A 49,487-nucleotide genomic window follows, 5' to 3' on the forward strand; every position below is an offset into this window, starting at 1 on the left:
TCGACCGACGTCTCCGTCCAGATCCGATGCACCAATCCGAGAAATTCGTCGGTGCGGGCGTAGCGCCGATCGTGGTCGATCCAATCACCGAACCGACGCTGCTCGACGTCGTCGCCCCCGGTGACAATGTTGAACAGCACCCGACCTTCCGAGAACCGCTGCAACGTCGCTGCCTGTTGCGCCGCGAGCGTGGGCGGCGTGAGGCCGGGACGGAAGGCGACGAGGAACTTCAGCCGTCGGGTGCTTTGCAGTAGAGCCGCCGTGGTCAGCCAGGCGTCCTCGCACCACGTTCCCGTCGGAGTCAGCACCCCCTCGTAGCCGAGTCGGTCCGCGGCCTGAGCCACCTCCGTGAGGTACCGCAGCGACGGACGACGGAACCCGGCAGGTTCGACGATGTTGGCCGACGCGTGAGATGCACCGACGATGGAGCGGCCGTCGCCAGCGGTGGGGAGGAACCAGAAAATGCGTGCGGTCACGAGTGAACTCCTACGACGTGGTGGGTGATCAGTTGGTGGCGGCGGTCGCGGCGGCGATAGCGTCGTTGTAACGCGTGTCGACGAAGTCTGCGAACGTGTTGCCGCCGGGGATGCTTCCGCTCTCGACGAATACATCGAACAGCGTCTGCTCGGATTCGATCACGTTGTTGTCCAGAGCAATTGCTGGTCGCTGGCTTCGTCCCTGCGCCAATTCACCCGCGGCCGGGTCGATGCCGACGGCGGTCGAGTACGCCGCCGCCCACTCTGCCGGGTGTGCGTCCGCCCATGCGGACGCCTTGGCCAGGCGAACCACGAAGTCTTGCAGCGCAGTGTTCTTCGCGGGATCGTCCAGAGCCTGCTGAGACGCGATACCGAAGCCGTACCCGTTGGCCACGCCCTCAGCAGTGGTCAGTGTTTTGGAGCCGTTCTGGACCTGCGCGATCGCAGTGAACGGATCCCAGATCGCCCAGGCATCGACCTCACCCGAGGTGAATGCCGTCAGCGCATCAGCGGGCTGAAGGAACACCAACTGAACGTCGTCGGTGGTCAAGCCTGCCTTCTGCAATTGCAGCAAGACGTGGCCGTGCGCCGAACTTCCCTTACCCACCGCGATCTTCTTACCGCGCAGGTCGGCGAACGACGCCAGAGTCGCATCAGGTGGCACGAGAATCTGATCCCCGCTCGCATCGTTGGTGTACGCGGACACGACCTTGATGCGGGCATTGGCTGCAACCCCGAAGACGGGAGGCGTGTTGCCGGTGACCGCGAAGTCGATCTGTCCGGCCGTTGCGGCCTCCACCTGAGGCGGGCCGGAAGTGAAGGTGGAGAACGCAACATCGTAGGGAGCGGAGTCCAGCTCACCCGATGCGCGCAGTAGGGCTTCGGTGCCACCCTTCTGGTCGCCGACGTCGAGGGTGACTGTGGCGAGTTGGTCGTTCGAGACCAGTTCCGGGGCCTGGGTGTTGATGGTATCGCTACCACGCGAGACGCAACCGGTGAGTCCGATGACCGTCAAGGACAGGGCAGTGAGCACACCGAGTGCGCGCAGAGAGCGAGGACGAGCATGTGACGACATGTGTGAAAGATCCTTGTCAGGTGCCGAATTGGACGTTCAGTGAACTCCGAGAGCTCCGAGCAGATGGGTGCGGAGGCGGGAAAAGCCCGGCGTTCCGCGATCGCGGGGGCGGGGCAGATCGACGGTGACGGTGTCCGAGACTGCGCCGTTCTCGAGCACTACAACCCGATCGGCCAGCGCGATCGCCTCGTCGACATCGTGCGTGACCAGGAGGATGCCGAAGCGGTGCCGTCCCCACAGGTCGAGCAGAAGTGACTGCATGGTCAGTCGTGTGAGTGCGTCGAGCGCGCCGAACGGTTCGTCGAGGAGCAGCAGTTCGGGCTCCCCCACCAAAGCCCGCGCCAGCGTAGCGCGCTGAGCTTGCCCACCGGACAATGTGAGTGGCCATGCGTCTCGCTTCTCGGCCAGCCCCACCTCGTCGAGAGTCGCGTCCGCAGCAGTCAATGCTTCGTTGCCGGTGACGCCTGCGGTGTTCAGACCGTAGGAGACGTTCTGGCGAACCGACCGCCACGGGAACAGTCGTGGTTCCTGGAACGCGACTGCAGGATGTCCGGCGACGTGCCGCTCCCCTGTGTGGTCGGTCGACAGTCCGGCCAGGACACGCAGGATGGTCGACTTACCGGAGCCGGAACGTCCGACCAGCGAGACGATTTCGCCGCGCTCGATGGACAGGTCGACACCCTTCAACACGTGACTGGATCCGTAGAACTTGTCGATGCCCCGCAGGGTGGCGACGGAAGTCGTCGTAGTCATGACTCACGCATCCAATCGGTAACGGAGGGCTCGTTTTTCGAGAATCCGGACGATGCCGTCGGTGCCGATTCCCATCAGCGCGTAGACGACGAGCCCGAAGATGATGGTGTCGACCCGTAGGAAGTCCCGCGCGTTGTTGATGACGTATCCGAGACCGGATTCGGCGTTGATCTGCTCGGCCACGATCAACGAGAGCCACGCAATGGCCAACGACTGCCGAAGTCCCACCAGCAATTGGGGCGCGATGCTCGGCAGAATGATTGTGGTGAATCGTTGTCGCCACGAGAAACCGAGGACAACTGCGGTGTCGAGAAAGTCGCGATCGATCTGGCGGATGGCCGAGAACGTGTTGAGGTACAACGGAAATGCGACTCCAAGAGCGACGAGCAGAATCTTGGGAGTCTCGCCGATCCCGAACCACAGGATGAACAGTGGGATCAATCCGAGGTGTGGGAGTGCACGCAGCATCTGCAACGGCGGGTCGACGGTTGCTTCGGCGAGCTTCGACAGTCCGACGAGCGCCCCGAGTGCCACCCCGATCAGGCCGCCCAGCAGGAGTCCTTGAACCACTCGCGTTCCGGAAATAGCCAGAGCGTCGGCCAATTCACCGTTGCGCAGCAATTCCAGACCCGCGTCGAAGATCAGGGACGGTGCGGGGAGAACACGTTCGGAGAGAACTCCGGCAGCACTGGCGATCTGCCAGAGAACGAGTAGGACGATCGGCGACAAGGCGCGCAGGACGGTCCATCGGTATCGCTGCCACAGTGGAGTTTTCGCCGAGACAGGCACCGGGTCGACCTTCGGTACGACGCTGTGCCGCGTGTCCACAGGTCCCGCGGGAGCGGCGTACGACGTCACGACCATGTTCACGTGCCTTCCACTTGATGACGATCAGCTTCGACTCACCACCCTCCGTTACGAGAGGGGTCCGGGGCCAGGGTTCGAATCAGCGTGAATTTAGGTCGGGCAGAATCGGACATATGACAGTCGAGCCCATCCACACCGAGCGCCTGACCCTTCGTCTGTACGAACCAGACGACGCAAACAGAGTTCTTGCGTACTACAGCGATCCCGAGGTGTGCCGCTATCTCCTCCACGAAGCGTGGACCCATGCCGACGCCGTTGCGGCGGTGGGTAAGCGGATGAAGCGAAGCGGGCTGCACACCCAGGCATTGGCGATGGTCGTCGAACATCAAGGCACTGTGGTGGGCAACGTCGAGGCATGGTTGGTGGACGGATCCCCGGCACTTGTCGAGCTCGGCTGGACCTTCTCCCTCGCCGTGGCGGGTCGTGGCTACGCCACCGAGGCGGTCGACGCGTTGATCGAGCACGTGTTCTCACTGCCCCAGATCCACCGGATCAGCGCACAGATGGACGGACGCAACGACGCGTCGGCCCGGTTGGCCGCCCGGGTCGGGATGCGTCAGGAAGCGCACTTCCGCCAGAACTGGTGGTGCAAGGGCGAGTGGACCGACACGCTCGTCTACGCACTGTTGCGCGAGGATCGCTGACGCACATCATGCGACGTTCACCTCCGCGTCGGTTCCTCGACACCGGCCGGTGACCGCGGTGCGACAGTCTCGGAAAACTTCACTTTCCGAACTTATGGGAGTTTCACGAATGGCATCGCGTCGCGGAGCTGCTCTACTGGGCACGCTCGCTTTGATCTCGATCGTCTCCACGTCGATGGGCGGCGTCGCCACTGCCGCCCCGGCACGGACGGCGTCGCCGCTGTGTCAGGTTGCGGACTTGCTCCCCAGTGGATCGTCCTCGGGCCTCGGCTACCAATGTGCCGAAGCCGGTGAGCTTCTCGATCTGCCGATCGGTGACGTCCGCGCGACACAACCGTCGCTCGGGTACGACGAGGTGTACTACAAGCTCGGTCGATACACGCTCGGCAAGGACGAGATCAACAAGAAGTTCGACGACTGGTGCGAGGCCAACGGGCAGGAAGAGGCCGCCTCCGCATTGCCCGATGCGCGACTGGACAATCCGTCGTCGTTCACCTGCACAGTGCCCGTCGGCCAGGAAACTCCCGACACCATCGCACCGATGAAGACCGTCGTCATCGGGCCGGGCGGTGTGCCGTACCTGACCGACGGACACCACACGCTGACCTCGTTCTACGAATCCGCTGACGGTGGACCGAATATGCATCTGCGTCTGCGGGTGGTCGCCAATCTCAGCGATCTGAACCCGGCGGATTTCTGGGCACGGATGAAAGCCGAGAAGTGGGTGTGGAACTACGACGTCGACGGCAACGAGGTTCCGGTGGAGCAGCTTCCGTCGGGAGTCGGCCTCGCCAAGTTCCAGAACGACAAGTACCGCAGCCTGATGTACTTCGCGCGCGACATCGGCTTCACACCCGGCACCATCCCCTTCCAGGAGTTCTATTGGGGCGCATGGGTTCGCGACTCGGCGGAAGTCGACATCAGCGGCTGGGACAGCAACAACCTGGCGAGCTACCTGAGCACCGTCGAGTCGGTCTCGCGCGCTCAGGTGGCGGCCCCGAAAGACGCGGTGATCGACAGTGGCCGCACCGCAGCGGAACTCGGCGCTCTGGATGCGTGGAACGACGGCAAAGCAGCCAACAAGGGTGAATTCGCGAAGCTTTCGGCACTGTACTCGGCCGACAAGCCCGGCAAGCTGGCCTACGCCTTGCAGTACAAAATGGGGCTGCCCCGATAGGTGCATGTCAGGTCACCGGGGCCGGCGTCGTCACACACAGGCCTGGCGGCGAGACCGCAACCGCAGGGCCACGAAGGCGACGAAGGCAATGGCGACCGTCACGATAACGATTTTATGCAGGATCTCGGCGTACGAGTCGACCAGGTGCCAGTTCTCGCCGAGCTTGTATCCCGCGGTGACGAAAATGGTGTTCCAGATGAGACTCCCAATGGTGGTGAGTAGAAGGAACTTCGCCATTCCCATCCGCTCGATCCCGGCCGGCAGGGAGATGAAGCTACGAAAGAGCGGGATCATTCGGCCGAGCAGAACTGCCTTCGAGCCGTGCTTGGCGAACCATGCCTCCGAGCGGTCGAAGTCGCTGGCCTTGATCAGGGGAATTCGCGCTACCAATGCTCGTGTGCGCTCGCGTCCGATGAGCACACCCACCGCGTAGACGATGACCGCGCCCAGTACCGAGCCGAGCGTCGTCCAGAAGAGCGCAGCACCGAAAGAGAACGCTCCCTGACTGGCCGAGAACCCGGCAAGTGGGAGAACGAGTTCGCTCGGGATCGGCGGGAACAGATTGTCTGCACCGACGACGACCGCTGCGCCGGGGCCGCCAAGGGCATCCATGACGCCGACCGCCCACCCGGCCAGTCCGTCGAGAGTGCTGGTTTCTGCTGCTGTAGCAATTGATATGTTGGACATGGCAATTCCATTGTTCGTCTATGTTTCCGGTCGTGAAGGACACGGAAAACGCTACGAACTATGTGGTTGCGGGACATCGAGGAAGACCGTCGCCTGCCGCGGGGCTATCTGCATGGAAGTGTGTGGTTTACCGCAGTATCAGCGGCCACTTGCTCGGATACGCTGCTCGTGTGCTGGCCAACCGTGACGTCTACTCACCCGAGCAGGCTGATCGCGCGTCGATCGGCTCACTTCTACGGCGCTGGCTCACGGCACTTTCCGGAGTTCTGCTCGGAATCTTCACCGCGATCGCGGCTCTGTTGTTCTCCCTGGCGGCTTTACTCGCCCTAGCACTGGTGCGTCTCCTCGGCCGGTGGGGAGAACCAATACGGACGCCCGTAGATGAGACCGCATTGATATTGTCCGACTTCGAGATCCGGCGGATCACACGCTTTCACGGCGCGTTCACCACGGATGCGGCGGCCCCTCGTCGCTGCCGCTGGTATCTCGGAATTCGTTGGCCTATCGGGCTGCTCGGGCTCGGCGTGATTCTCCTCCTGACGCTGTGTCTCGTCGTCGCCGCATCGATGGTCTCGGCATGGACTCTCAGCGGCGACTGGGGCTTGATCGAGGACTCCAACCGCGTCGACGGCGGACTCGTTTCCATGGCCGCACTACCCGGAATCCTCCTGATTTTCGTCGCGGCAGTCGGAGTGGCAGGGGTGGGATCTCTCGATCGTTGGTTCGCCATCCAGGTACTCGGCCGGCAGTCGGATCGGTTGCTGCACCACCGGGTTGCCGAGCTGACGAGCACCCGCGATCATGTCGTGGACGCTATCGACGACGAACGCCGACGCATCGAGCGTGACCTGCACGACGGCGTGCAACAGCACCTGGTTGCTTTGGGAATGCTCGTCGGCCGGGCTCGCCGCGCTGAAGATCCCGACAAGGTGCACGAACTCCTCCGCCAAGCCCAGGTCGCCTCGCAGGGAGCGATGGACGAGCTGCGCGAGGTTGCCAACCGGGTGTATCCGATCGCACTCGACAAGGACGGCCTGCGTCCAGCTCTCGAGGCGCTGGCCGAGCGGTCCGGTGTGCCCGTTCGACTCTCGTACGAACTGACAGAGAGGTTGCGCCCCGCTGTGGAAACAGCCGTCTACTTCGTCATCTCGGAGGCGGTGACCAACGCAGCCAAGCATGCCTCCCCGAGATCGTTGGAGGTCGAGGTCACGCGGCAGATGTTCGATCGCATACTGGCAACCATCACCGACGACGGGTCCGGTGGTGCCGATCCGTCCGGCACCGGATTGTCCGGACTGGCCCGCCGCGTCGCTGCCATGGATGGCACCCTCACCGTGGACAGCCCGGTCGGCGGCCCGACCGTTGTGACTGCGAGCATCCCATGCGCGTGATCGTCGCGGAGGACTCGACGTTGCTGCGTGAGGGCCTGGTCCGTCTGCTCGTCGACGAAGGCCATGACGTGGTCGCGTCCGTGGGCGACGCCGACGCGCTCCTGGCTGCCGTGGAACTGGCTCATCCCGACATCGTCGTCACCGATGTTCGGATGCCTCCAGGCCACAGCGACGAGGGGCTGCGGGCGGCATTGACCATTCGCAGTCGATGGCCGGAGGTGGCAGTGCTCGTGCTCTCCCAGTACGTCGAAAACCGCTACGCGGCAGAGCTGATCAGTGGGCCGGGAGGCAAGGTCGGGTACCTGCTGAAGGACCGAGTCGCGCAGGTCGACGAGTTCCTGGACGCCCTCGACAGAGTTGCCGGCGGCGGGACTGCCTTCGACCCGGAGGTGGTGCGCCAGCTGTTGTCTCGCACCACCCGATCCAATCCCCTCGAACGACTGACGCCGCGCGAGCGCGATGTGCTCGAGCTGATGGCGCAAGGTCTCACGAACGCCAGAATCGCCGCTGGTCTGTTCATTTCGGTGAGCTCGGTCGAGAAACACATCAACGCCGTGTTCGACAAACTCGGATTGGCGAACTCCACCGGTATGAGTCGACGGGTGATGGCAGTGGTTGCCTTCCTGCGCACGTAACCGATCCGACTACCAGCGATCGACGTGCAGCACCGTCTCGATGGGATCCCGCGGCGCGACCTTGAACGTCTCACCCGTGTAGTACGCCGTCGGAATCAACGCGCCCTGATGGAAGTCTTCGGGGATGCCGAGAAGCTCGGAGATCTCCGCCTCGCGGGCGAGATGAATTGTGGTCCAAGCCGTTCCGAGGCCACGTGCCCGTGCAGCCAGGGCGTAGTTCCACACCGCAGGCAGCAGTGAGCCCCACAGACCGGCCTGATTTCCCGCCGGGAGCGTCTTACCTGCTTGGATGCACGGGATCAGCAGTACCGGAACTTCACCCATGTGCTCGCCGAGCCATCCCGCGCTGTCGCCGACTCGCTTCTGCACCGAGGCGCGTTCCGGATCGTCCGCAAACAAAGCCGACGCGGAATGCTTCGACGCCTGATACGCGGCGAACAGCTCGCCGTAGATCGCGCCGATCCGGGCGCGAAGATCGGGATCGGTGACGACGATCCACTGCCAACCCTGCTTGTTCGACCCAGAAGGGGCCTGCAGCGCGATCTCGAGACATTCCTTGATCAGTTCCATCGGAACCGGCCGCGTCAGGTCGAGACGCTTGCGGACGGTGCGCGTCGTGGTCAGCAGTTCGTCGGGAGTCAAGTCGGCAATCGGGAAAGAAGTCACCTCACGATCATGCACCATTCGGCCTCTGCAGGGCCCGGTTGATTAATTCCTCGTTCGCAGCGTCCCAGCGCGCCGCCATCGACATTCCCCCATGCCCGTCGCCCTCATCGATGATCAGTGTCGACCCGGGCCAACGTCGATGCAGAAGCCACGGTGTGACTGCCGGCCCTGAGATGTCCTTTCGGCCGTGGATCAGGACTCCTGGGATGTCCACCAGACCGTCGGCACGTGCAAGCAAGGGCGGATTACAGAACCCGTCGTGCGACCAGTAATGCGCGGTCAGCCGCACGAATGCCAGCCGGAACCGGTCGTCGTCCCAGCGCGGATTACGCCGAACACCATTGGTACCGATCGAGATGTGCACGTCCTCCCACAGCGCCCACTCCCGAGATGCACTGTCCCGCAATTGCACATCAGGTGAGTTGAACAGACGGTCGTACGCGTCGACTATGCGACTCTCACCTAGTCGATAGCCGACGCCCGACTGCTCGGCGAAGGTAGCGAAGCGATCCCACGCTTCCGGGAAGACCGAGCCGACTCCTTCGGTGATCCAGTCGACCTCCGCGCGGCTGGTCGTCGTGACAGAGACGAGGACGATGCCGAGAACCCTCGTCGGATGTGCGAGAGCGTAGGCCAGAGCAAGAGTCGAACCCCAGGATGCGCCGTTGACGATCCACGCCTCGACGCCCAGGTGCTCACGCAAGGCCTCGATGTCGGCGATCAGATGATCAGTGGTGTTGGTAGTCAACGACGTCGAGGGATCGGATGCATGTGGTGTAGAACGGCCGCACCCACGCTGCTCGAACCCGACTGCGCGAACACGAGACAGATCGAAGTGTCGTCGAAACTGACTGGCGTTCAAGGTCCCGCCTGGCCCACCGTGCAGGTAAACCGCTGGGACACCGTCGGACGGGCCCCATTGCTCCCAGTAGATGCGTTGCCCGTCCCCGACATCTAGCATTCCGTGCAGTGCCGGCTCGTCTTCCGATGTCATCCCGCCATCACATCATTCGAGAGGCATTATCTGCTGGATCATTGCCCACGCGGACGCGTCGACCCACGAGGGGTTGGCCTGCTGCGGAGACCGGAACACCTCGAGCATCGACAACTCCTCGATGCGCTGGATGTCCGCCGCGAGGATCGGCTCGTCGAAGAGCGTGATGTCGGTCGAGATCTTCCACTGCGGGCCGGGGACTGGGGTGCCGGTCAACCGACCTGCACCCCAGATCCCGCGTCGCGGATGGCTACTGACCCAGAACAGCACGGGTTGCCCGGGTTTCATCAAACGCGTTCGGTAGTTGTCGGCAACGCACCAGTTCTCGTGCGGACGTCCGGCTTCGATCATCGGTGCAAGTGCGGTCTTGTGCGGATTGCACTTGATCACCCACGCACCGAGCGTCTGGTCCGTAATTGCCCGTGCCGTCACCGTCGCCATCGTAATGACGACTTAGGCAACCGCGTCGTTGCCCTGCGCTGCCGAGACCACCAGATTACTTGCGGTCAGCTCATTTCCGTTCTTGACTGCGTCGACCCACTGGTCGGTGGACGCCACTGCCGCGAAGTTCGACTGGTAGAGCACCATCAGTGCCTTGTGCAGCTGCTCGGCAGAGACTGTGCCCGCCTCGTTGGAGAGGTTGATCGCACCGGTGGCGTCGGACAGAATCTCGACGGTCAGGTCAAGCGCCTCGGCGTCGGCGCTGGAGGCAAGGTCGCAGTTGTTCGTCATGTAGCCGACGATCGTGACAGTGTCGATGTTGTTGGTCTGCAACCACTTCGCGACACCGGTTCCAACGAACACGCTGCTGTACTGCTTATCGACTCGCTCGAACGAGGGCTGCACGACGGCCTGAATGTCGGGATGCAGCTCGTAGGTCGGGGTGCCCTTGACGAAAGCAGGCGAGCCTTCGGGCATCTCGTGCTGCACGATGGCCACCGGAACATCCTGCGCCACAGCCGCTTCGATGGTACGAACGATGTTGGCCAACGACTCGTCGCGAGGCGGGTACTGGATCTTCAGCACTCCCTCGAAGTATTCCTGCTGTACATCGATGACGATGAGGGCTCTACGCGGTGCGGTCATGGACGTTCTCCTTCAGGTGGCGTACTCGGTCGATACCCATACTTCGGCACCGACCTTGCGTTCACGAGTGGCACGGATGCATACTTTCGATGAAATTGCGCCAATTCGTCGATCGGAGATTCATGCGCATCGCGCTGTACGTGTTTGACGGCATCACCATGTTCCACCTCGCCGCGCCGTTGATGGTGTTCGGCGAGGTGACGCGCCTCGGGCTGGCCCCCGACTGGGAGACGCGGGTGTGGTCCGATGAGCCAGGGTCGATCCGCACCGAGGAGGGCTTCCCCGTCGGCGAGATCGAAGGCCCCGACACCGCCGATTGGGCCGACATCGTGATCGTGACATCGTGGCCGGAGTCGTTGCCACACATCGGCACTCACCTGTCCACCGCTCTTCGAAGTGCCCACCGACGGGGAGCCCAGATCGCAGGACTGTGTCTGGGGTCGTTCGCCGTCGCCGACACCGGACTGCTCGCCGGACGCCCCGCCGTCACCCATTGGTCCAAGATGACCGAACTGCGCGACCGCAATTCGCAACTCGGCCTCGACGAGTCCGTGCTCTACATCGACCACGGCGACGTCATGACCTCCGCGGGCACGGCATCGTCGATAGATTCCTGCCTGCACATCGTCCGCAAACACCTCGGCGCGGCAGCGGCAACGCGGGTGGCACGCAGCCTCGTCGTCGCACCCCATCGCGACGGCGGTCAGGCGCAATACATCGAACGGCCGGTCATAGAGGCGTCGGAGGACTCCGCGATCGCCGACGTCCAGAGCTGGGCGATGGAGCGACTGGCCGAGCCCCTACCGATCGAGCGGCTCGCCGAGCGGGCACGTATGAGCCGGCGTAGTTTCATCCGGCAATTTCAGTATGCGACGGGAACCACGCCCGCGCGCTGGGTACTCGACCAGCGGCTCGACGCGGCCCGCAGCCAACTCGAAACCACCGGCCACAGCATCGAGAGCATCGCTGCCTCGTGCGGATTCGGCAGCGCCGTCACCCTGCGTCAGAACTTCCACTCGGCGTTCGCCGTCACGCCCACGGCCTATCGGAAGCAGTTCGCGGTGGGTTGTGCAACCACGGACACCGCCGAGAGGCGAGGATGAGCAACGTGATCCTGTGGATAGTTGCCGGAGTCGAGCTCGCCGCCATTATCGCGCTCGGTGTGGTTCTCATCGTGTCTCGACGAAAGTTGAAGCACACGCGTCGGGCACTCGACCGCGCTCTCGAATCGCAGCAACGCCGTAAGCGACGCGGCCTGGTGCCCTTCGCGATCAGAACCGCCTTCCACACCACGGACCTACTCATCAACAAGGGATTCGGCGCGACCGTCCGCAACTCCGTCGAAGACCTCGCGGGCTGGGCCAAGGTGGAACGCCCCGACCTGGCACGCATGACGGCCGACGGCGACATCGTGGTCATGTTCTCCGACATCGAAGGATCCACCGCCCGCAACGAGGAACTGGGCGACCGCGGTTGGGTGAAACTGCTCGAGAAGCACAACAAGCTGATCCGCAAACACGTCGACGACCACGGCGGACACGTGGTCAAGAGCCAGGGCGACGGTTACATGATCGCCTTCTCCGACCCGGCTGAAGCCGTGCGCTGCGGGGTGGAAGTCCAAGAAGCGCTGCAGAAGAACCCCGACCGCTGGGATCGCATCCGCGTCCGCATGGGCGTGCACGTCGGCAGCTCGGTGCGTCGGGGCGACGACCTGTTCGGACTCAACGTCGCCATGGCGGCAAGAGTGGCGAACCAAGCCGAGGGCGGAGAAATTCTTGTCAGCGAGCCGGTGCGTGACGCCATCGCCAGGGCGGACGGCCTGACTCTGGGGACGCCCCGCGACGTCGAACTCAAGGGAATGAGCGGAAGCTTTCAGTTGTATCCGGTGGCGCTGCCGGCACTTCCGAGTGCGGAGACCGGCCCCGCGAGCGCATGAATGTCCCATTCACCACGTCTGAACGCGTGAATGTCGCATTGATCCCAATGCACAACCGGGGGCGAACTGTGGACCTGGACGGCTGGCGGCTGCTGCTAGGTCCGAAAGTTGTTGCCCCCGAACGAAGGAATGGCCCATTCACAACGTCTGAGCGCGTGAATGGGCCATTCATCCCGAGGGGGGGTGGTGAAGCAGGCAGAAGAACTACTGCTTCGCCGACTCCAGTGCCTCGTTGAACGTCGTGGACGGACGCATCACTGCGGCGGTGGCTTCGGGGTCCGGGTAGTAGTAACCACCGATGTCGACCGGGTTGCCCTGTACCGCGTTGAGCTCGCCGACGATCTTCTCTTCGTTCTCCGAGAGGGTCTTGGCCAGTGCGGCGAAGTGCTTGGCCAGCTCGGTGTCCTCGGTCTGCTCGGCGAGTTCCTGTGCCCAGTAGAGCGCGAGGTAGAACTGGCTGCCGCGGTTGTCGAGTTCACCGGTCGAGCGCGACGGGCCCTTGCTGTTCTCGAGCAGCTTGCCGGTGGCCGCATCGAGTGCGGTGGCGAGGATGGTCGCCTTCGCGTCGCCGGTCTTGGTGCCCAGGTCCTCGAGACTGACTGCCAGAGCCAGGAACTCACCCAGAGAATCCCAACGCAGGTGATTCTCCTCGATGAGCTGCTTGACGTGCTTGGGAGCGGAACCGCCTGCACCCGTCTCGTACAGTCCACCGCCGGCCATCAGCGGAACGATGGACAGCATCTTGGCGCTGGTGCCGAGTTCGAGGATGGGGAACAGATCGGTGAGGTAGTCGCGCAGGATGTTGCCGGTCGCGGAGATGGTGTCGAGTCCGCGGATGAGGCGTTCCATCGTGTAGCGGATGGCACGCACCTGCGACATGATCTGGATGTCGAGGCCCTCGGTGTCGTGATCCTTCAGGTACTTGCGCACCTTGCCGATCAGTTCGTTCTCGTGCGGGCGGTACGGGTCCAGCCAGAAGACGACCGGCATTCCCGACTCGCGAGTGCGTCGCACAGCCAATGCAACCCAGTCGCGGATCGGCGCGTCCTTGACGATGCACAGACGCCAGATGTCGCCCTCTTCGACGTCCTGCGTCAGCAGAACCTCGCCCGTCGCCAGGTCGGTGATGTTGGCGACGCCGCCGGCGGGGACCTCGAACGTCTTGTCGTGCGACCCGTACTCCTCGGCCTTCTGCGCCATCAGGCCGACGTTGGGAACGGTGCCCATCGTCGTCGGATCGAACTGACCGTTGGTCTTACAGAAGTTGATCATTTCCTGGTAGATGCGGAAGAAGGTCGACTCCGGGCTGACGGCCTTGGTGTCCTTGGGCCGACCGTCTGCGCCCCACATCTTGCCGCCGCTGCGGATCATCGCGGGCATGGACGCGTCGACGATGACGTCGCTGGGCGAATGGAAGTTGGAGATTCCGCGTGCCGAGTCGACCATCGCCAGTTCCGGACGCGTCTCGTGGCACTTGTGCAGGTCGTCGATGATCTCCTCGCGCTGCGCGCTGGGGAGGGCTTCGATCTTGCTGTACAGATCCGACAGACCGTTGTTGACGTTGACGCCGAGCTCCTCGAACAGGTCGCCGTGCTTGGCGAACGCGTCCTTGTAGAAGACCTTGACGGCGTGACCGAAGACGATCGGGTGCGAGACCCGCATCATCGTGGCCTTGACGTGCAGGGAGAACATGATGCCCGTCTTGTAGGCGTCCTCCATCTGCTCCTCGTAGAACTCGATGAGCGCCTTCTTGCTCATGAACATGCTGTCGATGACGTCGCCGTCGGTGAGCGACACCTTCTCCTTGAGGACGATGGTCTCGCCGCCCTCGGTCAGCAGCTCCATCTTGACCTCGCGGTCGCCTTCGACGGTCATCGACTTCTCGCCGTGGTAGAAGTCGCCGTGGCGCATGTGCGCAACGTGGGTGCGCGACGCCGGCGACCATTCACCCATGCTGTGCGGGTGCTTGCGCGCGAATTCCTTGACGGCCTTGGGTGCGCGGCGATCCGAATTACCCTCGCGCAGAACGGGGTTGACCGCGCTGCCGAGGCACTTGGTGTAGCGGTCGCGGATTTCGCGCTCTTCGTCGGTCTTCGGGTTCCCGGGGAAGTCGGGGATCGCGTAACCCTTGTCCTGCAGTTCCTTGATCGCGGTCAGCAACTGCGGAACGGAGGCACTGATGTTGGGAAGCTTGATGATGTTGGTGTCGGGCAGCTGCGTCAGCTTGCCCAGCTCGGCGAGGTTGTCGGTCACTCGCTGGTCTTCGTTGAGGTAATCGGGGAACTCGGCGAGGATGCGGTTCGCAACCGAGATGTCACTGGACTCGACGTCGATGCCGGCCGCGCTGGCGAAAGAACGTATGACCGGCAGAAACGCGTGAGTCGCCAGCATCGGCGCCTCATCGGTCAGGGTATAGATGATGGTCGGCTTCTTCGCTGTCATGTTTCGCCTTTGCCTCAGTTTCGACGTCGTCTTTTGGATGCGTTCGTCCTCAACTTTAATCTTCGTTCTCGCCGCTGTGGGGGGCAGTGGGGTATCACTCCATCTGCGCATCCAAGTTACCGACCAGTAGGGCGCTCAAAGGATTTCGCGACCTTCCTCGATCCGGCCCTGACCACCGGCGGAGCATCCGATTTGCCCGACTAGGAACAACAACCCTGCCGCGCTCGTTGAACCGATCATGACGACCTACAAAACTGTCAATCCTGCCGACGGCACAACCGTCAAGGAATTCGAAACTCTCGACGCGGCGGGCGTCGAGCGTGCACTGGCCGACGCCGACGCCGGCTTCCGTACGTGGCGAAAGACCTCACCGGAGCACCGCGCCGAAATCCTGACCAAGGTCGCCGATCTCTACACCGAGCGCTCGGACGAACTGGCCCGAACGATTTCGCTCGAAATGGGCAAGCCGCTCACCGAATCCCAGGGCGAGGTGGAGCTGTCGTCCAACATCTACCGCTACTACGCAGACAACGGCCCCGCGCTGCTCGAGGACGAGAAGCTCGACGTCCCCGGCGCGGAAGACACTGTGCTGCAGCGCAAGCCGGTAGGGGCGCTCGTCGGCGTCATGCCGTGGAACTTCCCGTACTACCAGGTGGCCCGGTTCGCAGGCCCGAACCTGATGGTGGGCAACACGATTCTGCTCAAGCACGCACCGAACTGCCCGCAGTCGGCGCTGCTGATGGAGGAGATCTTCCAGCAGGCCGGACTCCCCCGGGACGCATACATCAACATCTTCGCGACCAACGAGCAGATCGCCGACATGATCGCCGACGCCCGCGTGCAGGGCGTCTCCCTCACCGGAAGTGAGCGAGCCGGAACGTCCGTCGCCGAGACGGCCGGGCGCAACCTCAAGAAGGTCGTGCTCGAGCTCGGCGGTTCGGACGTGTTCATCCTGCTCGACTCCGCGGACATGGACGCCACCGTCGAATCCGCAACCCGTGCGCGCCTGTCCAACGCAGGCCAGGCCTGCAATGCCGCCAAGCGCATACTCGTCGCCGAAGATGTCTACGACGAATTCGTCGCCAAACTGGTCACGTCCTTCGAGGCCGTGCAGACCGGCGATCCATTGGATGCCAACACCACCCTCGGTCCCCTGTCGTCGCAGACCGCTGCCGACACGTTGATCGAGCAGATCGACGACGCGGTGTCCAAGGGCGCGACACTGCTCACCGGTGGCAAGAAGATCGACGGACCGGGTGCCTACGTGCAGCCGACGCTGCTGACAGACGTGACCCCGGACATGCGCGCCTACAGCGAAGAGCTGTTCGGGCCGGCCGGTGTGATCTACAAGGTCGAAAGCGCGCAGCAGGCAATCGAACTGGCGAACTCCTCCGCATACGGTCTCAGCGGCTCGGTGTGGAGCGCTGACCTCGACAAGGCCCGCGACGTCGCCGAGCAACTCGAAGTGGGCATGGCGTTCGTCAACGAACACGGCACCACACTGCCCGGCCTGCCGTTCGGCGGTGTGAAGCGCTCCGGCGTCGGCCGCGAGCTGGGACCGTGGGGCATGGACGAATTCGTGAACAAAAAGCTCGTCCGAGTCTCCGCGAAGTAGCCGTACTCGCCGATGCTCCCCGGGCAGTTGCTCGGGGAGCATCGCGCTGCTGCGGTCATACTGTCTCGGTGATCGTCGAACACGCCCTGCTGCATGTCATCCCCCACCGAACCGACGAGTTCGAAACCGCGTTCGCCGATGCGAAATCGATCATCGCGTCGATGCCGGGGTTCGTGAATCTGACCCTCTCGCGGGGCATCGAGCAGCCGAATACCTACCTGCTGTTGGTGAAGTGGGAACGACTCGAAGACCACACCGACGGCTTTCGTTGTTCCGACGAGTATCAGCAGTGGAAGTCGCTGCTGCACCATTTCTACGAACCGTTCCCCGTCGTCGAGCATTTTGCTCCGATGCTCGAGGCGTAAGAGTTAGGTTCGTGTCTCGACCCTCTCGCCGCACCAAGGAGATTTCCGTGGCCAACGCTTCGTCGTTCGTGTCCAAGCAGGACGACCTCGAGATCAGCACCTACACCTGGGCGACGTCCGCCGATCCTGCTCGCGGTGTCGTACAGATCGCGCACGGACTGGCCGAGCACGGCAGCCGGTACGCACGCTTCGCTGCCGCTCTGAACGACGCCGGATTCCACGTCGTCGCGTCGGATCACCGCGGCCATGGCCAGTCGATCGTGGACACCCCCGGCGATTTCGGGGCCGCCGCATTCGCCGGCCTGTGGGCAGACATCGAGCAACTGGGCGAATCACTTCTGACCGAGTACCCCGACCTGCCTCTGTTCTTGTTCGCTCATTCCATGGGATCCTTTGCTACCCAGCATGTTCTGATCGAGCGATCGGATCTGTACGAGGGCGTGGTGCTGTCGGGCTCGACGACACTCGACGTACTCGCCGCAGGAATGGCCGACGCCCCAGCGGGCGACCTCAGCGTGTTCAACGCCGCCTTCGAGCACCGCACCGGATACGAGTGGCTCTCGCGCGACGAGGCCGAGGTGGACGCCTACGTCGCAGATCCACTGTGCGGCTTCGACCTTCCGGCGTCGACGGTGCCCGCGCTGTTCGGTGAGGCCGAGAAGCTCGCCGATCCCCGCAACCTGGAGCAGATCCGCTCGGACCTCCCCCTGCTCATCACGTCGGGAACGGACGACCCACTCGCCGGCGGCGGCCAGTTGATCGAGACACTGGCGTCCCGCTACCGCGAGGCCGGCATGAGCGATGTGACCGTCACGCTCTACCCCGGCGCGCGCCACGAGATTCTGAACGAGACCAATCGCGACGAGGTCACCGCCGACATCATCGGCTGGCTCACCGAGCGCGCCGGGTAATACTTACCGCCGTCGAAGCTGCACAGGCTGCCCGTCCTCGGGGAAGGGCAGCGACGTGAAGTTCAGCGGTGCAACGTAATCGGGGTCGACCGTCCAGTCGAATCGCAGCAACAGGTGATGCATGATCGTCTTGATCTCGGCCCCGGCGAAGAACATGCCGATGCATTTGTGGACGCCGCCGCCGAACGGCTCCCACGCATAGCGGTGCACCTTGTCCTCGCGGCGATCGGCGGCGAACCGCCCGGGATCGAATTGCTCGGGGTTGGGCCAGTACTGCTCCATGTGATGCGTGAAGTGCGGCGCGACAGAGGCGTACGTTCCCGCGGGCACGAACTTGCCCTGCACCTCGGTGTCCTTCACGGCACGGCGGGCCACCACCGGTGTGGGCGAGACCAGGCGCAAGCACTCCTTCATCACCAGATCGACGTTGGTCAGCTCGTCGAGTTGCGCGAACGACGGAGCATCGGTGCCCAGCGCCTCGCATTCGGCCCGGCACTTGTCCTGCCACTCCGGATGCTGGCCGAGGTACTGCATCATCGTCGACAGCGTGATCGTCGACGTGTCGTGCGCAGCCATGAGCAGGAAGATCATGTGGTCGATCACTTCGTCGTCGGAGAAGTGCTCTCCGTCGTCACCCTCGATGTGGCACAACACCGAGAAGAGGTCGTCGGTCTCGGTGGCTCGACGGGCCGGGAGGTAGCGGCGGAAGAACTGGTCGAGCACCGCTCGACCGTCCAGACCCCGCTTCCACCGCGTGCCCGGAACGCGGTAGCGCACGATCGACGTGGCAGCCTGCACGCAGGCGATGAAACTCGCATTGAGCTCAGCGATGTCGGCGTCCGTCGTTCCCTCCGCACCTCCCATGAAGATGCTCGTCGCGACGTCCAGCGTCAGCGCTTTGAGCGCCGGATAGACCTGGAAGTCGCGGCCCGGCTGCCACGCGTCCAAACCCGTTGCTGTGACTGGATTCAACGCTGCGACGGACTTGGTCAGCCGGTCCCGAGTGAAGGCCTGCTGCATGATTCGTCGATGACGTAGGTGCTCCTCGGAGTCGAGCAGCATCAGCCCGCCGTGGAAGAACGGCCCGATCAACAGCGACCAGCCGTCACCGTTGGCGAACGCCTTGTCCGCGTTCTGCAGCACCTGCTGACACGCATCGGGACCGAGAACGGTGATCCACTTCTGCCCGGCCATCGTCATCCACGAGACCTCGCCGTACTTGTCCCACCGACTACCGAGCAGCTTCAGAGGGTCTCGAATGTACTCGAGCGTGTGCCCGACGACGGGAAGACCGCCGTCGCCGAACACCGGTTGGAGAGCTGAATCTGCGGGTGGAGCAGCCAGAGCACGTGCCATTGTCGACCTCCGTCAATCTGACATGGTGCCATGTCAGATGAGATGTAGTCTGCGTCACAGTCACGGTCTCTGTCAAGATCTACCCATGCCTCCCACGACGCGTCGCTACAACGGCATGAGCGCCGACGACCGCGCGGCCGACCGCCGAGCGAGATTGCTCGACGCCGGCCTCGAGGTATTCGCGGCAGCCGGAGCGAAGGGTGCGACCATGACCGCGATCTGCGCACACGCCAAGCTGACCGAGCGCTACTTCTACCAAAACTTCAGCAGCAGAGACGACTTGCTCGAGCAGGTCGTGGAATCGGTGTCCGCCGAGATACGAACGGCAGCGCTGGATGCACTGCACTCCCCCGCCCGGACCGTCGACGAGAAGGTACACAATGCGGTGACCGCGTTCGTCGGCGTCCTGACCGAGGACCGCCGCAAGGGCCGGGTCGCGATGATCGAATCGCTGGCCGTCGACTCCCTCCGCGAATACCGACGAAAGTCATTGCGCGGCTTCGCCCATCTGGTGGCCGAACAGTCGCGCGAACTCTACGGCGAGAAGGCTTGGCCCCAACCACAGTCGGAGATCAACGGTCTGCTCTTCATCGGTGGACTTGCCGAACTCGTGATCGCCTGGCTGAACGACGAAATCGACATCGCACCTGCAGACATCGTCGACGCCGCAACACGTCACTTCATCGCGACGGCGCATCGCTGAGGTGCGCTACGCGCAGTGGCGTGTTTATGAGCCCGCAGAGGCACTTACCCGCACCACTGCGCCGGAGGCGCACTCCTACCGGTCGAAGTGCGTCTTCGAGATCTGCCCGTGCACGCCGACGGTCTTGTCGACCACCTGCGAGACAGTGAAGTTCGCGGCAGCGGAGAGGTACGCATACGCCGTCGCCCGGTCCATGCCGAGATCGGTCTCCAAGAAGTCGAGAGCATTGACCACCGCGCGACGCATCGCCGCATTCAGGTCCGAGCTCTGGCCGTCGACGGCCCCGTCCGGGTCGGACAATCCGATCGGGATCCACGAGTCTTCGTTCTCGGCAAAGGGATACGAGTACGCGACCGACGGCGCGTCACCGCTGCCCGCCTTGCAGACCGTAAGGCGGAAGGTGCCGCGCAGAGACCCCTCCATCGCAGTCAGCGCCACCTCACCGTCACCCATCGCCATGTGCGGATCGCCGACGTAGAACAACGCGCCCTCCGCGAACACGGGAAGGTAGAACGTCGAGCCGACGCCGAGCAGACCGACGTCGATGTTGCCGCCGCCGAGCGTCGGGGGAATCGAGTTGGCATTCGGGGATGTCAGACCCGGGTCGCTGGCGAACGCCACGCCCATCATGCCCATGAACGGGCGCAACGGAAAGCGCACGGCCGCATCGCCGTACCGCATCACGCCCTGTCCGTCCTCGACGGACGTGAACGTGGATACATTGCCGTACTGCGTCGGATCACCCGATTTCCTGCCGTCGCTTCCGATCGGCGGCATGACCTCGTCCAGGCTGATGCCCGCCGGCGCCTCGCCGGACGCCGTGACTGCCAGAGCACCCTTGCCGTGCCTGCTCGACACCACACCGTACGGCACCCGCGGAACGGCCTCCATAGTTTCGATCTTGAGAACGTCTCCGCGCTGCGCACCTTCGATAAACACCGGACCGGTCACGACGTGCGGTCCGTCGACGTCGAAGTTGCGTACCGTCCTGTCGTATCCGCCGGCGATGTCGATGGCGTCCTGGAGGACGTCGGACTCCGAAACGCCTTTGCCGCCGAAGAATTCGACGGGATCGCGGCCCTGGTCCTCGAGAATGCCCTCGTGGCTGAGCGCATCGATGGTCACCGTCTCGCCGGACTTCATCTGCAGCACCGATTCGGACTCGACCGTCGGGACGTACCCCCACAGGACCTTGTCGACCTCCGAGCTCAGGTAGTGATCGCCGGAGATGTCACCGGCTCCCGGCTGAAGAATGCCGACCGGTGCCGGAGCCGATGAACTCGCGGCGGCAGTGGTCGTCGAGGTCGTCGAACACGCAGCTGTTGTGGCCAAGCCGGCCCCGGCGCTCATCGCTGCCACCGCCCGAATGAAGCCGCGTCGACCGATCCCTTTGCTGATCGTTTCCGCTGCCTGCTCTGCCATCGACTGCGCCATGCTGCCTCCTGAATTGTCCGAATATCGAACGTAGATCAGGGGTGTTTCTCAGCAGTTACGAACGCGCGTCACGCGAATTGCTCAGCGACTCAGCTGGGGTCGCTGCCGGCGATCGCCGACCACCAGATCGCGGTGACAGCTGCCAACAGACTCACTGCCAGAAATTGAGCAAAGCCCCCACCGTCGACGATCAGCCACAGCAGCCCGATTAACGGGCCGGCCACCGCTGCGGGGGCGTCGAGCATGATCCGACGACGCAGCGAACCGAATCTGGCGCTGCGCGTGCGCAAATCGGAGTCATTGAGGCGCGGGGCATCGAGAGGTGTTCCCGGCGGTAAGGTCGATCGACGCCGACCGGACGGCAACGCAACGATCCCTGGTTCGACGACGACGGCGCGGTGAGAGAAATTCGTATTTCGACGAATAGGCGGTGCTCGCACGCGTCGGTAGATTCACTGCCATGCCGACAGACTCCACACCCGACGGATTCGCTCTCGAACGCTTCGACGTCACCGATTCCGGGGCCATCGCCACGATCTTCGCCGCCAAGGACCTCCGAAACGGACTCTACGTTCTGCATTTCGCAGACAACGCGGCCTTCGTGGGCTACTCCGAATCACTCGCGGCCCGAGTGAATGCCGACCGCGAGATATGGCCCGACATCGAGGCCCTCGAGGTAGCACCCGGTGCCGCAGATCGTCTGGAGCAGCTCACCGATCTCGTGTCCCAGCTCCACCCACTGCGACAACGCCCGTCGGAGCCCACCGCGATCGGCGAAGCTCCGGGAGTGAAGACGGCACTGCCCAAAGAACGAGCCAAGCGCACGACGCTCCTCGACGCGGCCGTGGGACGCAGTCGTCGCCAGTTCTGGGAACTGTCCGACCACATCGCGTACCCCGCCATCCGAAGCATCGTGGCCGACTACGTCAACTCGTCGATCCCCGACCCAGCCAACACCGCGAAATACCTGTGGCAGACAGCCGCTCTGTCCGACGTACAGGACGACACCGGTCCGCGACGATTGTTGACGCTGGCGTGCGGCGGCTTCGAGACCCTGCGAGTCGACGAAATCGTGCACGACGACGACACGATCGAGCTCGACCTGCGCATCAACACCAACGTTCCGCGCGACCGGACCGACGAGCAACTCGAGGTCTCCAACGAAACCGTCAGCGCCGGAAGGGGACCGTACCGAGACGAACGGGTGTGGTCGTGGTCGATCGACCTCGGCGCGTTACTGGAAGAAGACGTGGATGTCGATCTCGGCATCGACGACGACACGTTCGACGATCTCGCGTACGGCCTCAACGCGCGGCTGATGCGGTCCGGAAACTCAACGGGCGCAGCGGCACACAACAACGATCTCGCGGCCGACCTACTCGCCGAGGCGTACCGGCAGCTGTTCGAGGCCGAGTGACCGACCGCCTCTGGTACGTCGCGTATGGCTCGAACCTGTTGCGAGAGAGGTTCTCCGTCTACCTGACGGGCTCCGAGGACGGCTCGGAGTTCGGGGCACATCCACCGGCACCCTCGTCGGCAGCGGTCGAGGCCGAACGCTGGTTGTGGATCGATCACGCCCTGTACTTCGCAGGCGTGTCCCGACGGTGGACCGGGGCGTCGGCCTTCGTGTCGCTGAACACCGATCCCACATATCCGTCTCTGGTACACGGATACCTGATCGACAGTGTGCAGTTGGCGCACGTCGCCTCGGTGGAGAACGTGGTCGATTCCGTCGATATCTCGGCTGTGGAATCACTGAGCATCGGCGAGTGGGCCGCACTCGACATCGACCGCCGAGGTGAAGCATACCGAGGGAAATACGAAGCGTTGCTACGGCTTCCGGACATCGACGGACTGCCCGCGTTCACACTGACGAGTTCGATCGTGCGGCAGCACGGCGAACCGTCGAGCAAGTATCTCTCGACGATCCGGCGTGGACTGCTGTCTGCAGAAATCGACATGGACGTCGACGCCTACCTCGACGCCGCCGCCGGACGCGTCACTTCAACGCGTCGAGGTTCGTCTTCAGAAGCATGACGTTGTAATCGGACCACCGAGAAGCCGTGAAGTACAGGTCTTTTCCGCTCGACATCGGGTGAATGAACGGCGCGTAGATGCCGCCTGCCGTCTGGTTGGCGTCGAGAATCGTCCTCGGTTCGCTCCACGGCCCCTCCGGGTTTTCCGCCGTGCGCGCCACCAGCGTCCGGTTGTTCTCGTTGCCGTACATCATGACGTACCGGCCGAGGTAGTCGTTCCACGCCACCGACATCTCGCTGACCGGGCCCTTCACCACGGCCACGGTGTCGCCGACGTTCTTGGACCATTGCTTGGCCGGATCGGGATCTTGCGTCGAATACTCGTACGCGTCGAGATTCTCGATCTGATCGGGCGCGACTCGGGAGACGAACGCGTCGCCGAATCGTCCGTTGGGAGTGCCGAACTGGTACAGGTACTGACCGTCTTGTCCCAGAACATAGGCGCTCTGCTGAAACTTGCCCTGGCTTTCGTGGACGTTGGTGAAGCCTGGGATCGTGACACCCTTGTTGACGCGGATCGTCTTGGGATCCGTCGTCCAATTCTGGCCGTTGTCGGTCGATTTGGCCGTTGCCGAGTAGTTCGTGATCCAGCGACCGGGCGTGCCCCAGCTCTGCACCGACATGTAGTTGATGTACTGGGTGTTGCCGATCGCGATAGCCGCCGTGGGGATGGTCGTGTCCTCGACGCTCGGTAGCTTCGCGCTCGAGATGATCTCGGCGGCGTAACGCGGATTGTTCGCTCTGACAACCGCACCCGAGGTGGTGTTCGCAGAGTCGGCCGGACCGATCGTGATGCCCTGCGACAGGTTCGTCGACGCCTTGTCCGAGCGAAAGAGTGCATTGCTGCGCCACTGGGCATTGCCGGAGGAGCAATCACCGAACGTGTCACCGAACGCCATCAAGATCTGGCCCGCACCGTTGTCCCAGGTGATACCGAGGTCGGTTCCGGACATCGCCAGGTTGTCGTAGGTGTCGTTCACGCTCTGCGGACCGGTGACCCAGGCGATGCTCTGGCTGTTCCCGGTGATGCGCGGCAGAGGACCCTGCGGTCCCTGCGGGTTCTTGCCCGACATTCCCGCGCTGCCCGACGAACCGAACAGCGGTGAGGAGCCCGGCCCACCCAGGCCGCCGCACGGTTCTGCAGAGACGGTCGGCGCAGTCAATGCGCTCAGCCCGCTCACTGCCAGTGCCAGGACAGCCCCAACAGCGATCTGCCGACTACGTAAGCGCATGGACGAACCCACCGTTTCCCGTGTGACCCACGATACTGATGTGACTGATGGGACGAGTGTTACGCAAATCTACTGATCGCGCAACAAATTGGGCGTGTCGGTACTTGACAAAACGCCTACGGCGAGAATGACACTCGTGTGATTAGCCGGCAATCATGCGCGCGTGAGTCGTATCCAGTGCGAACAGGGCAGCGCCCTGCACGACGACCGCCGTTCCGTGACCGATTGCCTGGTCAGCGGTGATTCGACGGCCGAAGCTGGGCTTCCGGACGGCGATGTGCGCACCGGCCGCGACATAGAGAACATCGAGCCCCGCATTGATCCACAGCAACTTGCTCAGACTCTTCGACGTCGGGACCGAGGAATTGAGCGCTCCCGCCCCTGCGATCGCCACATCGATCGCACCCCAACCCGCGGTCTGCTGGCCGAATGCACGACGGGCAGGCGACGAGCCGCGCACCGCCAACACCGTTCCGGCAAGCACACTCACACCGCCCCACACGGCGAGACGCCGACCGAGTAGTTGGGCGACGGCGGGAGCTTCCATACGAGTCATCGCTCCAGTGTGCCGGGCTCGAACCCGAAGGCCACCCGTAACGCGCGGTCCGTTGCTGCCGATCACCGAGCACCGGGTATTCGTGCTCGAAACGAACGGAGTCACCATGCTGAAGAAGATCCTCGCCGGCGCTGCACTGACGATCGGCGTGGCGGTGCTCGCCGCACCGACGGCATCCGCTGCGCCCGACGACAACCCGTTCGGCCCCAAGGACTCCACATCGAGCTTCGTCAACGCATTCGACCCCGCGGCCTACGGCAGCGCGAGCGAGAAGTCGCTGATCATCAGCCCGTTCGGGACCAGCCGGCAAATCGACTGCTGGTCGTTCCACGCCCGCGGATCATGCTCCCAGAACGGCCACGTGCTCGCCGAGATCCGAATCCCCTCCGGATCGTCGGAATGGGATTACCGAATGCTCTACGTCTACAACCCGTTCTGACAGTCGAATAGGGCACGGCCGCGATCAGAGTCCGAGCGGATGCGAGTCGGCCCCGGGCAACCAAGTGTTGCCCGGCCCGACCCACCCCCTCTCCTTGATCATCTTCTTCGCCGCACGTCGGTGGCGGCCGAGCAGGCGGTCGAGGTAGAGGAGCCCGGCCAGATGGTCGGACTCGTGCTGCAGACACCGCGCCAGATAGCCCGTGCCTTCCACCGTCACCGGGTTGTTCTCCACATCGACACCTGTGACACGGGCCCACTGGGCACGCCCGGTCGGGAACAGCTCCCCCGGCACGGACAGGCATCCCTCGGTGTCGTCCGGGTCGGGCATCGTCTCGGGAATCCCTGAGGTCTCGAGCACCGGGTTGATCACGTGTCCGCGATGACGGACCCCGCCGTCCCGCAGGTCGTAGACGAAGACCGAACGTGGGTCGCCTATTTGGTTGGCCGCGAGGCCCGCACCGGGTGCAGCCGTATTGGTGTCGAACATGTCCTCGACCAACGCTTCGAGCTCGTCGTCGAACACCGTCACGCGAGTTGCCGGAGTTGTCAGCCGGGGATCACCGGCAACCAGGATCGCTCGAATCGCCATGAGATAAGGATAGTTTCGCTCCGAGAGCGGCGAAGCCCTGGGCAACGAGGTTACTGTCGATCTGTGGCCCACTCCCGTCGTCCCTCCACCGCGCACCCCGCAGACAAGGTCTGCGCGTCGTGCGGTCGGCGGATCGAGTGGCGCAAGAAATGGGAGAAGAACTGGGATGACGTCAAGTACTGCAGCGACACCTGCCGGCGGCGCAAGGTGAGTGCAACCGACAAGGAACTCGAAGACAAAATCCGATCCTTGCTCGACGCCCGATCACGCGACGCCACGATCTGCCCATCGGACGTCGCACGAGCCCTGTCCGACGACGACTGGCGCGACTTGATGGAGCCCGTTCGCCGCGCGGCCCGACGTATGGTCGACACAGGCGAAGTCGAGATCACCCAGAAGGGGTCGGTCATAGATCCCTCGACCGCAAAGGGGCCGATCCGGATCCGTTGGAAGCGTTGACGGAAACCTGTCGGTGGGTGGGTATAGCTTTCGTGGTGTGAAGACATGGGGGGATGTGTTCGGGCTCGGGGACCAGGAGTTGGTCTCTGAGCTTGCTGACGTCATCTCTCTCGAAAACGCCCTCGCAGCACAGAGATTGACGTTGCTCGCCGAGATCGACCGACGTGGCTTGGCGATGAAACTCGGGCACTCGTCCGTCACCCGCTGGTACGCGAAGTCGATACGGATCACCGACGGATCCGCCGCCCGCCAGAACGCACTGGGGTACTGGTTGTTCGATCACCCCACGGTGCTCGACGCCCTCGCCGATGGTCGCATCCATGCCGCGCACGCCGCCGCCATCGCCGAGGGATACGACGTCGTCCTGGTGGCCGACCCGCCGTTGGATCAGGACCGGCGCGACGGAATTGTCGACGAATTGCTCGACACCGCGATGCGCAACACCGCCGGCCACGTCACCTCCCGCGCCCAGGCATTGGCGCATGCGGCCGCGGACGACGCCCGCGCACGACACGAAAAAGCCGAGAAACACCGCCGAGAGCAAGAACAGCAGGAACAGGAGCGTCGCGCCGCCGACACCGCCACGTCCTCCGACCGACACGGCGACCCGACACCGGATCCGGAACCGCCTGCGCCCGAGCCTGTTCCGCCGACACCTGCACCGCGACCGGTGTCGGAGAACTCGGCACTGAACCGGTTCGACCTGCATGCTCTGGCCAACGGCCGCTTCCAGTTCGGTGGCGACATCGACCGGTTGCTCGCCGAGAAACTTCTCACCGCTCTGTCGCCGTTGACGGCACCGCGGCCGGGTCCCGGCGGGGAGCGCGACCCACGCAGCCCGTCCAAGCGCCGGGCCGATGCACTCGATCAGATCCTCGACCGACACCTACGCGGCAGCACCCGCGGGTCGGCGGGCGGGTCGCGGGCGTCGGTGCACCTGATCGTTGCCCTGCGGGACTTGCTCGCCCACGGTGGCAACAAGCAAACGGGTAGCACTGCAACGGATTCGGTCGACACGGGTTCGGTCGCGAAGAGCTCCTCGAACGGCGGCGATAGCAACGGCTCGCGTCCGGATGGAGTGGCTCGAGGGGATATCGCTGCTCACGGCGAAGCGGCATCCGGATGTGGTGGTGCCGGGCAGAAGTCTGCGTCCGACCCGGGCGACGCTGGTTCTCGCGACGCCACCGCGGCCGGCCGTGGCGGTGACAGTAACGGCGGGCAGAAGTCTGCGCCCGAGCCGGGCGACGCGGACTGGCCGTTCCACCTCGACTGGACCGGCCCCATCAGCCGCTTCCTCGCCGAACTCGTCACCTGCGACGCCGACCTGACCCCGGTCATCGTCGACCACCACGGCGTACCACTCGCGCTCGGACGAACCACACGACTCGCCAGCGACGACCAACGCATCGCCCTGGCCATCCGCGACACCTGCTGCGTCATGTGCGGCCGCCCAGCCCAGTGGTGCCAAGCCCACCACATCAAATTCTGGGAACACGGCGGCCCCACCGACCTCGACAACCTCGCGCTGGTCTGCGGAGAATGCCACCGCCTCGTCCACCACGGCGACTGGCAGCTCATCATGGGCGACGACGGACACCCCTACGCCATCCCACCCGAATCCGTCGACCCCAGACAGCAGCCCCTCCCCAGCTACCACCGACGAAAACAGCGAGCAGCCTGAACAACTCAGGCGCGCAACGCGCGCTTGAGCAACTTTCCGCTCTGGTTGCGGGGCAACTCGTCCAGGAAAGTGACGGTCTTCGGCACCTTGAACGGCGCGATCCTGCCCTTCACGTGGTCGATCAACTCCTGCGCCGACACCTCACTTCCGTCCTTGAGCACGACGACAGCAGTCACCGCTTCGATCCACTTGTCGTCCGGAGTCCCGATGACCGCCACCTCGGCAACGGCGGGGTGGGTGTAGATCACGTCCTCGACCTCACGAGAAGCAACCAGAATTCCGCCCGTGTTGATGACGTCCTTGATCCGGTCGACGACCGTGATGAACCCCTCGGCGTCCCGAGTCACCAGATCACCCGAATGGAACCACCCACCCGAGAACGCATCCGCCGTCGCCTCCGGCTTGTCCCAGTAACCGTCGCACAATTGAGGCGAGCGGTAGAGAATCTCACCGGGCTCACCGTCCGGCACATCGTTACCGTCCGCGTCGACGACGCGGGTCTCGACGAAGAACACCGCACGACCGCACGACGCCGGTCTGGCCTCGTGCTCGGACGGCTGCAGAACCGTTGCCAGCGGACCGATTTCGGATTGCCCGAAGCAGTTGTAGAACTCGATGTCCGGGTATCGCTCACGCAGCCGGGTCAACACGGTGACGGGCATGATCGACGACCCGTACTGCGCCTTCTTCAACGACGACAGATCACGAGAATCTAGGTCGGGGTGATTGGCGAGCGGAACCCACACCGTCGGGGCCAGGAACAACGACTTGATCTTCTCGTCCTCGATCCGCCGCAGAATCTCCGCGACGTCGGGCTTGCGCATCAGTCGCACGGTCGCCCCGACCGACAGATACGGCAGCATGAACACGTGCATCCCCGCCGAGTGGTACATCGGCATCACCAACAGCGGGTCGTCGTCTTCAGTGAACCCCAGAGCGATCACACACGAGACGTACTCGGCAACGAGCGCGCCGTGAGACATCATCGCGCCCTTCGGTTTCGACGTCGTGCCGGAGGTGTAGAGCAACTGCGCCAGGTCCGCGGAGTCCGCGGCCGGCTCGAGGACCGAATCATCCCCGGCAGGGTCGAGCAGATCCGGAAGCGACACCACGAACTCGACGGCGGTACCGCTCCGAACGGAATCGAGCGTGTTCGACAATTCCGGGTCGACGAGCACTGCCCGTGCGCCCGACTGATCGAGCAGATACAGCAGCTCGTCGCCCACGAGTGCGTAGTTGATGGGCACGTGCATTAATCCTGCTCGCGCACAGGCAAGAAATGCCACCACGTACGCGTCGGAGTTGACGCCGTACGCCGCCACCCGGTCACCCTTGTCCAAGCCCATCGCGATCAACCGACGGGCGACCCGCGTCACGGCAGTGTCGAGCTCGCGGTAGCTATGGCTGCGGCCTTCGAACGTCACAGCCGGACGGTCGGGAAATTTCGCCGCCGACCTGCGCAGAACGCCGTCGACGGTGCTGACTCGGGTGCCGTTCGTCATGACAACGACGTTATAGGGCGTCCAAGCTTTTTGCCTCGACTTCGACGTCGATGGTTCGCTCGCCGATCACGGGGCATTCGGTGTTGCATGACAATCAAACAAGCACTCGACAGTCTCGAGACTGCCTCGTTTCTCGACGGACCCAGCGACGCGATCCATGGCGTACTTGCACCTGCGGTAGCGGACAGTGCCGTGGGATCAGCGCTGCACGGCCGGTGGATCGGGCACCCCATCCACCCTGCGCTGGTGACGGTGACCATCGGCAGCTGGACCAGCGCAGTCGCGCTCGATCTCGTCAAGAACCAGTCCAGGGCAGCCAAAATTGTCGTCGCGCTGGGTCTCGCGTCCGCGCCTCCGGCGATAGCGACCGGATGGGCCGACTGGTCGACGATGAACACTGTGCAGCGGCGGGTCGGCATCATCCACGCGGCCTCGAACGCGACCGGCGTGTTCCTCTTTCTGGGCTCCTACCTCCGTCGCCGGAAGCAGACCGACGGAGTCGCCAAAGCTCTGGCGGCGGCCGGCCTCGCAGCCGCAGGACTCGGCGGACTGATCGGCGGGCACCTCGCCTACAGCACCCCCGGCAGCGAGGCCGAGTCCGAAGCTCGACACCGCCTGCCGAGCTGAAAACCCGTCAACAGTTGTTCGGTTCTCCGATCTTGACCGCCGACAGCACGGCTTCGCCCTCGCCGATGAGGACACCGGGAGCCGGATCCTGTTCGACGACAATCCAGTTCGAATCGTTGACCTGCATCCGGCCCTCCCCCGACGCGTCAGCGCTGCGGGAGTAGAAGACACCGGCCGCCTGGATCGCGTTCTGCGCAGACTGCAGATTCATACACACAACCGGAGGCATGTAGGCCGGGGCTGCGGGTGCGGGCCTCGCGACCGTCGGGGTATCGGGAATGACGATCCTCGGCACAACGGTAGAGCGCGTGAGGCCTCCCCCTGGCACCGCCTCGACCTCCGTGCCGACGTCTGCGCTCGGCGTGCTGCACCCCGCCAGCATCGGCAACACGGCAATGCAGGCCGCGAACACATGCCTTCTCGTCGACATCGAGACCTTTCGTAACGACAAACCCCCACCACAGCAGCCGTCTTTGATGGATCGCTCCTTGCGTCGATCCGTTACCGGTGGCGTTTCCGTACACCGTACGGTAGGCTGCGGCGGCACTGCGCGAACCAACGTGGGTGTACGCCCTTCGGGGCGCGGCGAAAGGCAATCGACAACGCGATGACCGAGCCCCAGCTAGTAGTACAAAACCAGCCACCTACCGATGCACTGTCCACGATCGTCGTGCGTGGAGCCCGAGAGAACAATCTGCGCGACGTCGACCTGGATCTGCCGAAACGCTCATTGGTCGTGTTCGCCGGCGTCTCCGGGTCAGGCAAGTCGTCGCTGGTGTTCGACACCATCGCCGCCGAGGCCCAGCGGCAGATCAACTCCACGTTCACCGCGTTCGCGCAGACGTTTCTGCCGTCCTACGGCCGACCGGATGCTGACCTGATCGCGAACCTGTCGGCCGTCGTCATCGTCGATCAGAAGCGACTGTTCGGTGGCCCGAGGTCGACGGTCGGCACCATCACCGACATCGGAGACTGGCTGCGCATGCTGTGGTCCCGCGCCGTCACGCCGAGCATCGGCTACGCCAACGCCTTCTCGTTCAACGACCCCGCCGGGATGTGTCTCGAATGCGAGGGGCTCGGCGAGGCGAAGGTCGTCGACCTCGGCGAACTGGTGGACGAGTCGAAGTCGTTGCGCGAGGGCCCGTTCAAGCATCCCGACTTCGAGGTCGGCAAATGGCCGTACCGGGTGTTCGCCGACTCGGGCCTGTTCGATCTCGACGTCCCGATCGAGCAGTACTCGGCGCGCGAGCGTCACCTCTTCTTCGACGCCAAGCCCGGCGAGGTCGAGGTGACCAATCCCGACGCCGTCATGAAGAGCTACGAGGGCATCGTGTCGAGGTTCCGCCGAAGCTACCTCGTCAAGGACGCAGATGCGCTCAAGGGCAAGGCGAAAGCCGCGTTCGAGCGCATCGTCACGCGCGGCGTCTGCGAGGCCTGCGGCGGTTCCCGCTACAACGACACCATCCGCGGTGCCACTCTCGAAGGACTTTCCCTGCCCGACGCGTTCGCCATGCAGGTTTCCGAACTAGCCGACCGTATCGAACAATGGGACATCAAGGGCCTGCACTCCGTCACCACCGAAATCGTCACGCAGTTGACCAGGCTCGTCGATCTCGGCCTGGGCTACCTGAGCCTGGACCGTGCGACGTCCTCGCTCTCGGGTGGTGAATCCCAGCGCATCAAGATGGTTCGTCACCTCGGAGCCACGCTGAACGACATGCTCTACGTCTTCGACGAACCGACGACCGGTTTGCATCCTCGCGACGTGCACCGCCTGAACGACATGCTGCTCGCGCTGCGCGACAAGGGCAACACCGTCCTCGTCGTCGAACACGACCCCGAGGTGATGGCCATCGCCGACCGGATCGTCGAGATCGGACCGGGCGCCGGAAAGTCTGGTGGCACAGTGGTGTTCGAGGGAACCTTCGACGAGCTCCGCCGAGCCGACACCAGGACCGGCGTCGCGCTCCGGCGTGATGACGCCGAGATACGCACTCCCCGTGTCCCTTCGGGCTGGCTGAGCATCTCCGGTGCCACCACCCACAACCTGCGCGCCGTCAGCGTCGACATCCCGCTCGGGGTACTGACAGCCGTCACCGGTGTCGCCGGTTCCGGAAAGTCGAGCCTCATCCACGGTCATCTGCGCGAGGCCGCGCCCGACGCCGTCGTCATCGACCAGGCACCGATCCGGGGCTCACGCCGTTCGTCCCCCGCGACCTACACCGGTCTGCTCGATCCGATCCGCGCGTACTTTGCCAAGAAGACGGGCCAGCCGCCGTCGCTGTTCTCCCCCAACTCGGACGGCGCGTGCCCCGATTGCCAGGGCAGCGGTGTCATCTTCACCGAACTCGGATTCACCGATCCCGTGACGAGTACCTGCGAGACGTGCCAGGGCAGGCGCTTTCGCTCCGGGGCCATCCTGCACACCGTCGACGGCGTCAGCATCGCCGACATCTTCGAGATGTCCGTCGAGGACGCGCAGGACTTCTTCGAGGTCCAGAAGATTCGAGACATTCTTCGTCGCTGCCGGGACGTCGGACTCGGCTACCTCTCGCTCGGGCAGAACCTGTCGTCACTGTCCGGCGGCGAACGGCAACGTCTCAAACTCGCCACCGAGCTGATCGGGTCGTCTTCGGTGCTGGTGCTCGACGAACCGACGACGGGACTGCACCCGTCGGATGTGTCGAACTTGGTTGCGTTGCTGTCTGGGATGGTCGACGAGGGCAGGTCGGTGATCGTCATCGAACACAACCTCGACGTCGTCGCCGCGGCGGATCACATCATCGATCTAGGTCCCGACGGCGGCCACAACGGCGGGCTGATCACCTTCACCGGCACGGTCGACGAGCTGGTGGCCTCGGACACCCACACCGGTAGGTACTTGGCACGGAGCCTGGGGCGTTGACCGCTCCCCGATAGTGTTGGCGTTCGAAGAGACACCGGACAACACAGGAGTGGCAGTGCAGCGTCGATCGGCACGAATGATCTCAGCCGGGTTCGCGGTCGTCGCGCTCGTAGCGGCGGGATGCAGCACCACGGAAACGGACGCGCCACCCGCCGCCGATCCGGCACCCGCGGCGAGTGGCGAGTTTCCGAGGACGATCACGTCCGGCTCGGACGGCGGCTCGGTCACCATCGACGCTGCTCCACAGAAGATCGTGTCGCTGAGCCCAACCGCGACGGAGACGCTGTACGCCGTCGGGGCGGGCGACCAGGTGGTGGCCGTGGACGATCAATCGGACTTCCCCGCCGATGCTCCGAAGACAGGGTTGTCGGCGTTCACCCCGAGCCTCGAAGCGATCGTGGCGTACAACCCCGATCTGGTGATCGCCTCCACCGACCTGGGCCTCGTGACGTCGACACTGGCCGAGGCAGGCGTTCCGACGCTGGTGCTGCCTGCCGCGACGAGCATCGACGACGCCTACTCGCAGATCGAGCGCGTCGCGGACGCCACCGGCCACGACGCCGACGGCGGTGCCGTCGTGTCCCGGACTCGTGCCCGGATCGATGCAGCCGTCGCGAGCGTCCCGACCCGCGAGGCGCCGCTGACGTACTTCCACGAACTCGATGACACGTTGTACACGGTGACGAGTGCGAGCTTCGTCGGGCAGATCTATGGTCTGTTCGGACTCACCAGCGTCGCCGACGGTTCCGACGCCGGCGACTACCCGCAGCTCGCCGCCGAGGCCGTCATCACGTCGAACCCGGATGTGGTGTTTCTTGCCGACGCCCAATGCTGTGGCGTCACAGCCGCTTCCGTCTCGTCGCGACCGGGTTGGGGATCGATGACCGCCGTCCGCGACGGCCGGATCTTCCCGATGGACGAGGACCTGTCGAGTCGATGGGCCCTCGTATCGCAGACCAGGCAGAGGCCGTCGCTGCGGTGGTACAACAGATCCCTGCGTGAGCTATCGATGCCCGATACGAACCTCGTCCACGAATACACCTGTCGCCCAAAGCAAGCGAGACCTCATCTGGTCGGGCAGGGTAACCGTCAGTTGGACGAGGTACTGATCGACGATGTGGTGGACGACGACATACCGGGTCCGGGCGAACAACGTCCGACCCTCCCACTCGTACCGACCCGCAATCGAAACGGACGGTAGACCGCAGAACGGGTCGCGGTCGTAGCTGACGTCGATCCATTCCGGAAGTGCCCGGGAGTCGCCGAACCCACAAGCCAGCAGGGTCTGCGGATCGAGTGACCGCGTCAACTTTCCGGTCAAGACTGCCGCGTTGGGAACGAACCCGTCGACCGCATCTGCCGGAGAACACAGCACCGCGGTGGCGTGCGGAAACAGATGCGCAGGAACGAGATCCCACCCCGGCAGCGCAGGGAGCTCCAGACCGAACCTTGCGCATTCGTCGAGATGTACGGGCGCGAGCTCGACACCACGCTGTTGCAGAACGCCCTGCATCGATTGTTCCCGAGTTGTCACTGGACGTCCCGTCGACCCGACATCGACGCCGCTCGGTCTGCTTCGATGCGATCGAGGAATCGAGGCGGGCGCAGTAGCTCTCGCGCGTCGTCGTGGGCAAGCTGCGCACGGCCCCAGGGATTGGCCCGACACCACTGCAGTACGGACAGCAGTGCGTTGGGCTCGACCTTCTTCTCGCACGCCATCAGGACCAGCACCTGATCCGTTCCACCGGCAGGGTCGCGATACACGACTCGGATGGTGGGGTACCAATGTGAATGCGACACCGCAGGATTCGGATGCGTCCGCGGCTGCAGCTCGACGATCCCGTCCCACGGGACAACCGTGATTGCAGTGGTGGCCTTCCATCCGCGGCGCCGGTAGATCTCCTCCACGAGGCCATCGGGATGCAGTGAAATTCGGGTCCGGTTGACGACGAGCACACTCAGTGCGAAAAACAGCAGACATATCGGAGCGCCGAAGTGCGACATGACTACGACGCCCAGGTCGTGACGCGTTGTACTTACCCGTGCGTCTCCTCCCCAGTGGATGTAGGACAGGCCGGACACCAACGCGAATGCGAGTATTCCGCTGCGATACAACACAGTCCCCCGCCCCGGCACTGCCACGCCTCGGCCGACTCCGGCGACAGTCACCGGTCGCACGAACAGCGACAGCCGCGCAGACCCGATGCCGGACAACACCACGGCCGCTGCGAGCGGTATCAGCACCGCGAGCACCAGCGGCGACACGAGGAGAACGGTCTCCCCGGAAAGCGTCCCGAACAGGAGAACCGGAGCCACGATCGTCGCGGCAAGGACTGCAGACGAAACTCCGAGAGCTACCAGCCAACCCAGGTGAACACTGCGCCACGTCCGCACCCACAATGGATACTTCTGCGCTACCAGGCTCTTACGCAGCACGTCCTCGGTCTGGGGCGTGCGATCGTCTCTGATCTCGCTCATTTTCCTGCCGCCTCGAACAACTTCTCCACGCCGTAGCTGACGACTTGGCCCAGAGCGATCCCGGCAGCAGCGCCGGCCACCGTGCCGGGCCCCGGAAAAATGGAACCCGCCATGCCACCCACGGCTCCGAACGCCCAGGTCGTAATTGCTCCCGCGACTATCGGCGTCGCCTCGACGATCACGGCCTCGGCCGGGTTCACGCCCTCGTCGATTTTTCCCGCAATTCCGGGAATCGCACCCGCAACGACTCCGAAGACCCCGAGCCCGCGTCCGATGTTCTTGGCAACGTCGTCGACGGATTCGACACCGGGTATTTCCAGCGCCCGCCTTGTCACGGCGGCCATGCCTCCGACGACCGACGCCGCGATGGTCGACGGCCAGTCCGGCATCCAGGAGAACGACCCGTCCGGGTTCTCGACGAACTTTCCGGTGGGATTGTCGAGGGCGAGCGCCGTCAGCACCTCGGTGGGCTCGGCCAGCTGCTGCGCAGCGTCGAGAGCGACACTCTCGGCCTGGCGCAGAGCACTCTGGATGTCCTCGGTCAATTGATTTGCTGCAGAACGCAGTTCGTCGGCTCGACGCGTCTTCTCGTCACCCAGGCTGTCGGGAATCAGCGCGATCATCCCTTCGGGATTCACCACACCGTCGGCCCGTACCGCGAACCCGCTCGTCGTAGCCGCGGACACCTGAGCCTGCACGTGCGCTTGGGCGGCCTCGACGATATCGGCTGCACCTTCGAATGCAGCGGCGAGCGAGTCGATTTCGCTGCAGACGGAGCTCATCCGGGAGCATTCGGCCACTACGCGATCGGCTGCGGCGCGTGCCGCGTCGCCGGTCCACGTCTCGGCCAGTGTGTCCTGCTCTTCCAAGACCCCGGTTCGTTGGCCGTTGACGCGCTCGACTATCTCGGCCAGTTCGATCATCGTCTTGCGCATCGACTGCGGCTCCCAGCCGGCGACGTGCGGCACGGTCGGGGTCATTTCGGCTGGTCCATCGCAGCGAGGCGGCGGGCAAGGTCGTCGTCGGTGATCTCGTAGTTCTGCGCGACACCACGGGCGATGTCCGCAACGCATTCGGCTCGGCCTGCCAGAGCGGCAACAGCTCCCGCAGCCGCTGCGGACGCTGCCGCACACGCTGCGCGAAAGTCGGTACCCTGCAGCGCATTCTCGGATGCTCGGAACGGGGCGAGGGTGTCCAACTCGGCGATCACCTCCCCCGTTCCCGACAGCACATTCGAGAACTGCCGCAGGATCACTGGATCCACATTCACTGTCATGACGCTCCCCCGAGTCGCACCGTATCGACGCCCGGTGAATCGGCGTCATCGGGTTTGACGCAGCGAGCCCGTTATCGGTTCCGTGCCGAAGCTAGGACCGCGACAGTTCCAGTCGCTCACGAAGCGGTGGTGGCACCAGCAGGTCGGGTGAGTCGTAGCCGGTCATGCGGATCCGGTTGACCGGGCCTTCTGTGCACCACTTCATCAATGCCAGAACGGCATTCGGCTCGGCTGCGAGCAAATGGATGCGAATCGCCATCCGGTCCGGTTGATCCAACCGGTCGCGGGGACGCTCGATATCGAGCCCAGTCGCTCGGACATACAGTACGGGCTCGGTGAACCCACTCCCCCGCTTCTCTGACGTTCGGTACGTCGAGGCCTCGTACTGCTCCACATCGTCCCAGCGCACGAGGATGTCGTGAGTGCGAGGAAAGAAGAACATGCACGACCGTCTGCGTCTGACAAATCCGTCCGCGAACAAACGCAGTTCGACGCTGCTGCGGAAGCCGAGCGTCGCCACCAGTACAACGATGGCAATTCCAGCAATCGGCATACCAGCCGCGCCGAACACGTCACTCTTCGACAGGGCGACCCCCATTCCTGACATCAAGATGGACGCGACCGTGATCAACCAGAGCTTGGCGGTCCGAGGCGGAATGGAGACGCCGCTACCGAGCGCGTGGTCCTCGACGCGCCGAACGAATCGGACGGGGATTCCCCATCGAATCACGTTGTCGTTAATGCCGATCCAAACGCAAGCCATGAGGGCAAGTAGAGCGATCGATCCGATCGTGTGCCCATTGTCGCTTCCTTGCACCTCGAGCCGTCCGCGATAGATCGCAATGGCTACCACCGCGACAATCGCGATGACGGCCTGCCACAGGCGGCCCAACGTGTTCGGCCAGTACGGGACCCAGATAGGTCGTTCTGCGTCGGTGTACTTCGTCTCACTCATGCGTCCCCCCACAGTCGGTATCAGGTATTGGACGCACCGGTGGTGCGATCGGTTCCCCGCTGCTCGGTTCGATGAGACGGGGATCCAACGCGTACCGTTGGCGCGGCTAACGACTTAGGAGGGCGATCGCAATGAACGGCCGTCGATTATCGTTCGCTGCCGCGGCCGGACTCGCGGCCGCGATGGGCGTCGGGCGATTCGTGTTCACGCCGCTGCTACCGATCATGGTCGACGCAGCGGAGGTGACACCGAGCAGCGGTGCCGTCATCGCAACCGCGAACTATGCCGGCTACCTCGTCGGCGCGATCGTGTTGTCGGTGCGCCCGTCGATCAATACGACGACGTCGTTCAGGCTGTGGACGCTCGTGCTCATCGCAAGCGAATTGGCGATGGCTGCAGTGCATTCCACCGCAACGTTTTCGGCGCTGCGGTTCCTGGCCGGCCTCGCGAGTGCCGCGGTGTTCATCGCCTGCGCGAGCACCGTCACCAAGCACAGAGCGGACGGTGCGTCACCAGGAATCGCGTTCGGCGGCGTCGGTGCAGGTATTGCAGCGTCCGGCATTCTGACGTTGCTCGCCGGACCACATCTGTCGTGGGAGGCGCTGTGGTTGTGCTCGGCGATACTGACTGCGGTGCTCGTCGCCCCGGCGTGGACGCTTCGGGTACACCCCGAGCCTGCAGGGCGGTCCGAGGCGGGCGAGGTGAACGCCGGAACCCGCGCGGTGTGGCGGACATTGCTCGTCGCGTACTTCCTCGAGGGCCTCGGGTACATCGTCGTCGGCACATTCCTCGTTGCGGCGGTCGGTGGCCACGGCAGCACGTCGGTGGGTCCGGTTGTGTGGATCGTCGTCGGATTCGCCGCGGTACCGGCGACGGTGCTGTGGCAAGGGGTGGCACGCCGAACCAGCCTGCGCAAAGCTCTGGTAGCAGCGTTCGCATTGCAGACCGTGGCCGCAGTGCTTCCCGCACTGACCGGGAACACCCTTGCCGCCGTATGTTCAGCGTTGTTGTTCGGGGGAACGTTCATGGGCATCACGATGCTGACGATGAGCACAGCGCAAACACTTCCCATCGGCCGTACCGCGGCGACGCTGACGGCGGTCTACGGCGTCGGGCAGGTGGTGGGTCCATTGGTCGTCGCGCCGGCGATCGGGGACTCCTACTCGACCGCCTTCGCAATCGCGACCGGCGTGCTGGTGCTGGGAACCGTGGCTTCTGTGCGGATACTGCGGATGTCGGCGTGAGGCCACCCCCACATTCGGTTGGGTGCTGACGGGAAAAAGCCCAGGTGACGAAGATCGCGTCAGCTGTGACCAGGGCCTTCGCTCTTGACGGTTCACGCGTACCTACCCAGGATGTTTCGTACACCCTCGGCGCCGGGAAGGCGTCGAGAATGCGCACAGGGCACATCGACCCCGAGGCGCGCTACTACATCCGAGGAGAAAAACTATGTCCACCACAGTGGCCGATCAACTCGTTCGCGGACTCGTCGACGCCGGAGTTCGGCGCATCTACGGAATCGTCGGCGACAGTCTCAACCCGGTGGTCGACGCGGTGCGTCGGACCGGAGGATCGGCCAAGGGCGGCATCGACTGGATCCATGTTCGCCACGAGGAAGCCGCGGCGTTCGCGGCATCGGCGGACGCGCAGACCACCGGCACCCTCGCCGTGTGCGCCGGCTCCTGCGGACCGGGTAATCTGCATCTGATCAACGGGCTGTTCGACGCACACCGTTCCGGCGCACCGGTTCTCGCGATCGCATCCCACATTCCCAGCAGCGAGATCGGGTCGGGGTACTTCCAGGAGACGCACCCCGATCGCCTGTTCGTCGAATGCTCGCTGTACAACGAGTTCGTCTCCACCGCCGAGCAAGCACCGCGCGTCTTCCGCGCTGCGATCAACGCAGCGATCACCGGCGGCGGAGTATCGGTGGTGACGCTCCCCGGTGACATCGCCGAGTTGTCCGCTGCCGGCGCAATGGATCCCATCGCCATTCCGTCGACTCCCGTCGTCACTCCGCCCGCCGCCGACATCCAACAGCTGGCCGACGCCATCAACAATGCCGAGAAGGTCGCGATCTTCGCCGGCTACGGCGTCAAGGGCGCCCATGACGAGGTCGTGGCATTCGCCGACACCATCGGCGCTCCCGTCGGACATTCGTTGCGCGGCAAGGAGTTCATTCAGTACGACAACCCGTACGACGTCGGCATGACCGGTCTGCTCGGCTACGGAGCTGCACACGCCGGTATCCACGACGCGGATCTGTTGATCCTGCTCGGCACCGACTTCCCGTACCAACAGTTTCTTCCCGAGGATGTCGCGACCGCGCAGATCGACATCGATCCGACCAAGTTGGGTCGCCGTACCTCGGTGAAGTACCCCATCCACGGAGACGTGCGTGCAACTCTGAACGCGTTGGCTCCGTTGGTCACTCGCAAGACCGATCGCCGGTACGCAGAGAAGTGGTTGGACAAGCACAACGATCTGATGGGCAAGACAGTCGGCGCGTACACCCGCAATGCCGAGAAGCTCGTCCCGATCCATCCCGAGTTCGCCGCGTCCGTGCTCGACGATCTGGCCGACGACGATGCCGTGTTCACCACCGACACCGGTATGTGCAACGTGTGGACCGCCCGATACATCAACCCCACCGGCAGAAGAGCTTTCGTCGCGTCGATGCTGCACGGCTCGATGGCCAACGCGCTACCGCACGCCATCGGGGCGCAGTTCGCGCACCCGGGCCGTCAGGTCGTCTCCATCTCGGGTGACGGTGGATTCTCGATGATGCTCTCCGAACTCCTCACCGTGGCGATGTACAAGTTGCCGGTGAAGATCGTCATGTTCGACAATTCGACCCTGGGCATGGTCAAGGCCGAGATGCTCGTCGACGGACTCCCCGACTTCGGTGTAGACGTGCCACAGGTCGACTACACCGGAATCGCCAAGGCTGCGGGCATTCACGCGCAGCGCGTAGACCAGCCGGGTGATATTCGCGGCGCACTCGAAACCGCGTTCGCCACGGACGGGCCTGCCCTGGTGCAACTGATCACCGATCCGCTGGCACTGTCGGTGCCGCCGACCCTCACCGGCGAGCAGCTCAAGGGCTTCGCGCTCGCGATGAGCAAGGTGGTTCTCAACGGCGGTGTAGGAGAAGCAGTTCGGATGGCGAAGTCGAACCTGCGTAACGTTCCGCGTCCCTGATCGAGACCCAGCACCGGTGGTACGGCATGTACCACCGGTGCTGTCGTCTACCGGATCTTGTCCCACAGGTCCCGCTGCGCCGCACGAGGATCCTGCACCGAAGCCGACTCCTCGTCGAATGTCATGACCGTTCGCTCCGACCCGTACGGGGCCCAGCCCGGGTCGCCTGCCGTGACGAAGTCCACCCAGGCGCGGTGAGTCCGGTCGGCGAGTTTCTGCGGAGGGTTCGGCCCGAGGAGCAACCCTCCGGTGCCCTCGGCGAGGTTGTCGAAGACGAACGGGATCTCGATTGCGTGGCAGGCACCCAGCTTGCCCTCGTACGACGGTGACGGCCAGGCGAATTCGTACATATACGTCGCGGAACCCGAACGAGCCTCGGCAATACGGATGACAGGAATTCGGAAGAACCAGTCGGTCATCGCGGCCATCATGACCTCACCTGCGGTGGCGTCGGGTGTGTCGGCGCGGTAGAGCTCGAGCACCCGGTCTGCGTCGGCACCCATGCCCGCCATGGCCATGCGCAGCAGATTCTCGTCGATGTGCCGGAACACGCCGCTGGGTACGAAGAACAGCGCGTGTTCGTCGGAGTTGGATCCGACCATGATCTCGACGTCTGCGGTCGAGCCGGCGGCGATCGCATCGATCGGCCGGGCCGGCACCACGTCCCCGTCGATGTGCGGCTCGTACGCCATGACATTGAGGACCAGCTCGCCCCACAGACGCGGATCGGGTTGCTTGGCAATACGATTCGACAGCGCGGTCTGCGCGGCCGTCAAGTCCGCCACCGGCACCGAACCGAAACCGTCGACGGTGGGTTCCACACCGAGGTCCGACGCCAACGCCGCGGTGACCTTCTTCGCGGTCTCCTCCGTCAGCACATGGTGCCCGCCGCCGCTCTGCAGGATGGCGCGGCGGAACAGCCCCTTCGCGCGAGGCATCGACAGCAGCGTGCCCACACTCATCGCGCCCGCCGACTCCCCCGCAACCGTCACCTGGGCGGGGTCGCCGCCGAACGCCGCAATGTTGGCGGCCACCCATTCGAGCGCCGCAACCTGATCCAGCAGACCGCGGTTGGCGGGCGCTCCGTCGATCGCCAGAAATCCGTCGACGCCCAATCGGTAGTTGATGGTGACGCACACGATTCCGTCGCGGGCGAAGGCGGTGCCGTCGTACGTGGGTACCGCGCCGCTGCCGTTGGTGAACGACCCACCGTGAATCCATACCAGTACCGGCAACCCCGCAGCCTCGACGTCGAGCGTCCAGACATTCAAGTTCAGGCAATCGTCTCCGTCGATCGCCACCTCGGACAGAATCTGGTCGATCGGGCTGGGAAATCCGGGCTTCGGAGCCGTCGGGCCGAATTCGGTGGCCTGCCGGACGCCCTCCCACGACTCGGGTTGCTGTGGTGCCTGGAAGCGGTGTGCACCGAAGGGCGGTGCCGCGTACGGGATTCCCTTGAAGGCGCTCACCCCCGCAACTGTGCGACCACTGAGTTTCCCTTGCGCGACCTCTACGACCGGGTTCATCGGTTCCTTTCGGTTTCGAACGTGAGAACTCCATAGTGCACTCCCGGCCCACGTCGTCGACCCCGGTTGCGGTTATTCTCGACGGACCGCCCAAACCGGACATCGCGATCCGGAACTCGACCGTTTCGGAAGGCTCCACGATGGCCATCGACTACACCCGCAAGCCCTCTCAGCCCGCCCAGCCCGCCGCGTCGGTGAATCTGAGCAAGGTGACGCTGTCCAAGGCGTCGCCCACCATCAGTTTGACCAAGTCCGGTGAGAAGCAGGGGTCGATGCGGGTGAATCTCAACTGGTCGAGCGGCGCACCTGCCGCGCAACCGAAGAAGAAAGGCTTTCTGGCGAAGCTGGCCGCCGCGTCGTACGGCACCGGAGGGGTGGACCTCGACCTCGGCTGCCTCTACGAGCTGCGGGACGGTTCCAAGGGCGTCGTTCAGGCACTGGGAAACACCTTCGGTTCGTTGCAGCAGCCGCCGTTCATCGCGCTCGACGGCGACGACCGCTCGGGTTCGGTCAGCGGCGGGGAGAACATGCACATCAATCTCGCCGACCCCGACAAGTTCACGCGCATTCTGATCTTCGCGATGATCTACGACGGCGCGCCCAACTGGGCTGCGGTCGACGGCGTGGTGACCCTGTATCCCACCAGCGGCCCGCAGGTGGAGGTTCGCCTGGACTCGGCCGAGAACTCGGCACGGATCTGCTCGATCGCGTTGCTGCAGAACACGTCCGCCGGGATCACCGTGACGCGCGAGGTGGAGTACATCCAGGGCAGCCAAGCCGATCTCGACAAGAAGTACGGCTGGGGAATGAAGTGGGCTGCCGGCCGAAAGTGAACTAGGACGCTGGTTTCGGTTGCGGCGGAACCATTTCCAGTCGCACACCGATCAAGCGAACCTCTCGGCTGTGGTCGAGCCGATCCACCAGGGCCACTGCGGCCGACGTGAGAGTCGCTGCATCGAAGGTTGGCGGGCCCGCGATCGGGGCGCTGACGGTATGCGTCTCGAACGGGGCATACCGGATCTTCAGTGCGGCGCGGACCGCAGGCCGATTCTCGTTTTCGATGTCTGCGAGCACCTTCGACGTCAAATTCGCGACCTCGTCCCTGATCACGGTCCAGTCGGCGACGTTGGTCTGGAACGTGACTTCCCGACTGTGTGATCGCGCGACCCACGGTTCGGACGTCACCGGAGACAGCTCGATCCCCCGCCCCTTCGTACCGAGCCACGGCCCGGTCTTCGGCCCGAACGCCGCGGCGAGGTCTGCGTCGTCCGCATCGGCCAATTCACGGACGGTGGTGATACCGAGTGCAGCAAGCCGGGTGGAGATCTTCTTGCCGATTCCCCACAGCGCATCGGTGCCGCGCTCTCCCATCACCTCGTACCAATTGTCCTGGGTGAGTTGGTAGATACCCTGAGGCTTGTCGAAATCGGTGGCGATCTTAGCTCGAAGCTTGTTGTCGCCGATCCCGACCGAGCAATGCAGCCCGGTCGCATCGAACACCGCGTCGTGCACGGTCCTGGCGAATGTCCTCGGATCGTCGGTCTCGACGCCCAGGAAGGCCTCGTCCCAGCCGATCACCTCCACCACCACCCCGAGGGAACGCAGCGTGTCCATCACCGTCGCCGACGCCTCGTCGTATGCCGGCTTGTCGACGGGAAGAAAAACGGCGTCGGGAATCTTCTTCGCTGCGATCCGCAGCGGCATTCCGGATCCGACGCCCTTCGCCCGTGCCTCGTAGGACGCTGTCGACACCACCCCACGCTCGGTCGGATCTCCCCTGCCGCCGACCACGACGGCTTTGCCCACGAGGTCGGGGTTCCTCAGCACCTCGACCGCTGCGATGAATTGGTCGAGATCGACGTGCAGTACCCAGCGCCGCCGAGTGGCATCGGTCGACGCATGCTCGGTCGTGGTGGTCCCGGTCATGGTCACCAGTGTGCCCGTGGTGTCTCATGGCGCAATGACGAAATCGATATCTCGGACCATCGGCCGGATCGTGCTGGGAGCATTTCTCGTCTTCGCCGGTCTGAGCCATCTGTTCTGGGCACGCAGTACCTTCGCGGCCCAGGTACCGACATGGATGCCCGTCGACACCGACTTCGTCGTCCTGGCTTCGGGCGTCGTCGAGATCGTTCTCGGTCTTGCGCTCCTGTTCTGGACTGCTCGCTCAGCGCTCGTGGGATGGGTGGTGGCCGCCTTCTTCGTCGCCGTCTTCCCGGGAAACATCTCTCAATTCGTCACGCACACCGACGCGTTCGGTCTCGACTCGGATGCCGCACGCGGCATCCGACTGCTGTTCCAACCTCTTCTGATCGTGTGGGCGCTGTGGTGCACCGGCGCCTGGGCACAGTGGCGCGCCTCGAATGAGGGTCGCAGCCAGCGTCACTGAGCGGAGCTGTGCCCGGCGGGAACGATGCCGTGGTGCAACAGAGCCACGTCGGGATGTGCGCGCGTACGGGATTTCCAGGCGTTCGCCCCGTAGGTGTCGTAGATGGGGTTGGCGGGATCGTCCTCGACGCCACGTGAGTGCCGTGCCAGTTCCGGTGGCAGCGTGATGATCGGTACGACGGCATCGAGTGCGGGACTGAGGAAGTACGGCACCGATACCCGGTCGGTACCCGGCCCGGGGGCAATCACCCGATGCCGCGTCGCGCGGAGGTAGCCGCCCGTCGCCACTTCCAACAGCTCGCCGATGTTGACGATGAATGCGCCCTCCAGAGGCGGCACATCGACCCAGGTATCCGTGGTCGTCTCCACCTGCAACCCGGCCGAGTCAGGTTCGACCAGGAGCAGCGTCAACACCCCAGAATCCTTGTGCGCACCCACACCCTGTGAGTGATCCGGCGTACCCGGGTAGCGCACGACTTTCATCAACGTTGCCGGCGCGGTGCCGAACGCGTCGTCGAACACGTGCTCGTCCGCGCCGAGAGAGGCCGCCCAATGTCGGAGCAGCGCGAGTCCGATCTGCGACACCGATCGCTCCCACTGCTCGAACGTCTCGCGGAAGCCCTCGGGTTCGGACGGCCACAGGTTCGGTCCTTGCAGATTCCAGTAGCCCTGCGCATGCTCGATCGCCGGCCGCTCGGGACCGATGTCGATCTGCTCGCGCCAATCGACCCGACCGTTGGTCAGCTCGCCGCCCACTCGCGAATAGCCGCGAAAGTGTGGGCTCTTCAGTTGACTGATCTTGTCCTTGACGGCGTCGGGCACCGCGAAGAATGCCCGCGCCGAACGCAACACGTCGGCCATCCGGTCGGTGCCGATGCCGTGTCCGACGAGGTAGAAGAACCCCGAGTCGTGGGCTGCCTCGCGCAGAGCCCGTCGGAAGGTCTGTGGGTCGTCTTCGGACGACTCGAGATCGAGAACAGGGAGCATGACCCGATTGTCCTCCGCACCTGACGCGTCGGCCAGCAGTGTTGAGATTCGATGAATCCCCGTGCCTGGATGCCAGACTGGACGTCATGAGCCCGGAAGCACTCGACATCACCGTCGTCGGTCACGGCGAGGTGACCTACCCACCCGAACAATGCACGTTGTCCCTGACGGTGCGTACCGACGGCCGCAGCGCCGAGTCCGCGTCGGAGCCTGCGGGGCAACTCGTACGTGAGCTCACTCGCCTCATCGAACCCCTCTACAACAGTGAACACGGGCCGATCGATCGATGGACCATCGATCAGGTTCGGCGTTCCCGTCACCGCCCGTTCAATCAGGACGGCGAACAACTTCCGTACGTCTATCAGGCCGAAGCGTCCGTCGAAGTGAAGTTCAGCCAACTCGACCTGGTGGATGCCTTCGTGTACGCGGCATCCGCTCTCGACGGGGTCTCGATCGACCACTTCGATTGGGACCTCACCGAACCGAGCAGGAAAGCCCACACCCATGAGGTCCGCGAACGTGCAGTGCAGGATGCTGTGTCCAAGGCAGAGGCCTATGCGTCGAGCCTGGGAAGGGTGAATGTGACGGCCGTGGCCGTTGCCGATCCCGGACTGCTGACGGGGTCTGCCGAACGCGGCGTCACCGAGCCGTCCCACCGCATGCTTGCCGCACAATCCGGGCCCGCCGCGTTCGCCCTGAAGCCCGAGAACATCACGATCTCCGCCAGCGTGCACGCCAGGTTCACCGCCTCCTGACGTGGCTCGCCTACCCTCGACTTCATGAACCGCGACGATGCCCGACGCCTCTGGCCCCGGCCACCGCTGTTGCCTCGTCCGATTCTGATGGACCAGCGGTGGGAACGACTCGTCTTCCTACACTGGCGAGTACCGAGTTCCGTTGTAGCGCCGCTGTTACCGGACGGGTGCGTACCGGACGAGTTCGACGGTTCGTCGTGGGTCGGTCTCATCGGGTTCCACATGGTCGGTGCTGGTCTCGGATATCGGCACCCGGTGCCGTACTTCGGGACCTTCGGCGAGATCAATGTACGGCTGTACTCGATCGACGCAGAAGGCCGACGCGGTGTCGTCTTTCGCTCCCTCGAGGCGACCCGACTCGCAGTCGTCGTGGGCACCAATGCCGCACGTATCCCCTACCGGTGGGCATCGATCGATATCGACGACGACAAGCGAGCAATTTCCTACCGAAGCCGGCGGCTGGCACCGCCGAAACGCGGTGCGACGACGGACTTCGGCATCGTCCGGGGCACACGCGACATGTCCGACGACCCGCTGGCGGTCTTCCTCACCGCACGGTGGGGACTGCACACCGCGCTGGGCGGACGCCTGCTGTACGTGCCGAACGTGCATCGACATTGGGCCCTGGTGGACGCGGAACTGACCCACTGCTCGGATCAGTTGGTTGAGACTGCGGGTCTACCGGGGGTCTGTACTCGAACACCCGACTCGGTGCTGTACTCGGACGGGGTCGCAACTCAGTTCGGCAAGCCCTATGTGGTGCGTGGTCGGTAGAAGATGACGTGCCCGGACGACAACTCGACGACCCAGTCCCCGCCCGCCTCGGAACTGGCAGTAACGCTCTCCCGAAGCACCAAGTAACCCGCGTCGAGCGGTAGATCGAAATTCAGGCAAGTTCCGTCGGAGAATTCTACTGAAGCATCGTCGCCGGTAGATATCCGAACGACGGTCGCACCGATCGAGGGCAGACCCTCCCGAGTGGATACTTCGTCGCTTCGGTGCGGCGGTGCCGGCCACGATTCGACGGTGCCCTCGGCACCACACAGCACGGTCGACCCGTCGGCCGCACAGAATTCCCACGACTCGACCTCGGGTCGTGGATGGGCCACAACTCGCGTCCGTCCGTCGAATGTCAGACGGAGAACACCGGATTCGTCGAACTCGGCATCATCGCAGACGAGACCGAGCAACACGGCGAACGCCCTGAGTCCCTCGAATTGATTGTCTTCGTCGACGACAAGATCATCTACGACGACTTCACTGAACGCGACAGTGGCACCGCTGTCGAATTCGATGGTCAGATCGAAATCGAGCAGAACCTTGTGGACGCGCTGGCCGTCGACGGGAAGTTTCATCGAACACGACTGTGCCACACGAATCCAGCGCGGTACACAGTGCGCACGCGTTCTTTCGATCGTGTTGTGTGGGTAGTGGTTTCGAATGCAAAATGCCCCTGACCACGAGTGGTGAGGGGCATTTTGGGATGTTGTGTTCGGCGGTGTCCTACTCTCCCACACCCTGTCGAGTGCAGTACCATCGGCGCTGGAGGGCTTAGCTTCCGGGTTCGGAATGGGACCGGGCGTTTCCCCTCCGCTATGGCCGCCGTAACTCTGCGAAACAGTGTCACGAGCGAACCTGTCACCCACACACGTGTGGGGTGGCGGATTCGTGTATTCGGTTGTGTTACTGAACAACTACTCGTGTGTTGTTTCAGATATTGCACAGTGGACGCGTAGCTTCTTTGTGGTAAGTCCTCGGCCTATTAGTACCAGTCACCTGCATACATTGCTGTACTTCCAGTTCTGGCCTATCAACCCGGTGGTCTGCCGGGGGCCTTACCCCCTCGAGGGGGTGAGAAACCTCATCTTGGAACAGGCTTCCCGCTTAGATGCTTTCAGCGGTTATCCCTTCCGAACGTAGCCAACCAGCGGTGCTCCTGGTGGAACAACTGGCACACCAGAGGTTCGTCCGTCCCGGTCCTCTCGTACTAGGGACAGCCTTCCTCAAGTTTCTTACGCGCGCGGCGGATAGAGACCGAACTGTCTCACGACGTTCTAAACCCAGCTCGCGTGCCGCTTTAATGGGCGAACAGCCCAACCCTTGGGACCTACTCCAGCCCCAGGATGCGACGAGCCGACATCGAGGTGCCAAACCATCCCGTCGATATGGACTCTTGGGGAAGATCAGCCTGTTATCCCCGGGGTACCTTTTATCCGTTGAGCGACACCGCTTCCACTTGCCGGTGCCGGATCACTAGTCCCGACTTTCGTCCCTGCTCGACTTGTCAGTCTCACAGTCAAGCTCCCTTGTGCACTTGCACTCGACACCTGATTGCCAACCAGGCTGAGGGAACCTTTGGGCGCCTCCGTTACATTTTAGGAGGCAACCGCCCCAGTTAAACTACCCACCAGGCACTGTCCCTGAACCAGATCATGGTCCGAGGTTGAGGTATCCAATACGATCAGAGTGGTATTTCAACAACGACTCCACAGTAACTGGCGTCACCGCTTCACAGTCTCCCACCTATCCTACACAAACCGAACCGAACACCAATACCAAGCTGTAGTGAAGGTCCCGGGGTCTTTTCGTCCTGCCGCGCGTAACGAGCATCTTTACTCGTAATGCAATTTCGCCGAGTCTATGGTTGAGACAGCTGAGAAGTCGTTACGCCATTCGTGCA

General features: G+C 63.9%; 50 protein-coding genes, 2 rRNA genes and 2 pseudogenes (2 of these 54 only partly in view). 25 read left to right on the forward strand and 29 right to left on the reverse strand.

Translation table 11 applies throughout. From position 1 onward, the window contains the following. The 4 genes in view from VF34_RS03630 to VF34_RS03645 are tightly spaced (at most 36 nt apart) and all read right to left on the reverse strand, a layout consistent with a single transcriptional unit that may run on beyond the window. On the reverse strand, positions 1-476 hold the 5' end (the start) of the coding sequence (locus VF34_RS03630) for an LLM class flavin-dependent oxidoreductase (protein WP_045840858.1). 628 nt of this gene lie to the left of the window's left edge; 476 of the gene's 1,104 nt are visible here — the first part of the coding sequence; the start codon lies at positions 474-476; its stop codon lies off the left edge, out of view. A 28-nt stretch (positions 477-504) separates the two neighbouring features. Further along, positions 505-1,551 carry an ABC transporter substrate-binding protein gene (locus VF34_RS03635; protein WP_045840859.1) on the reverse strand — a complete coding sequence of 349 codons (1,047 nt, stop codon included), beginning with the start codon at positions 1,549-1,551 and terminating at the stop codon, positions 505-507. Between the two features lie 36 nt (positions 1,552-1,587). Then, positions 1,588-2,304 (reverse strand): ABC transporter ATP-binding protein, encoded by a 717-nt coding sequence (locus VF34_RS03640; protein ID WP_045840860.1) that lies wholly within the window; start codon positions 2,302-2,304, stop codon positions 1,588-1,590. Between the two features lie 3 nt (positions 2,305-2,307). Then, positions 2,308-3,042, reverse strand: coding sequence for an ABC transporter permease (locus VF34_RS03645; RefSeq protein WP_442970609.1), 735 nt, complete (start codon positions 3,040-3,042; stop codon positions 2,308-2,310). A gap of 242 nt (positions 3,043-3,284) precedes the next feature. Between VF34_RS03645 and VF34_RS03650 the strand changes: the two genes are divergently transcribed. Next, positions 3,285-3,815, forward strand: coding sequence for a GNAT family N-acetyltransferase (locus VF34_RS03650; RefSeq protein WP_045840861.1), 531 nt, complete (start codon positions 3,285-3,287; stop codon positions 3,813-3,815). Positions 3,816-3,924: 109 nt separating this feature from the next. Then, the gene (locus tag VF34_RS03655; RefSeq protein WP_045840862.1) at positions 3,925-4,992 is read left to right on the forward strand and encodes a ParB/Srx family N-terminal domain-containing protein; all 1,068 of its coding nucleotides are present in this window, start codon (positions 3,925-3,927) and stop codon (positions 4,990-4,992) included. A gap of 30 nt (positions 4,993-5,022) precedes the next feature. Here the strand turns inward: VF34_RS03655 and VF34_RS03660 are convergent, their stop codons facing one another. Continuing rightward, positions 5,023-5,679 carry a DedA family protein gene (locus VF34_RS03660; RefSeq protein ID WP_045840863.1) on the reverse strand — a complete coding sequence of 219 codons (657 nt, stop codon included), beginning with the start codon at positions 5,677-5,679 and terminating at the stop codon, positions 5,023-5,025. Positions 5,680-5,849: 170 nt separating this feature from the next. On the opposite strand from VF34_RS03660, the gene VF34_RS03665 reads away from it, so the two are divergent. Both VF34_RS03665 and VF34_RS03670 read left to right on the forward strand, forming a co-directional pair. After that, positions 5,850-7,070, forward strand: coding sequence for a sensor histidine kinase (locus tag VF34_RS03665; protein ID WP_052718581.1), 1,221 nt, complete (start codon positions 5,850-5,852; stop codon positions 7,068-7,070). Next, positions 7,061-7,705: a response regulator gene (locus VF34_RS03670; protein WP_045840864.1), complete on the forward strand. Its 645-nt coding sequence runs from the start codon at positions 7,061-7,063 to the stop codon at positions 7,703-7,705. Before VF34_RS03665 ends, VF34_RS03670 begins: the two co-directional genes overlap by 10 nt. Positions 7,706-7,714: 9 nt before the next feature. Here VF34_RS03670 and VF34_RS03675 read toward each other — a convergent pair whose 3' ends face one another. Genes VF34_RS03675 through VF34_RS03690 form a run of 4 tightly spaced genes read right to left on the reverse strand, consistent with a single transcriptional unit; the run spans position 7,715 to position 10,451 of the window. Beyond that, positions 7,715-8,371 carry a nitroreductase family protein gene (locus VF34_RS03675; protein ID WP_045840948.1) on the reverse strand — a complete coding sequence of 219 codons (657 nt, stop codon included), beginning with the start codon at positions 8,369-8,371 and terminating at the stop codon, positions 7,715-7,717. A gap of 7 nt (positions 8,372-8,378) precedes the next feature. Further along, complete coding sequence (locus VF34_RS03680) at positions 8,379-9,365, reverse strand: alpha/beta fold hydrolase (RefSeq protein WP_045840865.1); 987 nt, start codon at positions 9,363-9,365, stop codon at positions 8,379-8,381. A 12-nt stretch (positions 9,366-9,377) separates the two neighbouring features. Next, entirely contained in the window at positions 9,378-9,797 is a 420-nt protein-coding gene (locus tag VF34_RS03685) for a hypothetical protein (protein ID WP_231578181.1), read from the reverse strand. Between the two features lie 21 nt (positions 9,798-9,818). After that, positions 9,819-10,451 (reverse strand): isochorismatase family protein, encoded by a 633-nt coding sequence (locus VF34_RS03690; protein WP_045840867.1) that lies wholly within the window; start codon positions 10,449-10,451, stop codon positions 9,819-9,821. Between the two features lie 122 nt (positions 10,452-10,573). Between VF34_RS03690 and VF34_RS03695 the strand changes: the two genes are divergently transcribed. Both VF34_RS03695 and VF34_RS03700 read left to right on the forward strand, forming a co-directional pair. Next, on the forward strand, positions 10,574-11,554 hold the full coding sequence (locus tag VF34_RS03695) for a GlxA family transcriptional regulator (protein WP_045840868.1): 981 nt from the start codon (positions 10,574-10,576) through the stop codon (positions 11,552-11,554). Continuing rightward, positions 11,551-12,387 carry an adenylate/guanylate cyclase domain-containing protein gene (locus VF34_RS03700; protein ID WP_045840869.1) on the forward strand — a complete coding sequence of 279 codons (837 nt, stop codon included), beginning with the start codon at positions 11,551-11,553 and terminating at the stop codon, positions 12,385-12,387. Before VF34_RS03695 ends, VF34_RS03700 begins: the two co-directional genes overlap by 4 nt. A gap of 204 nt (positions 12,388-12,591) precedes the next feature. Here VF34_RS03700 and VF34_RS03705 read toward each other — a convergent pair whose 3' ends face one another. Then, positions 12,592-14,829, reverse strand: a complete 2,238-nt coding sequence (locus VF34_RS03705; RefSeq protein WP_045840870.1) for an NADP-dependent isocitrate dehydrogenase — start codon at positions 14,827-14,829, stop codon at positions 12,592-12,594. A gap of 238 nt (positions 14,830-15,067) precedes the next feature. On the opposite strand from VF34_RS03705, the gene VF34_RS03710 reads away from it, so the two are divergent. From VF34_RS03710 to VF34_RS03720, 3 genes are all read left to right on the forward strand, one after another. Then, complete coding sequence (locus tag VF34_RS03710; protein ID WP_045840871.1) at positions 15,068-16,444, forward strand: NAD-dependent succinate-semialdehyde dehydrogenase; 1,377 nt, start codon at positions 15,068-15,070, stop codon at positions 16,442-16,444. A gap of 68 nt (positions 16,445-16,512) precedes the next feature. Continuing rightward, positions 16,513-16,809, forward strand: a complete 297-nt coding sequence (locus tag VF34_RS03715) for an antibiotic biosynthesis monooxygenase family protein (protein ID WP_045840872.1) — start codon at positions 16,513-16,515, stop codon at positions 16,807-16,809. A gap of 47 nt (positions 16,810-16,856) precedes the next feature. Next, positions 16,857-17,720, forward strand: coding sequence for an alpha/beta fold hydrolase (locus VF34_RS03720; RefSeq protein WP_156158489.1), 864 nt, complete (start codon positions 16,857-16,859; stop codon positions 17,718-17,720). A 3-nt stretch (positions 17,721-17,723) separates the two neighbouring features. On the opposite strand, the gene VF34_RS03725 is transcribed toward VF34_RS03720, so the two are convergent. Next, positions 17,724-19,076: a cytochrome P450 gene (locus tag VF34_RS03725; RefSeq protein WP_032393136.1), complete on the reverse strand. Its 1,353-nt coding sequence runs from the start codon at positions 19,074-19,076 to the stop codon at positions 17,724-17,726. An 85-nt stretch (positions 19,077-19,161) separates the two neighbouring features. Here VF34_RS03725 and VF34_RS03730 point away from each other — a divergent pair, with 85 nt between their 5' ends. Beyond that, the gene (locus tag VF34_RS03730; protein WP_176456978.1) at positions 19,162-19,779 is read left to right on the forward strand and encodes a TetR/AcrR family transcriptional regulator; all 618 of its coding nucleotides are present in this window, start codon (positions 19,162-19,164) and stop codon (positions 19,777-19,779) included. 75 nt (positions 19,780-19,854) lie between these two features. Here VF34_RS03730 and VF34_RS03735 read toward each other — a convergent pair whose 3' ends face one another. Both VF34_RS03735 and VF34_RS03740 read right to left on the reverse strand, forming a co-directional pair. Next, the gene (locus VF34_RS03735; protein ID WP_045840873.1) at positions 19,855-21,213 is read right to left on the reverse strand and encodes an acetamidase/formamidase family protein; all 1,359 of its coding nucleotides are present in this window, start codon (positions 21,211-21,213) and stop codon (positions 19,855-19,857) included. 89 nt (positions 21,214-21,302) lie between these two features. Then, positions 21,303-21,503 carry a hypothetical protein gene (locus VF34_RS03740; protein WP_052718583.1) on the reverse strand — a complete coding sequence of 67 codons (201 nt, stop codon included), beginning with the start codon at positions 21,501-21,503 and terminating at the stop codon, positions 21,303-21,305. A 170-nt stretch (positions 21,504-21,673) separates the two neighbouring features. On the opposite strand from VF34_RS03740, the gene VF34_RS03745 reads away from it, so the two are divergent. Both VF34_RS03745 and VF34_RS03750 read left to right on the forward strand, forming a co-directional pair. Then, positions 21,674-22,630, forward strand: a complete 957-nt coding sequence (locus VF34_RS03745; protein WP_231578182.1) for a hypothetical protein — start codon at positions 21,674-21,676, stop codon at positions 22,628-22,630. Then, a complete protein-coding gene (locus tag VF34_RS03750) occupies positions 22,627-23,250 on the forward strand; it encodes a hypothetical protein (protein WP_045840875.1) in 624 nt (207 codons plus the stop codon). Before VF34_RS03745 ends, VF34_RS03750 begins: the two co-directional genes overlap by 4 nt. Here VF34_RS03750 and VF34_RS03755 read toward each other — a convergent pair. After that, the gene (locus tag VF34_RS03755; protein WP_045840951.1) at positions 23,213-24,481 is read right to left on the reverse strand and encodes a DUF4185 domain-containing protein; all 1,269 of its coding nucleotides are present in this window, start codon (positions 24,479-24,481) and stop codon (positions 23,213-23,215) included. The two genes, VF34_RS03750 and VF34_RS03755, sit on opposite strands and share 38 nt — an antisense overlap. Positions 24,482-24,623: 142 nt before the next feature. Further along, a complete protein-coding gene (locus tag VF34_RS03760) occupies positions 24,624-25,037 on the reverse strand; it encodes a DUF6992 family protein (protein ID WP_197077426.1) in 414 nt (137 codons plus the stop codon). A 106-nt stretch (positions 25,038-25,143) separates the two neighbouring features. Between VF34_RS03760 and VF34_RS03765 the strand changes: the two genes are divergently transcribed. Then, a complete protein-coding gene (locus VF34_RS03765; RefSeq protein WP_045840952.1) occupies positions 25,144-25,476 on the forward strand; it encodes a hypothetical protein in 333 nt (110 codons plus the stop codon). A gap of 24 nt (positions 25,477-25,500) precedes the next feature. Here VF34_RS03765 and VF34_RS03770 read toward each other — a convergent pair whose 3' ends face one another. After that, positions 25,501-26,067, reverse strand: a complete 567-nt coding sequence (locus tag VF34_RS03770) for a peptide deformylase (RefSeq protein ID WP_045840877.1) — start codon at positions 26,065-26,067, stop codon at positions 25,501-25,503. Between the two features lie 63 nt (positions 26,068-26,130). Between VF34_RS03770 and VF34_RS25465 the strand changes: the two are divergent. The 3 genes and pseudogenes from VF34_RS25465 to VF34_RS03780 form a co-directional block, all read left to right on the forward strand. Further along, positions 26,131-26,259, forward strand: a pseudogene (locus tag VF34_RS25465) (DUF2256 domain-containing protein); the annotation flags it as partial. Positions 26,260-26,274: 15 nt separating this feature from the next. Next, positions 26,275-26,526, forward strand: a complete 252-nt coding sequence (locus tag VF34_RS25470) for a DUF3253 domain-containing protein (protein WP_230597321.1) — start codon at positions 26,275-26,277, stop codon at positions 26,524-26,526. Between the two features lie 37 nt (positions 26,527-26,563). Next, positions 26,564-28,207, forward strand: a complete 1,644-nt coding sequence (locus tag VF34_RS03780; protein ID WP_045840879.1) for an HNH endonuclease signature motif containing protein — start codon at positions 26,564-26,566, stop codon at positions 28,205-28,207. Between the two features lie 5 nt (positions 28,208-28,212). On the opposite strand, the gene VF34_RS03785 is transcribed toward VF34_RS03780, so the two are convergent. Next, on the reverse strand, positions 28,213-29,709 hold the full coding sequence (locus tag VF34_RS03785; RefSeq protein WP_045840880.1) for a fatty acyl-CoA synthetase: 1,497 nt from the start codon (positions 29,707-29,709) through the stop codon (positions 28,213-28,215). A gap of 87 nt (positions 29,710-29,796) precedes the next feature. Here VF34_RS03785 and VF34_RS03790 point away from each other — a divergent pair, with 87 nt between their 5' ends. Then, the gene (locus VF34_RS03790) at positions 29,797-30,336 is read left to right on the forward strand and encodes a DUF2231 domain-containing protein (RefSeq protein WP_032388485.1); all 540 of its coding nucleotides are present in this window, start codon (positions 29,797-29,799) and stop codon (positions 30,334-30,336) included. Between the two features lie 7 nt (positions 30,337-30,343). On the opposite strand, the gene VF34_RS03795 is transcribed toward VF34_RS03790, so the two are convergent. After that, positions 30,344-30,547: a hypothetical protein gene (locus tag VF34_RS03795; protein ID WP_045840953.1), complete on the reverse strand. Its 204-nt coding sequence runs from the start codon at positions 30,545-30,547 to the stop codon at positions 30,344-30,346. A gap of 396 nt (positions 30,548-30,943) precedes the next feature. Here VF34_RS03795 and VF34_RS03800 point away from each other — a divergent pair, with 396 nt between their 5' ends. Further along, the gene (locus VF34_RS03800) at positions 30,944-33,241 is read left to right on the forward strand and encodes an ATP-binding cassette domain-containing protein (protein WP_045840881.1); all 2,298 of its coding nucleotides are present in this window, start codon (positions 30,944-30,946) and stop codon (positions 33,239-33,241) included. 76 nt (positions 33,242-33,317) lie between these two features. Beyond that, positions 33,318-34,243 (forward strand): annotated as a pseudogene (locus tag VF34_RS03805) (ABC transporter substrate-binding protein). A gap of 1 nt (position 34,244) precedes the next feature. Here VF34_RS03805 and VF34_RS25815 read toward each other — a convergent pair. From VF34_RS25815 to VF34_RS03830, 5 genes are all read right to left on the reverse strand, one after another. Then, on the reverse strand, positions 34,245-34,754 hold the full coding sequence (locus VF34_RS25815) for an LpqN/LpqT family lipoprotein (protein ID WP_196249600.1): 510 nt from the start codon (positions 34,752-34,754) through the stop codon (positions 34,245-34,247). Positions 34,755-34,771: 17 nt separating this feature from the next. Further along, positions 34,772-35,719, reverse strand: coding sequence for a hypothetical protein (locus VF34_RS25170; protein ID WP_032375306.1), 948 nt, complete (start codon positions 35,717-35,719; stop codon positions 34,772-34,774). Further along, complete coding sequence (locus VF34_RS03820; protein ID WP_045840882.1) at positions 35,716-36,699, reverse strand: hypothetical protein; 984 nt, start codon at positions 36,697-36,699, stop codon at positions 35,716-35,718. The genes VF34_RS25170 and VF34_RS03820 overlap by 4 nt, the downstream gene beginning before the upstream one ends. After that, positions 36,696-36,995, reverse strand: coding sequence for a type VII secretion target (locus VF34_RS03825; protein ID WP_032388477.1), 300 nt, complete (start codon positions 36,993-36,995; stop codon positions 36,696-36,698). Before VF34_RS03825 ends, VF34_RS03820 begins: the two co-directional genes overlap by 4 nt. 91 nt (positions 36,996-37,086) lie before the next feature. Beyond that, entirely contained in the window at positions 37,087-37,950 is an 864-nt protein-coding gene (locus VF34_RS03830) for a hypothetical protein (protein WP_045840883.1), read from the reverse strand. A gap of 131 nt (positions 37,951-38,081) precedes the next feature. On the opposite strand from VF34_RS03830, the gene VF34_RS03835 reads away from it, so the two are divergent. Then, positions 38,082-39,194, forward strand: a complete 1,113-nt coding sequence (locus tag VF34_RS03835) for a YbfB/YjiJ family MFS transporter (RefSeq protein WP_045840884.1) — start codon at positions 38,082-38,084, stop codon at positions 39,192-39,194. A 205-nt stretch (positions 39,195-39,399) separates the two neighbouring features. Next, on the forward strand, positions 39,400-41,151 hold the full coding sequence (locus VF34_RS03840; RefSeq protein ID WP_032384069.1) for a pyruvate dehydrogenase: 1,752 nt from the start codon (positions 39,400-39,402) through the stop codon (positions 41,149-41,151). A 47-nt stretch (positions 41,152-41,198) separates the two neighbouring features. Here VF34_RS03840 and VF34_RS03845 read toward each other — a convergent pair whose 3' ends face one another. Further along, positions 41,199-42,677: a carboxylesterase/lipase family protein gene (locus VF34_RS03845; protein WP_045840885.1), complete on the reverse strand. Its 1,479-nt coding sequence runs from the start codon at positions 42,675-42,677 to the stop codon at positions 41,199-41,201. A 140-nt stretch (positions 42,678-42,817) separates the two neighbouring features. Here VF34_RS03845 and VF34_RS03850 point away from each other — a divergent pair, with 140 nt between their 5' ends. Beyond that, positions 42,818-43,510: a TerD family protein gene (locus VF34_RS03850; RefSeq protein WP_045840954.1), complete on the forward strand. Its 693-nt coding sequence runs from the start codon at positions 42,818-42,820 to the stop codon at positions 43,508-43,510. Between the two features lies 1 nt (position 43,511). On the opposite strand, the gene VF34_RS03855 is transcribed toward VF34_RS03850, so the two are convergent. After that, entirely contained in the window at positions 43,512-44,603 is a 1,092-nt protein-coding gene (locus VF34_RS03855; protein WP_045840955.1) for a DNA polymerase IV, read from the reverse strand. Positions 44,604-44,637: 34 nt separating this feature from the next. Between VF34_RS03855 and VF34_RS03860 the strand changes: the two genes are divergently transcribed. Beyond that, positions 44,638-45,066: a DoxX family protein gene (locus VF34_RS03860; RefSeq protein WP_228139261.1), complete on the forward strand. Its 429-nt coding sequence runs from the start codon at positions 44,638-44,640 to the stop codon at positions 45,064-45,066. Here VF34_RS03860 and VF34_RS03865 read toward each other — a convergent pair. Next, positions 45,060-46,052 carry an isopenicillin N synthase family dioxygenase gene (locus tag VF34_RS03865; RefSeq protein WP_045840886.1) on the reverse strand — a complete coding sequence of 331 codons (993 nt, stop codon included), beginning with the start codon at positions 46,050-46,052 and terminating at the stop codon, positions 45,060-45,062. The two genes, VF34_RS03860 and VF34_RS03865, sit on opposite strands and share 7 nt — an antisense overlap. 86 nt (positions 46,053-46,138) lie before the next feature. Here VF34_RS03865 and VF34_RS03870 point away from each other — a divergent pair, with 86 nt between their 5' ends. Then, entirely contained in the window at positions 46,139-46,807 is a 669-nt protein-coding gene (locus VF34_RS03870) for an SIMPL domain-containing protein (RefSeq protein ID WP_032384770.1), read from the forward strand. Positions 46,808-46,831: 24 nt separating this feature from the next. Beyond that, entirely contained in the window at positions 46,832-47,581 is a 750-nt protein-coding gene (locus VF34_RS03875; RefSeq protein ID WP_231578183.1) for a YqjF family protein, read from the forward strand. Here VF34_RS03875 and VF34_RS03880 read toward each other — a convergent pair. The 3 genes from VF34_RS03880 to VF34_RS03890 form a co-directional block, all read right to left on the reverse strand. After that, entirely contained in the window at positions 47,560-48,162 is a 603-nt protein-coding gene (locus tag VF34_RS03880; RefSeq protein ID WP_045840887.1) for a DUF6188 family protein, read from the reverse strand. The genes VF34_RS03875 and VF34_RS03880 overlap by 22 nt on opposite strands. Before the next feature lie 135 nt (positions 48,163-48,297). Continuing rightward, positions 48,298-48,414 (reverse strand): 5S ribosomal RNA (gene rrf / locus VF34_RS03885). A gap of 135 nt (positions 48,415-48,549) precedes the next feature. Then, positions 48,550-49,487: ribosomal RNA gene (locus VF34_RS03890) — 23S ribosomal RNA — on the reverse strand (it continues 2,217 nt past the right edge of the window).

It is taken from the genome of Rhodococcus sp. PML026 (assembly GCF_000963615.1).
Classification (GTDB): Bacteria; Actinomycetota; Actinomycetes; order Mycobacteriales; family Mycobacteriaceae; genus Rhodococcoides; species Rhodococcoides fascians.

Bases quoted from the DNA above. Each gene is read 5' to 3' on its own strand.
- VF34_RS03635 (WP_045840859.1), bottom strand. From the start codon at position 1,551: ATGTCGTCACATGCTCGTCCTCGCTCTCTGCGCGCACTCGGTGTGCTC.
- VF34_RS03640 (WP_045840860.1), bottom strand. From the start codon at position 2,304: ATGACTACGACGACTTCCGTCGCCACCCTGCGGGGCATCGACAAGTTC.
- VF34_RS03650 (WP_045840861.1), top strand. From the start codon at position 3,285: ATGACAGTCGAGCCCATCCACACCGAGCGCCTGACCCTTCGTCTGTAC.
- VF34_RS03655 (WP_045840862.1), top strand. From the start codon at position 3,925: ATGGCATCGCGTCGCGGAGCTGCTCTACTGGGCACGCTCGCTTTGATC.
- VF34_RS03660 (WP_045840863.1), bottom strand. From the start codon at position 5,679: ATGTCCAACATATCAATTGCTACAGCAGCAGAAACCAGCACTCTCGAC.
- VF34_RS03670 (WP_045840864.1), top strand. From the start codon at position 7,061: ATGCGCGTGATCGTCGCGGAGGACTCGACGTTGCTGCGTGAGGGCCTG.
- VF34_RS03680 (WP_045840865.1), bottom strand. From the start codon at position 9,365: ATGACATCGGAAGACGAGCCGGCACTGCACGGAATGCTAGATGTCGGG.
- VF34_RS03690 (WP_045840867.1), bottom strand. From the start codon at position 10,451: ATGACCGCACCGCGTAGAGCCCTCATCGTCATCGATGTACAGCAGGAA.
- VF34_RS03695 (WP_045840868.1), top strand. From the start codon at position 10,574: ATGCGCATCGCGCTGTACGTGTTTGACGGCATCACCATGTTCCACCTC.
- VF34_RS03700 (WP_045840869.1), top strand. From the start codon at position 11,551: ATGAGCAACGTGATCCTGTGGATAGTTGCCGGAGTCGAGCTCGCCGCC.
- VF34_RS03705 (WP_045840870.1), bottom strand. From the start codon at position 14,829: ATGACAGCGAAGAAGCCGACCATCATCTATACCCTGACCGATGAGGCG.
- VF34_RS03710 (WP_045840871.1), top strand. From the start codon at position 15,068: ATGACGACCTACAAAACTGTCAATCCTGCCGACGGCACAACCGTCAAG.
- VF34_RS03725 (WP_032393136.1), bottom strand. From the start codon at position 19,076: ATGGCACGTGCTCTGGCTGCTCCACCCGCAGATTCAGCTCTCCAACCG.
- VF34_RS03730 (WP_176456978.1), top strand. From the start codon at position 19,162: ATGCCTCCCACGACGCGTCGCTACAACGGCATGAGCGCCGACGACCGC.
- VF34_RS03735 (WP_045840873.1), bottom strand. From the start codon at position 21,213: ATGGCGCAGTCGATGGCAGAGCAGGCAGCGGAAACGATCAGCAAAGGG.
- VF34_RS03745 (WP_231578182.1), top strand. From the start codon at position 21,674: ATGCCGACAGACTCCACACCCGACGGATTCGCTCTCGAACGCTTCGAC.
- VF34_RS03755 (WP_045840951.1), bottom strand. From the start codon at position 24,481: ATGCGCTTACGTAGTCGGCAGATCGCTGTTGGGGCTGTCCTGGCACTG.
- VF34_RS03760 (WP_197077426.1), bottom strand. From the start codon at position 25,037: ATGACTCGTATGGAAGCTCCCGCCGTCGCCCAACTACTCGGTCGGCGT.
- VF34_RS03765 (WP_045840952.1), top strand. From the start codon at position 25,144: ATGCTGAAGAAGATCCTCGCCGGCGCTGCACTGACGATCGGCGTGGCG.
- VF34_RS03770 (WP_045840877.1), bottom strand. From the start codon at position 26,067: ATGGCGATTCGAGCGATCCTGGTTGCCGGTGATCCCCGGCTGACAACT.
- VF34_RS03785 (WP_045840880.1), bottom strand. From the start codon at position 29,709: ATGACGAACGGCACCCGAGTCAGCACCGTCGACGGCGTTCTGCGCAGG.
- VF34_RS03790 (WP_032388485.1), top strand. From the start codon at position 29,797: ATGACAATCAAACAAGCACTCGACAGTCTCGAGACTGCCTCGTTTCTC.
- VF34_RS03795 (WP_045840953.1), bottom strand. From the start codon at position 30,547: ATGAATCTGCAGTCTGCGCAGAACGCGATCCAGGCGGCCGGTGTCTTC.
- VF34_RS03800 (WP_045840881.1), top strand. From the start codon at position 30,944: ATGACCGAGCCCCAGCTAGTAGTACAAAACCAGCCACCTACCGATGCA.
- VF34_RS25815 (WP_196249600.1), bottom strand. From the start codon at position 34,754: ATGCAGGGCGTTCTGCAACAGCGTGGTGTCGAGCTCGCGCCCGTACAT.
- VF34_RS25170 (WP_032375306.1), bottom strand. From the start codon at position 35,719: ATGAGCGAGATCAGAGACGATCGCACGCCCCAGACCGAGGACGTGCTG.
- VF34_RS03820 (WP_045840882.1), bottom strand. From the start codon at position 36,699: ATGACCCCGACCGTGCCGCACGTCGCCGGCTGGGAGCCGCAGTCGATG.
- VF34_RS03825 (WP_032388477.1), bottom strand. From the start codon at position 36,995: ATGACAGTGAATGTGGATCCAGTGATCCTGCGGCAGTTCTCGAATGTG.
- VF34_RS03830 (WP_045840883.1), bottom strand. From the start codon at position 37,950: ATGAGTGAGACGAAGTACACCGACGCAGAACGACCTATCTGGGTCCCG.
- VF34_RS03835 (WP_045840884.1), top strand. From the start codon at position 38,082: ATGAACGGCCGTCGATTATCGTTCGCTGCCGCGGCCGGACTCGCGGCC.
- VF34_RS03840 (WP_032384069.1), top strand. From the start codon at position 39,400: ATGTCCACCACAGTGGCCGATCAACTCGTTCGCGGACTCGTCGACGCC.
- VF34_RS03845 (WP_045840885.1), bottom strand. From the start codon at position 42,677: ATGAACCCGGTCGTAGAGGTCGCGCAAGGGAAACTCAGTGGTCGCACA.
- VF34_RS03850 (WP_045840954.1), top strand. From the start codon at position 42,818: ATGGCCATCGACTACACCCGCAAGCCCTCTCAGCCCGCCCAGCCCGCC.
- VF34_RS03855 (WP_045840955.1), bottom strand. From the start codon at position 44,603: ATGACCGGGACCACCACGACCGAGCATGCGTCGACCGATGCCACTCGG.
- VF34_RS03860 (WP_228139261.1), top strand. From the start codon at position 44,638: ATGACGAAATCGATATCTCGGACCATCGGCCGGATCGTGCTGGGAGCA.
- VF34_RS03865 (WP_045840886.1), bottom strand. From the start codon at position 46,052: ATGCTCCCTGTTCTCGATCTCGAGTCGTCCGAAGACGACCCACAGACC.
- VF34_RS03870 (WP_032384770.1), top strand. From the start codon at position 46,139: ATGAGCCCGGAAGCACTCGACATCACCGTCGTCGGTCACGGCGAGGTG.
- VF34_RS03875 (WP_231578183.1), top strand. From the start codon at position 46,832: ATGAACCGCGACGATGCCCGACGCCTCTGGCCCCGGCCACCGCTGTTG.
- VF34_RS03880 (WP_045840887.1), bottom strand. From the start codon at position 48,162: ATGAAACTTCCCGTCGACGGCCAGCGCGTCCACAAGGTTCTGCTCGAT.